Below are 57671 nucleotides of genomic sequence, written 5' to 3'. Positions count from 1 at the left end.
GCTGTTATACGGTGGATTGGGTGGTATAGCTCTGGCACTTCTGGCTGGCGGCGGATACTGGTTGATGCGTAGACGCAGAGCGGCGGTAGAAGCGGAGAATGAACTGATCGACGATGCACCGAAGGTCGAGTTCCCAACCATTGATATCGACAATGTGAACAATGAAAATCAAGTGCGTAAACAACTGGAGCAGCTTGCGAAGAGAAAGCCGGAAGAGTTCGTTAATTTGCTTCGCACTTGGTTAGTAGACGAATAGAGGTGTGCAGCGCTTGGCTAAAATGCAGCAACCGGTTTTGACGGGGCGACAAAAGGCCGCAATTTTATTGATCAGCTTGGGCCCGGAAGTTTCTGCTCAAATTTTCAAGCATCTGCGGGATGAAGAAATTGAACAGCTTACTTTGGAAATAGCCAACGTTCGAAAAGTCGATAATCATGAAAAGGACGCCATCATGGCGGAGTTTCACCAAATTTGCTTGGCGCAGGAGTTCATCTCGCAAGGCGGAATTACCTATGCGAAGGAGATTTTGGAGAAGGCGCTCGGCTCCCAGAAGGCGCTGGATATTATCAACCGACTGACAGCAACGCTGCAGGTAAGGCCTTTCGATTTTGCGCGCAAAGCGGACCCGGCACAAATTTTGAACTTTATCCAGAACGAGAACTCGCAAACGATCGCATTGGTATTATCTTATTTGCAGCCGGAGCAAGCATCAATCATTCTGTCCTCGCTTCCGCAGGATAAACAGGCGGATGTCGCTAAGAGAATCGCGTTAATGGACAGCACTTCACCGGAAGTCATTTCACAGGTAGAGCGAGTGTTGGAGCAAAAACTCTCTGCGACAGTTACTCAAGATTACACGAATGCAGGCGGTATTTCCGCTGTGGTCCAAATTTTGAACGGTGTAGACCGCGGTACGGAGCGCACGATTCTGGATTCATTGGAAATTCAAGATCCGGAGCTCGCCGAAGAAATCAAGAAGCGCATGTTTGTCTTCGAAGATATCGTCAACATCGACAATCGATCCATTCAACGGATTATTCGCGATATCGAGAACGCCGATCTCCAGCTTGCCCTAAAGGTGGCGAGCGAAGAAGTTCGAGAAGCCATCTTCAAAAACATGTCGAAGCGTATGGCCGAAACCTTCCGTGAAGAGATGGAATATATGGGACCTGTACGACTGCGTGATGTGGAAGAAGCTCAAACTCGCATTGTAGCAACGATTCGTCGATTGGAAGAATCAGGTGAAATCATCATCGCACGCGGTGGAGGAGATGATATTATTGTCTAATGTCATCAAGTTTTTCCAGTACGTTGCATTGGAAGATTCCAAGATCGTAGAACCGGCAGCTTCCACTGTTCTTCATCAAGAACAATCGGAGGAAGGAATCGAACAGCAAGAACAGCAGGAAGATTTGACTGAATTGATGCTGATGAAAGAACAGATATTGCAAGATGCACAATCGTTTGCAGAAGAACAAGTGCGTGCTGCTATGGACGAGGCCGCAGCAATTAGACATCAAGCTCAAGTCGAGATTGATCAATGGTGGCAGGAGCGAAGACAGCAGGATGAAGCTCTTATCCAGAAGTCTCAACACAACGGGTTCCAGCAAGGGTATGAAGAAGGCAAGTCCCAAGTGGAGCAGCTCATTCGTGAACAATATGATGGAATGCTGCAGGAAGCTTCACACATATTACAGCAAGCATACGAACTTAAACAGCAAATCATTCACGAGTCGGAGCCGTTCTTGATTGAGCTCAGCTGCTCGATCGCAGAGAAGATCGTTCAGCGCCAGCTTACACTTGAACCTCAATGGATAGTCGAGTTGATCGGTCAAGTGATGTCTCGCAGAAGAGAAACCGGGATTATGACCCTGTGCGTTTCGCCCTCGCAGTTCGCTTATATACAAGACGCACGAGAAGAGCTTTTGTTGCACATTGATTCGCAAGCGGAGCTGCAAATTATCCCGGATGCTTCCGTACAAGACCAAGGATGTGTTGTCCGATCGGCCTTCGGCAGTATCGATGCCAGAATCGACACGCAGTTGAAAGAGATTAAAAGCGCATTGCAGCAGTTAGCTTTACGAAGCGACGAGGGGGCCTAAAGATGCATCAAGCTCCATCCGCTGCTAAGTATTTAGAGCACCTGCGCCAAATGGATCCTATTCGCGTCAATGGCAAGGTGACACAAGTTATCGGTCTGACCGTTGAATCCGAAGGACCGGACGCCAGTATCGGCGATGTATGCTATATATACCCGTTTAAATCGAATCAGCCATTAAAGGCCGAAGTTGTCGGATTTAAAAACAATAAAGTTATTTTAATGCCGCTCGGTGAGCTTCAATCCATTGGCCCGGGCTGCGATGTAGTTGGGACTGGGAAGCCGCTGACCGTACAAGTGGGTCACGAGCTGCTCGGCAAAGTTTTGGACGGGCTCGGTCAGCCGCTGGATGGAACCTTATTACCGTCTCGCATGACTCATTACTCTACCAATAACTTGCCAAGTAATCCATTGAAACGTCCTCGTGTTTTAGAGCCTATCAGTGTAGGCGTCCGTTGTATCGACGGGCTTCTAACCATTGGCAAAGGTCAGCGTGTCGGTATTTTTGCAGGCTCAGGTGTAGGTAAGAGTACCTTGATGGGAATGATTGCCCGTAACACATCAGCTGATGTGAACGTAATTGCGCTGATCGGTGAACGGGGCAGAGAAGTACTCGATTTTATCGAACGCGATTTAGGACCAGAAGGTCTTGCCCGTTCTGTCGTTATTGTCGCTACTTCCGACCAGCCAGCATTAATACGTATCAAAGGTGCTCTTATCGCGACCAGTATAGCTGAGTATTTTAGAGACCGGGGTCTCAATGTCATGATGATGATGGATTCGGTCACCCGGTTTGCCATGGCTCAGCGTGAAGTTGGTTTGGCTGTGGGTGAGCCGCCGGCTACGCGTGGTTACACCCCATCGGTGTTTGCCACCTTGCCTAAGCTGTTGGAACGCTCAGGTACCGGGCCTAAGGGATCGATTACTGCTTTTTATACAGTACTAGTAGATGGAGACGACATGAATGAGCCGATTGCGGACGCGGTTCGAGGAATCTTGGATGGGCATATTGTATTGGATCGAAACATTGCCAACCGCGGCCACTTTCCTGCCATCGACGTCTTATCTAGCGTCAGCCGGGTAATGAAAGAAATCGTCCCAGAACAGCAGCAGAGAGCGGCATCGAATCTGAAACGGTTACTATCTGTTTACAAAGATTCGGAGGATCTTGTCAATATCGGGGCGTACCAGCGCGGCTCCAATCCAGAAATTGATCTTTCTCTCGATTCGATCCAATCGATATGGGATTTCACCAAGCAGGGAGTCAATGAGAAATTGACCTATACGGATGCTCATGAGCGTTTAATACGAGAATTTTATAGGGGATGAGATGGAGCATGAGATTTCGCTATTCCTTCCAAAAGATCGTGGACTTAAAAACGAACGAGAAGACGCAAGCTGAGTGGATGTTATCGCAAGCGATGGTAACGTTGAGAGAAGAAGAGAACCATTTGAACGAGCTGGAGTATGCCAAGATTGAAATGCAGGAGGAACTGCATAAGGCGTCCGGCCAGCGGACAACCGTTTCCAATTTATTGCTGCTGCAGAGCTATGTGGATCACATTGATCAATCCATTCATTCCAAGCAAAAGGATTTGGAGACGGCGAAAGTGGTTGTTCAAGAGAAACAGGATGATTTGACCGAGAAGATGCTGCAGGAAAAAGTATGGACCAAGGCTAAAGAACGGGAATATCGCAAATTTACCTTGCTGATGCTCAAAACAGAGCAAAATCAGCTTGACGAGATGGCGACAAACCGATTTAAAAGACTTTCCTAAACCTATGAACCAAGTCAGAGGAGGTGAGATGAAGCAATGGCAAACGCAGATACGGAGCAAACCCCTTCGTACGGGGCCATGGAGCGTTTTCTGATCTGGTTCCTCATCCCTTTAGTCTTTACCGCAGTACTGCTTGGTGTATTGCTTACCATTTTTGACTACGATGTGATGAATAGCTTGCTGCGAGCCGCGAATAAGGTGCCGATTGTAAAAAGTTTGGTTCCGGCCTCAAAGGTCAAGTCGGCTGATACCGGTACAGACAAACCGAAGACTCAGAATGCGGACGAAAATACAGCCGAGTCTGCGGACAGCAAATTGGCGCAAGTAAATGCTCAGCTGGAACAAAAGGATGCCGAGCTGAAAAAAACGGCGGCAGCACTTCAGCAGCGAGATCAGACGATCAAAGACCTGCAAGTAAAAAACAGCACGCTCGAAGAGAAAATGAAGACCAAAACGCTGACTGATGAGGAATACAGCAATCAAATTCAACAGTTAGCTACGATGTACGCGAAGATGACACCGAGCAAATCTGCCCCGATCATGGAGAATTTGACGACTAGAGAGCTGGTGCTGCTGCTTGGGATGATGAAGACGGACGATCGGGTCAAAATCTTGGAGAAAATGGATCCTAAAAAAGCGGCCGACGCTTCCATTCTATTGAAGGATCAAACCAACGCGAAGGACAGCGAAATCGCAGCGCTTCAAGAACGTCTGAAGCAAACAGCTACACCGGACCCAAAGGCGGCTGACAAGCTAAGTAAGGATGATCTCGGTACCACATTTGCTAACATGACGCCGAAGAGTGCCGCTACTGTGATTTTAGAGCTGCAAAAGACGAATCCCGACAAGGTGATTTCGATTCTTAACTCGATGGATAGCGCGGGTCGATCTAAAGTGCTTTCAGCCATTTCCGATCAATCGAAAGAAACAGCCGCATTGATCTCGGCTCGCCTAGTACAATAACGCTTGAAAGGAGGTGAATAAAGAAAATGGAAATCCAAGCCCAAACACTAATTGCTAGTGTTTCACAAGCAGGCGCAAACGCGAATGCAGGTACGGATGCCAACACGGCTGCAGGGCAAGCTGGTTTTGCTACCGCACTCAATGGGATGATGGCTGGCGGAAATCAAGACGGTGGCAAAGGATCGAATCTTTCTGGGATTGCAGCGTTAGTTCAACTACTGACACCACTTTTAAATGGTGCTCCGGCTACAGATGTGCAAACCATTCAGCTGACCGGCGAACAGATCGATGCCTTGAAACAATTGCTTCAACAGCCGGGAAAATCGGACGCATTGCTAAGCAATCCTGATTTGCAAGCATGGCTTTTGCAGCTTCAAGCTTTACTGAGCACAGCGATTCCAACGCAGCCGCAAGAGCAGAAGAGTGATGCTCAATCCGCATCCAGTACGGATGCAGCAGCTAATGCAGCTAATACGGCACTGAACCCACTGCTGTTTATTCCGATTCAGAGCACGGTGCAAGCTGCGAATTCGTCGGAGCAATCTGATCAGGTAGCGAGCGTCAAGCAACCTTTGATCTCTCAGAATCAAGCCGTTCAGCTGCTCAATCAGCTTAAGGACATGATTCAAAATGGAAGCAAGGACCCTGAGTTGAAGCAAGTCTTAAAGGATCTTCCATCATTGCTGGTCACAGCAGCAGCCCAAGCCGGTGAAGTGCCTAAATCGCTTGCGACTAAGCAGCGTGGTCCACAGTCGGATCTCGTTGTCCAAGTGAAGTCGGATAGCAATGGAGCGGATGCAGGGGATCTGATTCAAGTCGTGCCAACGAAGGTCCAAAAGCTTGAGGTACTGGCAGCCAAAAACATCCATACCAAGTTCAATCTTGAGCAGCAGTTGTCTCAAGATGATGCACCTTTGTTTGAACCGCTAGATCAAGTTGCAGCAACGGATAATGGTGCTCAACCTGTACCGATACAGGATTTTCTGAAGCAGATGAACACCGTACATACCGCTAAAACACCGGTTTTGCAAATGCCTGCAGCAACCTTTTCCGATGACATGGCGCATTTCGTAGTCTCTTCTTTCATGATGGAGTCTTCGATTGAAGGATTTACGGAAGCGAAAATTTCCTTGTATCCGCAGCACTTAGGTCAAGTGGATGTTAAGCTGACCATGCATAACGGACAATTGGTTGCACAGTTTGTAGCCGATAGCGTGGCTGGTAAAGAGATGCTCGAAAGCCAGCTTTCGCAATTAAAAACTACATTACAGAGCCAAGGCATCCAAGTTCAAAAGCTTGAAGTAAGTCAGAGCCAAGGTTTTCAATCCGGCATGTTCCAGGAAGGCCGACAACAGCAACAGCAGTCCCAACAATCGTCCAAGCAGCAAAAATCTGCAAGCGCGAGAATTGAGGCCATGGATGAGATCTCGTTGGATGAGCTTCCTGACAAGCCAGCAGCTAATTCATCTGCCGCTAATGGTTCAATCGATGTAACGGCTTAGAGATTTAAATAACAATCGTTACCGTAGGGGGTGAAAACATGACTGACTCTGCGATCAGTACCAAAAATATTTGGCCTAACTACTCTAGCACCAACACGCAAAGTACAACTTCCAGCAGCAGTAATTTAGGTAAAGATGAATTCTTGAAGATCCTCATTACGCAGCTGAAAAATCAGGATCCGACACAGCCTTTGCAAGACAAAGAATTTATCGCCCAGATGGCGCAGTTCACTTCGGTTGAACAATTGACCAATATGAATACCGAGATGAAGCTGATGCGTCAATCGCTGGGCATTGCTTCTGGCTTGATTGGCAAGAATGTCACTTGGACGGCTGTAGATAGTACCGGGGCAAGTACAGTGAAATCGGGCATTGTCGATTCCATTATTCTCAAAGCAGGCCAGCAATATGTAAAAGTAGGCTCGGAGGACATAGCGCTGGATAGTATCAGTCAAATTTCGAATCCGGAGGCTGCAAAGTGACGGATCGAATTTCAATTGGACAACTTTACCCAACGCCCGTTTCACCAGCTCCAGCACAAGCGAGAAGAGCGGTCACTGAACGAAATTCGGCTGCTGGAACGTTTGATCAAATTCTCAAAAAAGAGACGCTGCGATTTAGTCATCATGCTGAAGAACGATTACGGCAGCGCGGCATAAGCTTTCAGCCGGAACAGCTCGCCAAGATTCAATCGGCCATCGACAAGGCGGCAACGAAAGGCGCCAAAGATTCGCTGATGCTGATCAATGACACCGCATTGATTGTTAATATCAAGAATCGAACGGTGGTTACGGCAATGGATGGTGCCTCGATGAAGGACAATCTGTTCACTCAAATTGATAGTGCCATGATTATTTCTTAATACATAGGCTGGCCCATAACCGGAGGCCTTAAGCTGTGGATCGACTGAAGCAGCTAACATGAACCTTAGGGAGGCATTTCACGCATGTTAAGATCTCTATATTCAGGCGTATCGGGTATGAGAGGATTTCAAACGAAGCTTGACGTGATCGGAAACAACATTGCGAACGTCAACACGGTGGGTTTTAAAGCAGGACGTGTAATGTTCAAAGATATTTTGAGTCAAACCGTATCCGGCGTAACGGCTCCGACGGATGCGGCGGGCGGGGTGAATGCGAAACAGATAGGCTTGGGCGTCTCGGTTGCTGCGGTGGATACCATTCATACACCGGGCAGTGCCATGACAACGAACGTACCAACCGACCTGCGGATCGATGGAGACGGATTCTTCGCTTTATCGCCTACTCCGGATGCTCCGGAAAAACCATACTTAACTCGTGCCGGTAATTTCACGATCGACGCCAATCGTCGATTGGTGAACTCGGATGGAATGTTTGTTCTGGGCACGGGTGGCACAGCCATTACGCTTGATGATACGGTAACGGCTTTCTCCATCTCGCAATCGGGTGAGATCGTAGCTGTTGGTGCGGACGGAACCTCAACCAACACGGGCCAGTTCATCGCTGTCGCCAAAATAACGAATCCTTCCGGTCTTGAGAAAATCGGAGGTAACCTGTATCGGATGACTCCGAACTCCAATGTTGATGCGATCGATCTCGGAGCTTCGTTAGCCAATGATCCAGCCACAGGAACGGGAGCTATCATCTCAGGACAGCTCGAAATGTCGAACGTCGACTTAACGTCCGAGTTTACGGAAATGATCATTGCGCAGCGCGGCTTCCAATCGAACTCCCGTATTATTACGACCTCTGACGAAGTGCTTCAAGAAGTTGTTAACCTGAAACGTTAATAAGCACGACTAGATAGAAACAAGCGAAACGGGGAGGCTCGTTCCTCCCCTCATTTCTTGCAAGTTTGGAGGAATACCGATGGTTCGTCTGACACGGCTTAACGGGAAGGAAATCACGGTGAATGCCCTCTTGATTGAATCCATAGAGGATACACCCGATACGATGATCACGCTAATTACCGGTAAAAAGTTTATGGTGCTCGAAACGGTCCCGGAAGTGGTCGGCAAAGTGCAAAGCTTCTTGCAATCGATCGGTCTCGTGAGCGGAACGATAAAGAGCTTGAATTCGGAGGGGTCGTAGGTGTTTAAGAGTAAAATTTTTATCATGGTGGTAGCCATCCTTATCGCTATTACATTGATCTTAACTGCAGCATTTGTACTATGGAATTACATGGATAAAGCGAATCAATCCCCGCAAGACATGGCGCAAAGCTCTGCGCGTGAGGTGAAGCCCGGTAAGAAATTAACGCCGGACCAAGTGAAAGAAAATACGGCAATTATGAAGGACATTTTGACGAATTTAGCCGGTAACGGGAACAAATTCATTAAAGTGACCCTTGCTTTTGAACTCGAAAATAAGAAGGCTAGAGACGAATTTGACAAGCTGGATGCGAAAATGAAAGCACTGATCGTACAAACACTCGCTGACATGACACCAGATCAAGTGACAGGTAGCAAAGGCTTTGATAATTTGACTTCGGCCCTTATGAATAAAATGAATCCATTGCTTCATGAAGGAAAGCTGAATCAAATCTTAATTACGGATATCGTAATTCAATAGGTTGAGACAGGCACAAGATTGCTTAAAAGGAGGTGACGCTAATGGTTGATGTACTCTCACAGAACGAGATAGACGCGTTGCTGGCGGCGCTGTCCTCGGGCGAGATGGATGCGGAAGAGCTCAAGAAGGAAGAAACGCAGAAAAAGGTGCGGGCCTATGATTTTAAACGGGCCGTTCGTTTTTCCAAGGATCACATTCGAAGCTTAACCCGTATTCATGAAAACTTTGCAAGGTACCTGACAACTTATTTCTCAGCTCAGCTTCGAACGTTTGTGCAGATTAACGTTGTTCAAGTCGAACAGCTGCCATATGACGAATTCATCCGATCCATCCCTAAAATGACGATCCTGAATATATTTGAAGCAGAGCCATTGGAAGGTCGAATGGTACTTGAGGTGCATCCGAACGTAGCATTTGCCATGCTGGATCGATTGCTTGGTGGAGCAGGCACATCTCCAACGAAGATCAATGCCTTGACCGAGATCGAAACGATTGTGATGGAGCGAATTTTCAGCCGCACCTTCGAAAGCTTGCAGGAAGCCTGGAAGACCGTTGTGGATTTATCGCCGCGGCTAGAGGCCCTGGAGACCAATCCGCAATTTATGCAGATCGTATCTCCGAACGAAACCATAGCTCTGATCTCACTTAGCACCAAGATCGGGGACACAACCGGGATGATCAACCTCTGTATACCACATGTGGTCATTGAACCGATCATGCCAAGGCTTTCCGTGCATCATTGGTTTGTTTCCCAGAAGAAAACAAGCGCGCCAGAAGAAATGACGGCCTTACAATCCAGGCTGCATAAAGCCAAACTTCCTATAATCGCCGAGCTTGGATCATCCCAAATCTCCGTTCGTGAATTCTTGAATCTCAATGTCGGAGATGTGGTTACCCTTAACAAATCAGTGGAACAGCCGCTGGATATCCGCATTGGCGAGAAGTTGAAGTTTTACGCCAGTCCGGGGACAACTAGAGGAAAGCTGGCAATACAAATTAGCGAGATCGTCAATGAAGGAGTTGAAGAAAATGACGAATAATAAGGATTATTTGTCACAAGAAGAGATCGATGCCTTGTTGAGGCAGTCTTCCGACAGCAGCTCTTCGAGTTACGGGTTCACTCCTCATGTGGAAGATTACTTATCCTCTCTCGAACAAGATGCGCTGGGTGAAATTGGCAATATTACATTCGGCAGCGCGGCAACGGCTTTGTCGACCCTGTTAGGGAAAAAAGTCGATATTACGACACCGAAAGTATCTGTGATTGCCCGTTCGGAGCTGGTGGAGGAATTTCCTAAGCCGCATGTCGCGGTTCATGTGAATTATGTCGACGGGTTTCATGGCATTAATTTATTGGTCATCAAAACACGGGATGCGCAAGTGATCGCCGACCTGATGATGGGCGGAGATGGGACAGGCCAGGAAACAGAGCTTTCCGAGATCCATGTCAGTGCCGTGCAGGAAGCCATGAACCAGATGATGGGCTCTTCCGCAACGTCGATGTCAACCATTTTTAATCGCTTTGTCAATATCTCTCCTCCAGGAATCGACATATTAAATTTGTCGGAAGGAGAAGGAACTTCGACACTCCCTCCAGAAGAAGTATTTATAAAAATCTCTTTTCGTCTAACAATCGGGGATTTAATCGATTCGACCATCATGCAGCTTTTGCCGGTTAGCTTCGCAAAAGATATGGTATCGATTCTGATGGGAGGAGGAGAGAGTGAAGAGGTAGCTGCAGCATCTCAAACTGCACCGGCTGCTACTTATGCACCGGAGCCTCAGGCACAGGTCAGACCGGCCCAGGATCATCCGATTCAACCGCCGATGCAGCCTGCTCCGCAGCAACCGATGTATCAGCAACCGCCGATGCAACCGGAGTACCAGCAGCCTATGTATCAACAACCGATGTACCAGCAGCCTATGTATCAGCAACCGATGATGTATCCGCCGCACGCGCCATATCCGCCACAACCGGTACAGCCGCAGCAGTATGGGGAGCAAATGGCTAGGAACGTGAATGTGCAGTCCGCGCAATTCACAAACTTCACACCGCCGCAATTGACTCCACCAGAGGATACGAATCTGAATTTGCTGCTTGATATCCCATTGAAGGTTACCGTAGAGCTGGGACGTACACACAAAGTGATTAAAGATATTCTTGAGCTTTCTCAAGGTTCCATCATTGAATTGGATAAGCTGGCCGGTGAACCTGTTGACATTCTTGTTAACAACAAACTAATCGCCAAAGGAGAAGTTGTCGTTATTGACGAAAACTTCGGCGTGAGGGTCACAGATATCGTAAATCAGTGGGACCGAATTCAAAAACTACAATAATGATTAAGCACATTGCTTAGGAGGACTGTATACCCATGGCAAACCGGATTTTAATTGTAGACGATGCAGCTTTTATGAGAATGATGATTCGTGACATCTTGACGAAAAATGGATATGAGGTTTGCGGCGAGGCGAATGACGGCGCGCAAGCGATTGAAAAATTCAAAGAACTGCGTCCTGACCTGATCACCATGGATATTACCATGCCGGAGATGGATGGAATTCAAGCATTGAAAGAAATTAAGAAAATCGATGGGAATGCCAAAGTCATCATGTGTTCCGCGATGGGACAGCAAGCTATGGTTATCGATGCGATTCAAGCGGGTGCAAAAGACTTTATCGTGAAGCCGTTCCAAGCGGATCGTGTAATCGAAGCGATCAAGAAGACATTGGGTTAGTTGGAAGCTTCGCTCCTAAGAGAGACACAGCCTGAAAGGAATGTGAACCTTGAAAAGACTCGCAGCCAAGCTGTCGGCGGCCGTTCTCATCATGTGGATACAAACAGCAGTGTTCGCTGCTGCTGTTTGTTTCGGGGAAACGGGGACGAATACTCCGGGCTCTGGTTTCATGGAATCGCCGGATAAGCTTACGGGGGGCAGCCCTGCAAATACTTTTGTAATGATCGTACAGGTCATCTTTTTTCTCCTTCTTATTATCGGAATATTCTTCGTGATTGTTAAGGTCATTTCGAAAAAAAACGCGTTCTTGACTGGCCGTGCTCTTCGCTCCTTGGGCGGACTGCCACTTGGTCAAAACAAATCGATTCAAGTCGTAGTGATTGGCAAGTCCCTCTACATCGTTGGAGTTGGCGACAACATTCAATTGCTTGAGAAGATCGAGGATGAGTCTGAGGTGGAGACTTTAACGGAAATGATGTCCGCTGGAGCTGCTTTTAATGGTCCGTCGCTCGAGTCGATTGGCGACTGGCTCAAAAAGTTTGGGAAAAAACCTGAGACAGAAGAGGAGATCGAAATGACGGCTTCGTTTCAAGAGGTGTTTCAGAATAAGATGCAGCGGATGAAGGGCCGTCAAGAAGTCATGGAACAGATGTTGAAAGATGATAAAAATCAAGATCGGTTGAATGATAGAACATGAAATTTGGCATCCGAGTACTGCTTGTCCTAACCATCGTCTTTATGTCACAGATGCTTGTCGGTCACGGTGTATATGCGGCTGACCCGATTCCAGGCATCAATATCGATATCGGGAATTCAACGAGTCCGGGCGGTGCTTCTAGCACGGTATCCATCCTATTGCTGATTACCGTGTTAAGTATAGCGCCATCCATTCTAGTGTTGATGACCAGCTTTACCAGAATTGTAATTGTGCTTGGCTTTGTAAGAACCTCCCTTGGTACACAGCAAATGCCGCCCAACCAAGTGTTAATCGGACTCGCTTTGTTTCTGACCTTCTTCATCATGGCACCTACGTTTGGTGACATTAACGAGACGGCATTGCAGCCCTATTTGAAGGGGCAAGTGAGTCAAACTGAAGCATTGGATAAAGCATCGATATCGATGAAAAAATTCATGTTCTCGCATACGCGGCAGAAGGATTTGAAGCTGTTCCTGGACTACTCCAAAGCAGCACCGCCGAGTGGGGTGGAGGACACGCCTTTGACATCTTTAGTGCCGGCATACGCGATCAGCGAGCTGAAAACGGCGTTTCAAATGGGCTTTATCATCTTTATCCCGTTTCTTGTTATTGACATGGTCGTGGCAAGTACGTTGATGGCCATGGGGATGATGATGCTTCCACCGGTAATGATCTCGCTGCCGTTTAAAATTTTATTGTTTATCCTGGTTGACGGATGGTATTTGGTCGTACGGTCGCTCTTGCTTAGCTACAACACTTAGATGGACCGTCAGGAGGAGACATCTTGAGTTCTGAATTTATTATTCGTTTGGCTGGCGAGGCGGTTTATACGACACTGAAGGCAAGCGCGCCGATGATGGTGCTGGCTCTCGTCGTAGGCTTAATCATCAGCATCTTTCAAGCGACTACGCAAATACAGGAGCAAACCCTTGCGTTTGTACCGAAAATTGTGATTGTTATGCTATCCATTCTGGTGTTCGGTCCATGGATCTTAACGACGCTGGTGGATTTCACCTATAATCTGATGAATAACCTGTACAAATACGTGGGATAGGTTGGGAGTAAATGGAGTCGCTACTGCAATATTTTCCTGGCTTCCTGCTTTGTTTTTGTCGAATTGGTTCGTTTTTTATTATCTCCCCGGTATTTTCTGCACAGAATGTGCCGGCTCAGATGAAGATTGGGTTAGCTTTTTTTGTTGCTTTTATCGCCTTTTTTGCAATTGGAACGGCGGCACCGGTAGAAATGGATTCGTTTTATATCTTATCGATTATTCGTGAGATTTTAGTCGGCCTTTGTCTGGGGTTCATCGCCAATTTATTTTTCACAGTGGTTCAAATTGCCGGCGGCTTCATTGATATTCAGATGGGGTTCGGTATTGCGAACGTGATTGACCCGATGACTGGCGCTTCAAGCCCGGTCCTGGGGAATCTGAAATACATTATTGCGATGCTGCTGTTTCTAACCTTTAACGGCCATCACTATTTGCTGGAAGGCATCATGCGAAGCTATGAGTGGATTCCGCTGAACAATGACTTCTTCGTGAAAAATAACAACGGCCAGATCTGGGATTTTATTATCAAAACGTTTTCCAGTGTGTTTTATGTCAGTTTCCAGATGGCGGCGCCGATTGTCGTTGCCTTGTTCTTGACCGATTTAGGGCTCGGTTTGTTGGCAAGGGTTGCACCGCAATTTAACATCTTTGTGATCGGTCTTCCGATCAAAGTGATTCTGGGCTTTGTGCTCTTGCTGCTGTTATTCCCAGGCTATGAGCTGATTTTTAAAGACTTATTTGCTTCCATGATGGATGCGCTTGGAAAGTTTTTCGGATTGTTCAAGGCATAGAACGGAGGAATAGGCTGTGGTGCCTTTTCGCTTAAAATTGGATTTGCAGTTGTTCTCTCAGGAGAAAACGGAATCCGCGACACCGAAGAAAAGGCAAGAAGCCAGAACAAAAGGGCAGGTAGCCAAAAGTATGGAGCTGCCGGCCGCATTCATTTTATTCTTCTCGTTTTTATCGTTTTACATGTTTGGCGGCTTTATGAAGGAAAAGTTGATTTCCTTGTTTAAATCGATCTTGAATGACTTCTTGAACTTGAATATCTCGATTGAAAATGTATCGGTGCTTTTTGAGAAGGTAGCCATTCAAGTCATGCTAATTTTAGGTCCTATCTTCTTGGTTTCGATCGTCATCGCGGTACTGGGGAATTACTTGCAAATCGGATTCTTGTTTACCGGTGATCCATTGATGATGAAATTCAGTAAGATAAACCCGCTGGAAGGCGCGAAAAAGTTATTTTCAGTACGAGCGGCCGTTGATTTTTTGAAATCCATTCTGAAGATGACGGTCATCGGAATTGTGGTTTATATCACCTTATCTGGCGAGAAAGACCATATAATGCAGCTGGCAAGATTGCCGCTGGAGGATGTTATATCGTACGCCGCGTCGGTAACGCTGCAGCTCGGAATCAAGATCGGTGGAATATTGATCGCCATGGCTGTCTTCGATTATTTGTACCAGCGATATGAGCATGAAAAAAGCTTGAAAATGTCCAAGCAAGACATTAAAGATGAGTACAAGAAAACCGAAGGTGATCCTCACATTAAGGGCAAGATCCGTGAGAAGCAGCGTCGGATGGCTCTGCAGCGAATGATGCAGGATGTGCCAAAAGCAGATGTGGTCATAACGAACCCGACGCACTTTGCGGTTGCGATTCAATATGATTCAAGCAAGATGCAGGCGCCTACGGTCATTGCCAAAGGGACGGATTATATCGCGCTGAAAATTCGGCAAGTGGCTCAAGATAACGGAATAATGACGATGGAAAACAAACCGCTGGCCAGAGCGCTGTATGCGCAAGTGGAAATCGGACAGTCGATACCGGCTGATATGTTTCAGGCCGTGGCCGAGGTATTAGCATATGTGTACAAAGTTAAAGGCAAGGCGAATTAACGGACGGAGAGGAGGGCATCAGCAATGAAACCTAGAGATCTTGTCGTGCTGATCGGTGTCATCGGTATCGTGCTTATGATGGTGGTACCGCTGCCGATTTGGTTGCTGGATGTCCTTTTGATTATCAATATATCCATTGCGCTGATGATCATTTTGATTGGCATGAATACGCAGGACGCACTGCAATTTTCGATTTTCCCATCCTTGCTTTTGATTACCACGTTGTTTAGATTAGCACTGAACGTTTCTACAACGAGAAACATTTTGGCAAACGCGGATGCCGGTAATGTGGTCAAAACCTTTGGTTCCTTCGTAGCACAAGGCAACATCGTAGTCGGATTTGTTGTCTTTATTATCTTAGTCTTGGTGCAATTTATCGTAATCACCAAAGGTTCTGAGCGCGTTGCCGAGGTAGCGGCACGGTTTACACTCGACGCAATGCCTGGTAAACAAATGAGTATTGATGCTGACCTGAACGCAGGGCTTATTAACGAGCATCAAGCAAAAGAACGCCGGGAGAAAATTTCGAAAGAAGCCGACTTCTACGGCGCAATGGATGGTGCGAGTAAGTTCGTTAAAGGTGATGCTATCGCCGGGATTATCATGCTTTTGATTAATATTTTGGGCGGCTTAGTCATCGGAATGGCCATGAAGGGCATGTCCATTACCGAAGCAGGTAAGCTGTATTCCATCCTCACGATTGGTGACGGGCTGGTCAGCCAGATCCCTGCGCTTTTGATTTCTACTGCAGCAGGTATCATCGTTACTCGAGCCGCCTCGGATGGCAACTTGGCGTCCGACTTAACGAAGCAAATTTTTTCGTATCCGAAGCTGCTTTATATCGTTGCCGGAACGATAGCGGCACTGGGCATTTTTACACCGATTCATATGATAACAACCTTCCCGATTGCGGGTCTTCTCGTCTTTGCTTCCATTAAGATGCAGCAAAATCTCGCACGTAAGCAGGAGCAGGAAGTACAGCTGGAAGAAGAGCAGCAGATTGAAGAAGTACGCAGTCCGGAAAGTGTTATTAGCTTACTGCAGGTGGACCCGATCGAATTTGAGTTCGGTTACGGCTTAATTCCACTCGCGGATACGCAGCAAGGTGGCGATTTGCTCGACCGAATCATTCTTATTCGTCGCCAGTGTGCTCTGGAGCTTGGAATTGTAGTACCTGTGATCCGTATTCGGGACAATATCCAGCTGCGGCCTAACGAATATGTCATCAAAATTAAAGGAAATACCGTAGCGCGGGGCGATTTGCTGTTGAATCACTATTTGGCTATGAGCCCTGGATTTGATGATGATTCCGTGACCGGGATCGATACGCTGGAACCTGCATTCGGGCTGCCAGCGCTCTGGATTGACGAGGCCACGAAGGAACGGGCAGAATTATCGGGATATACGGTTGTAGATCCGCCATCCGTTGTTGCTACTCATTTAACGGAAGTCATCAAGAAGCATGCTCATGAGCTGCTCGGACGCCAAGAAACTAGAGCGCTCATCGAAAATGTCAAAGAGAGTTATCCTGCCCTGGTGGACGATCTCATTCCGAACACGTTGAATACCGGCGATGTACAGAAGGTGCTGATCAAACTTCTCCGGGAAAAAATATCGGTACGCGATTTGGTTACTATATTAGAGACGTTAGCTGATTATGGCTCTTATACCAAAGACCCGGAAATTTTAACGGAGTATGTGAGGCAAGCACTCTCCAGACAAATTACTCAGCAGTTTACTACGAGCGGAGATACGTTGAAAGTGATCACCGTCGGTCCAATGCTGGAGAAGAAAATTGCCGAGTCGGTTCAGCAATCGGATCAAGGCAGCTATGTTGCGCTTGACCCCACGACTTCACAAGTTATTTTTTCACGGATCGGCGAACAGGTAACGAAGCTCATTCAGTCGGGTCAACAGCCAGTCGTTCTTACATCCCCGACCATCCGTATGTATTTAAGGCAACTGCTGGAACGAACGATGCAAGATATTCCAGTCTTATCTTACAGTGAACTTGAGCCAAGCGTGGAAATCCAAAGCATGGGGGTTGTTAATCTATGAGGGTAAAGCGGTATGTAGTGGATTCGATGCCCGATGCGCTGCAAAAAATTCGTACGGATTTGGGGAAAGACGCTGTCATCCTAAATACAAAAGAAATTCGATCCGGTGGGTTCCTTGGCTTATTTGCAAAGAAAAAAATCGAAGTCATCGCAGCTACGGATTCGTCTTCACCTAGCGGAGGAGTTGGATCAGCTTCGAAGTCCGCAACTGCGGTTGCGACCAAGCCTTCACCGATGATAACCGCTCAGCCTCAAGTAGCTAAGGCGACTGCAGCTGCTGCCTATGGTTCGATTCGTGAGGAAAAGCCAACGCTGGCTTTTCCTGACGTACCTGATGTGCTCCCGCCGAGGCCGATGGCTCCACAGCCAGCTCCAATCACATCAACCCATACCTTTGTGCCGCAGTCACCTAAAGAGAGGCTCGAGCAGACATCATCGCGCAAAGAGAAAGAAGAATTGCTGCTGGATGAAATTAAGCAGATGAAAGAATTGATGCTGATGCTGTCTAAGCAAAGCAATGCTCAAGCGCCTGCTGATCCCGTGATAGTGGACCTGGAACAACGGCTAAGAAATCAAGAGGTGGATGCAGATTTCATCACGGAACTTATGGGCTTAGTTAAAAGTGAAGCCGAGTCCGGAGAGGTTCCGGTAACCCAAGAGCTCGCAGTTGAGATTGTCAAAAAACGGTTGAGCGAACTGCTGCAATCCAATGGCCGAAAACCGATTGATCGCGATACTCGAATTGCTCATTTCGTAGGTCCAACCGGCGTAGGAAAAACAACGACGATAGCAAAGCTCGCCGCCGAGCAAGTGCTTAAGCATCAGCGCAAGGTGGGCTTTATCACTTCCGACACGTATCGGATCGCTGCGGTGGAACAGTTAAAGACTTATGCTACGATTTTAAATGTGCCGCTGGAGGTTGTGTTTTCTCCGCTTGATTTGAATAAGGCGTTCGAGCGATTGAGCGATTGTGACCTAATCTTTATGGATACAGCCGGAAGAAACTTTCGTAACGAGATGTATGTTTCTGAGTTGAATGCCTTGCTTCAATCGAATGGGCATAGTGAAACTTTCTTGGTGCTCAGTTTAACTACGAAATACAAAGATATGAAGGCAATTACGAATAATTTCAGTAAGTTTAAGCTGGACAAAGTACTGTTTACCAAAATGGACGAAACGGATTCGTTTGGCCCAATTGTCAATTTAATACGTGAATTTGGGCTGCAAACCTCCTATGTGGCCAATGGGCAGAACGTCCCTGATGATATTCTCGAGCTCAATGAGAAGCAGATCATCGATTTGATTCTGGAGGATAACCAACATGAGTGATCAAGCACAAGCACTTCGGAATCTGATCAAAAATAAAAGCACCGAACAAACCAGAAACACTCGAATTATTACCGTTACCAGCGGAAAAGGCGGGGTGGGCAAGTCCAACTTTACCTTAAACTTTGCGTTAGCGCTTCAAAAGAAAGGGTTTAAGGTGCTCGTCTTCGATGCTGATATCGGACTTGCGAATATCGATGTCTTGATGGGGATGTCTCCAAAATATAATTTGTACCATCTGCTAAAGAAGGAAAAGACGATCTGGGAAATCATCCAAACCGGCTACAATGATCTTCAATTCATTGCGGGCGGCTCCGGATTTAACGATTTAATTCGCTTGACGGAAGAACAGCTCGATTATTTTGAGAAGCAGATCAGTCAGCTTAACGGTCATGTCGATTTCATTTTGTTTGACACGGGTGCAGGGTTGTCGAAAGAGACGCTCAAATTCATCCTGGCCGCCCAAGAGACCATTGTCGTGACAACGCCAGAGCCTACATCCATAACCGATGCTTACGCCATCATCAAAATGGTCCATTCGATGGATTACCACACACCTTTCCGGCTTGTAGTGAATCGAGTCACTGATTTGCGGGAGGGCCGACAAACGGCGGACAAAATCAGTATGGTTGCGAAGCAGTTTTTACAGCTGGACATTCCGACTATAGGCTATGTGATGGACGATAGCAGCGTCTCTAAAGCCGTGAAGAAACAAGTTCCCTTTACCATAGCGTTCCCATCGAGCGATGCATCGAAGTCGATTGGAGAGCTGGCGGACAACTTTATTGCGAACCAAGTACCGAGTGAAACGCAAGCTGGGGCAGTAAAAGGATTTTTGAACAAGATGTTAAAAATGCTGAAATAGTAGGTAGGGTATTTCCTCTAGCCTGTAAATTGATTATGCTGTCAGTAGGATCCTTCTCAGAATGATGGTCCATTGCTCGCAGCGAAATTAGAGGAGTGATCTGAATGCAGCCAATCGACGTGCTCATTGTAGACGATTCCGTTTTCATGAGACGAATCATATCCGACCTCATATCTGAGGATACCGGCTTTCGTGTAGTCGGTACAGCGAAGAATGGTAGAGAAGCGATAGAAATGGTGAAGCGGCTGAAGCCGCATGTGATGACCTTGGACGTTGAAATGCCGGAAATGAACGGCTTAGAAGCGTTGCGTATTATTATGAAGGAAAATCCGCTACCGGTTATTATGCTGAGCAGCTTGACACAAGAGGGCGCCTCAGAAACGATTAAAGCGTTGGAGCTTGGTGCAGTTGATTTTATCGGAAAGCCTTCCGGATCGATTTCACTAGACTTGCATAAAGTTAAAGAGTCTTTGCTCGAGAAGCTTCACATCGCTGCGGGGACCAATGTGAGTAAATTGCCCAAGCCATTCGTTGCACCGGCAGCACCTTTAAAGAAGGTTCCTGTACCAGCCGTCGTTCCGCCGAAAATGGTTGAGCGATTGCAGGCGGAGTCCAATACGACGTTTGATCATTTGGTTGCGATCGGTACGTCGACAGGGGGGCCAAGAGCACTTCATGAGGTGCTTTCCGGAATTCCGGGCAGCTTCCCTGCTCCGGTCGTTATCGTTCAGCATATGCCTCCGAATTTTACCAAGTCGCTCTCGCAGCGGTTAAATACGATTTCGGGGCTGCATGTAGTGGAAGCGGAAAACGGGATGGTACTCGAAAGTGGGATGGCCTATGTAGCACCTGGCGGCTATCACATGACCATTGCACGTAATGGTACGAGCTCGTATAAAGTGCATTTGTCCCAGGAGGATCCGCGCGCCGGCCATAGGCCTTCCGTCGATGTCATGTTTGAGTCGCTGCTTCCATTAAAAGAATTAAAGCGGCACATCGTGCTAATGACAGGAATGGGCTCGGATGGTGCGAAAGGCATGCTAGCATTGAAACAGGCCGGTGCTTTAACGACCATTGCTGAGTCGGAAGAAACCTGCATTGTCTACGGGATGCCTAGAGCTGCCGTAGAGTTGAAATGTGTTACCCATGTACTACCGCAGCAGGAGATTGCTCGTCAGCTTATTCATTCCGTTAACACCAAGATATAACCCACTCATCAACGGATAACTACTTAATGCATTCACACAGTCGACCATAGTCACAGGCAGTGCCTAATGTGCAATAGGCGACTTTACATAGCAAGTACCAATGTTGGAGGTGTGTTTATGGAAATGAATCAATATCTCTCGATGTTCATAGATGAGTCCAGAGATCACCTGCAGGCGATGAACGAGCATTTGCTCAGCCTTGAAAACAGTCCGGATGATATCAGTATCGTCCAAAACATTTTTCGCTCCGCTCACACGTTAAAAGGGATGTCAGCAACGATGGGATTCGAAGATATCGCATCGCTTACCCATGAGATGGAGAACGTTCTTGATCTAGTTCGCAATCATAAGCTTCAAATGGACTCTTTTATCTTCGATTGTATTTTTAAAAGCTTAGATTCCCTTGAAAGCATGGTGGAAGACATCATTCAAGGGGGGACGGGACAAGCGGATGTGAATCACATCGTAACGGCTTTGAAGTCCATCGTCTCTGGAGACTATTTAAAGGGCGGTACCACAAGCCAATCGACTTCCGCCGCTTTCACGGCTGGTTCGAACGGAGCTGCGGAGCTGGATGAGTTTCAATTTTCCATCCTGCAGCAAACGATTGAGGCTGGAATGACAGCCATCCGGATTGTTGTCAACGTGAAGGAAGATTGCGTGCTAAAAGCAGCCCGCGCGTACATGGTATTCAATGTGCTTGAGCAAAACGGGGAAGTAATCAAATCTTCTCCCGCCGTTGAAGACATCGAGCAAGAAAAGTTCGACCGTTCGTTCACCGTTTACTATGTTTCCCACATTGCTCCGGAATTATTGGAAAAAGAAATTCTCAGCGTGTCCGAGATCGAATCGGTGAAGCTTACGGTACTAGATCAAGAGAAGCTCTCCCAACTAATGAAAGGCGACGCAACTGTGCCGCAAGTTCAGAAGCAAGAGGTAACTGATCAACCAGCAAAGGAAGAGCCTGCAAAAGCTGAAGCGAAAAAGCCTGCTGCTTCCGGTGGCGGAGCACCTGTTGGCGGGCGTACGATTCGTGTAGATATTGAGCGTCTGGATACGCTAATGAATTTGTTCAGCGAGCTCCTCATTGACCGCGTACGATTGGAGCAGCTGGCAAGTGAAATTCGTAAATCCGAGCTTAGTGAAACCGTCGAACATATGGCGAGGGTAAGCAGCGACTTGCAAAACATCGTATTGAAGCTTCGCATGGTTCCGGTCGATACCGTGTTCAACCGATTTCCGCGTATGATTCGGGATGTAGCGAAGACGCTCGACAAAAAAGTGGATTTGATCATCACTGGGGCTGATACGGAGCTCGATCGTACAGTAGTGGACGAGATTGGGGATCCACTGGTGCACTTGCTGCGAAATGCGGTTGACCATGGCGTCGAATCGACAGCGGAGCGAATTAGTATCGGCAAGTCTGAGACCGGCACCATTTACCTGCGTGCTTTCCACAGCGGTAACCATGTGTTCATCGAGATTGAGGAAGATGGCCGTGGGATCAACCGTGAGAAAGTATTGAATAAAGCGTTACAGAATGGTGTTCTTACGAAAGAACAAGCTGCGCGTATTACCGAAGAAGAGATCGACCAATTGATTTTTGCTTCCGGCTTTAGTACAGCTGACAAAATCTCGGATATTTCCGGTCGAGGCGTCGGTCTTGATGTGGTCAAGACGAAGATTGAGAGCCTTGGCGGTCAAGTGCATGTTCATTCCAAATGGGGGAAAGGCTCCAAGTTCTCCGTACAGCTTCCACTTACGCTATCGATCATTTCTGCGATGCTCGTTCGCTTGGGACAAGAGAAATATGCGATTCCACTTTCATCAATTGTTGAGACGATGGCGGTCAAACGAGAGCAGGTTCGCTCTGTCCACGGGAATCGAATGATTGATTACCGGAATAGCGTCATTCCATTAATTCCACTTGGTCAATTGTTTGATGTACCAGGCTGTGGCGAGGAATCTGGTACCGAAACGCAAATTGTTGTGATCCGCAAAGGCGAGAAGCTAGCGGCTATTACTGTTGATGAATTCATTGGACAGCAGGAGATCGTACTGAAATCACTTGGTAAATATTTGACAAACCTGTTCGCCGTATCCGGTGCTACGATTCTTGGTGACGGTCAAGTGGCTTTAATTATCGACACGAATGCTTTGATTAAATAGAGCGCTAAGGAGGCTGGAACAATGGGACAAGAACTGAAGGTAATCGTTTTTGCTCTTGCACACGAAGAATATGGGGTCGAGGTAGATAAAGTAAAAACGATTGAGCGCATGCAGCCGATGACGCGCGTCCCTAAGACGCCAAGCTTTGTCAGAGGGGTTATTAATTTGCGCGGTGTGGTTACACCGGTGATCGATCTGCGTGGACGTTTTGGATTGCCGGAGAGCGACTACACCGAGAATTCACGGATTATTATCGTCGCGATCAACGATATCGAAGTCGGACTCATCGTAGATTCGGCGAATGACGTGATTGATGTCGATTCGGATCATATCGAAGACCCGCCGGAAATTGTTGGCGGTATTAAAGCCAAATACCTGCAAGGTATTGCGAAAGTCGGCGATAGCCGCTTGCTAGTCCTGCTGAACTTGCACGAAGTTTTGAACAAGAGTGAAATCGTCCAACTGGAACAAATCGAGGGATAATCGTGGGAACCTTTAACTCATTCGCCGAGTTTCAAATGGACGTTCTGAAGGAAGTCGGCAATATTGGCGCGGGTCATGCGGCCACAGCGCTATCGAAGCTTTTGGATAAACCGGTCGACATGCTGGTGCCTAATGTGCGAATGGTTCCTTTCGAGGAAATTGCCGACAGTGTCGGCGGACCTGAGCAAGTGGTTATTGCGATTTTTCTTCGAGTAGAGGGAGAAACGCCTGGAAATTTGTTTTTCATCGTGACTCTGGAATCCTCCAAAAAGCTGCTTCGCAATCTGGTTGGAATGGAAGTCGTCACTGATGAGGATTACTCGGAAATGGAAATTTCCGCGCTCAGCGAAATCGGAAACATATTAGCAGGCTCTTATCTGACTTCCTTAGCGGACTTCACGAACCTGAACATGCTGCCGACGGTTCCCTCGCTTGCTATTGATATGGCAGGGGCGATCCTTAGCTATGGACTTCTCCAATTCGGTCAAATGGGAGATCAGGCGCTGCTTATTGATACGAAATTTCTGGATGGGAAAGATGAGGTGGAAGGACACTTTTTTCTCATCCCAGACCCGGAATCCTTCGAAAAAATCTTCGTGGCTTTGGGAGTGCATACTGCATGATCCAAGACAATCTCATCAAAGTGGGGATGGCGGACCTGAATGTGGCACACTTGACCGGGGTGCTGAAAACAACGGGCTTAGGTTCCTGCGTCGGAGTCACGCTGTATGATTCCAAGGTGAAAGTGGCCGGAATGGCACATGTCATGCTGCCCAGCTCCGACATCGCCCGAGAAGGCAAATTAAACATTGCCAAATATGCAGACACCGCGATCCCCGAGATGATTCGAATGATGGAAGCCCTTGGGGCACAGCCCCGGCGCATGGAAGCTAAGCTTGCGGGCGGTTCACAAATGTTCGCCTTCGGCGGACAATCCGATACGATGCGGATCGGTCCACGGAATGTGGATTCGTGCAAAGATCAGCTGAAGCGCTATTCCATCTCCATTGTTGCAGAAGATACAGGTGGAAATTATGGACGAACGATAGAATTTAATTGCGAGACCGGTATTCTACTATTACGCAGCGTACAACACGGAGTGAAGGAATTGTAACCATGATTGGAACTATTCGATGGAATTTGATAGTTGGTGCGTTTGCGTTTCTTCTAACCTTTCTTTTGTCCATTAGTAATAACATTTGGCAGACCACGCTTTTGCGTAGCTTATATAGTTTTATCGCTTTATTTATCCTTGTATTTTTTTGCCGATGGCTGTTGGGTACGTTTGCTGGATTAAATCAGATGCAGGGCTCTTCCATGGATACGGAGGATGAGATTGGAAAAGGAACGGCAGTTGATGCGTCGACACCAGATCAAGACGATGAGTTGCACCAAATGCTGCGAGCATCGCTAGACCCGAATTCATCGCCGCAGCCGTTTGAATTTTCCCCACTGAATCCGCCAAAGCTTTCAACCAAGAAACATTCAGATCCGGAGGAGCTGGCCCAAGCTCTACGCCGCATGTCTGAAGAATAAGGGTGGTGACGACCAGCATGATTGGACAAAAATCTCACTTAGCGAATATCGATGTCTGGAAACAGTGGCGTGAAGACAAGATCCTTACAGCGAAGCAGGCGTTAATCGAGACTTATTTACCGCTAGTAGACTATGTATCTGGCCGTCTATCCATTGGGTTGCCCAAAAATGTGTCTAAAGAAGACCTGGCAAGCTGCGGGATTATGGGTCTCATTGATGCCATCGAAAAATTCGATTACCAGCGCGGATTGCAATTCGAGACGTATGCATCATGGAGAATTCGAGGTGCCATGATCGATGGGCTGCGTCAAGGAGACTGGGTACCGCGATCCGTACGCGAGAAAGCGAAAAAAATCGAAGAGGCTTACCAGAAACTGGAGCAGCAATATCTGCGATCGGTAACGGATGCTGAAATCAGTGAATATCTTCAAGTCAGTGAATCCGAGTTTCACCAGATGGTTCAGGACATTGCCGTGACAACGGTTTGCTCGATTGACGATCCGATTCGGGAAGAAGACTCCGAGACGAGACTCTCCTTATTAATCGATGAGAAAGCGGAAAATCCGGAATCCAAGGTTAATGAGTTTTATTTGAAGGAAACGCTGGCCAAAGCCATTGAACGCTTGACGGAGAAGGAAAGAACCGTGGTTTCGCTCTTCTATTTCGATGAATTGTCATTAAGTGAAATCGCTGAAGTCATGAATTTGTCGCCATCTAGAATATCCCAACTGCATTCCAAAGCCATTCTACGCTTAAGAGGTGCACTTAGCCGTTCCAAGGCACAGTTGATGTACGAGTAAATGTTGAAAGGCGGGGAATTTTGTGAGCGAACTGACGATGCCCATAAGCTATTATTTGGACGTCTCGCTATCAGATGATAAACAAAAGGCATTTCTACAGTTCATGAATTGCGATCATTCGTTCCGTGTAACACGAGAGCAGCTGAACGAGCTTCTAAAATCGTATCATATCGTATTTGGCATCGATGAGGAAAAGCTGGAAGCGATTTGCAGAGATCCGAAGCCTTTTTACAATTCGAAAGCAGTGATTGCAAATGGCCAAGCGCCGCTGGAAGGCAAGGACGGTTATATCAGCCTGCTCTTTGACCTGGATAATAAATCGAAGAAGCCCGTGGAGCTTGATGACGGTTCCGTAGATTTTAAGGAAGTCACATCGATTAATAACGTGCGTAAAGGCCAGCTGATTGCCCAGCGAATCCCTGCTACCTCAGGCATGGATGGACGTGCCGTGACCGGCGAAATCCTGTTTGCCAAAGACGGTAAAGAAGCACGCTTCAAGCTAGGCAAAAACGTCGTGACCGATCCGGAGCAAACCGCGATGTATGCGGCCATTGACGGCATGGTTTCCAAGACGGATCGAGACAAAATCAACGTCTTTCCGATTTTTGAAGTGAACGGGGATGTTGATTATAATATCGGGAATATTGATTTTGTAGGCTCTGTTGTTATTCGCGGCAGTGTCTTAACAGGGTTCAGAGTTAGAGCCTCCGGCGATATTCGCATAACTGGCAGTGTGGATGGAGCTGATTTAGAGGCAGACGGCTCGATCGAAATTAACGCAGGGATCTTAGGGCATAACAAAGGCGTGATTCGGGCCGGTAAACGGGTGAAGAGCTCCTTTATTCAAGACGCCACGGTTGAAGCAGGGGAAGAAGTTATCGTAAGCCAAAGCATCATGCACTCTCACATCCGAGCAGGGAAGCGCGTGGTTTGTAAAGGCACCAAGGGACTTATCGTTGGTGGGATGATCCAAGCTGGCGAGTTAGTTTCTTGCAGAACGATCGGCAACTCCATGTCTACGGTTACAGCGATTGAAGTTGGGGTATTGCCTGAGCTTCGCAATGAGCTGCAGCAGCTCCGAATCCAATTGAAATCGTTGAACGAGAATTTGGATAAGACCGAGAAAGCGCTATCGCTCCTCGATCAGCTTGCCGCTATCGGTCAGCTTAGTCCTGATAAACTATCCATGCGCGTCAAATTAAATCATACCAAGAAGCAATCGATTGAAGATTTGACATCCACTAAAGAGCGAGTACTGGAAATTGAAAAATCGCTCGAGGATTCCGAAAATGCCAAAGTTGAGGCGATTTCGAACGTGTACAGCGGAACGAAGATCGTCATCGGCCGGTACACCAAATTTATTAAGGATACGGCTCCGCGCGTCAAGTTTCAATTGATGGATGGGGACATTACCTTACTTCCGATCGTTTAAAAGGAGCGATAGGAATGAGTTTGAGATCGATCGAACTGCAGTTCGTTCTGCAAAAGAACGATGAGGCCGGAGTCAAGCAGCATCAGATGATGCACAAGCCCGTGGAAGATCAGACGAGTTTATCGGAAGCTGCCGAGAAAAACATCGTGAACGAGCGTCATGTGACCGCTAAGCTGGATGAAATCCATCAGGCATCTGTGAATGATCATGCTCCCAAGAAGCAGCATGGACGTACCGGCAAACGTGGATCTCAGAACCGGCAAGACCAGTCACAGGGGGAAGCGGGTCATAACGATCACCCTTTCAAAGGGCGGAATATCGATTTATCGTTGTAATTAAAGTGTTAACATTTGAGGCAATTTCGTCCCCGGGTATTGGTGGTACTATATCTTGGAGCGAGATTGCCGTCTTGTATAATAAAGCGCAGAATAGGTGAGAGTGTTGGATCAACCATGGATTTACGTCGTGCTGTTCGGGCTGGTTTTAATTGTATATGCCAAGATCATGCCGAAAAGCGGATCAGGCAAAGGCCAGGAATCGAATATGCTGGGCGAAATTGAACAGACGATGGATCATTTTGCAGCAGAATTGGACGAGCAGAACAAAGCGCTGATCCAGATGTTTGGTGAGACGAAAAAAGAATATGAGCTGAACGCCACCAAATTACTTACTCGTATTGAAGGCTTGGAGTCTCAAAATAATCAGCTTCGTCATGAAATGAATCGTCTTGGTGTGGTCCAAGAGCAGTGGCAAACCCGAAGAACGATGGCATCACCACTGTCAATCTCAGGTACGGTAACCGATAGTAGGGAGAATTTAGCTGAAAACGCCAATCAAGCTTCAAGGCTGCAAGAGGAAGCTCAAGCTTCGTCGAGTCCTCAGCCGCCTTCTTTTGCAATGAATATGAGAGAGCGGTATAAAGAGTTGTTTCAGCTGCATGAGCAAGGCAAATCAACGGATCACATAGCCAAGAAACTAGGAATGAACAAAGGTGAGATCAATTTGATTGTACAATTGGCAAGACAGGAGGAACGGGCACATGATGAATAAAAAATCGCTGCTGTATGGGCTTGGCTCCGGCCTGATCATAGGCGCCGTTCTTCTTCAATTGATGAACTCCGTTGTACCTCCCACGGGAAAAGCGGCACCTAAGTCGGCGGTTCCAAGCCCAACGATCGAAGATCTGGACCAGAAGCAGGTCAAGGAGATTGCAGGAAAATACTTTCAAGTGTACGACAAGGCGGATAAAGTATACAGCCAGCAGCAAGTGGACGCTCTGGTTCAGCAAAAGGTAAAGGAAGAGAAAGACAAGAATGCGGCACAAGCCCCTGCACAGGCACCCACGCAGCCTCCTGAGACTTATATTTACGTTTCCAGAGGGTTAACGGCTACGAATGTCGCGGATCTACTAGAGCAGAGCAGTGTTATAACCGATCGCAAAGCGTTTGTGGATGAGATGAACAAGAAGCAGCTGAACGATAAGATCGTTACCGGCGTGCATCATTTTAAAGGCCCGCAAGAGCTGCAGCAGGTTGTCACGAATATTACGACACAATAACCATCAGGTCCATTTCAGCAGGGCCTGATTTTGTTTTTCTTCCTGATTCGACAGGTGTTGCAAAGCGATAGGCAGTTATGGTATAGTAATTGACGGTGTTAAAAACCACACGCAATCAATTCCGGCAACGGTGCTCCTGAAGTCTTAGGACAAGGAGTTTTGTCGTGAAAATGCGATTTGCGGAGGGACACAAAAAACCAAAATTAGAGGAGGTGTGTGAGGATGGCAGTTATCTCCATGAAACAGCTTCTTGAAGCTGGGGTACACTTCGGTCATCAGACTCGTCGTTGGAATCCTAAGATGGATCGATACATCTTCACTGAAAGAAACGGGATTTACATTATTGACCTGCAAAAGACGGTAAAAAAAGTTGAGGAAGCTTACAACTTTGTTAAATCCGTAGCAGAAGAAAACGGAACAATTTTGTTCGTGGGTACTAAGAAGCAAGCTCAAGATTCCGTTAAGGAAGAAGCTGAGCGTTGCGGAATGTACTACATCAACCAACGTTGGTTGGGTGGTACGCTGACGAACTTCCAAACGATTCAAAAGCGTATTAATCGCCTGCACGAACTGGAAAAATGGGAACAGGATGGCACGTTTGAAGTGCTTCCTAAGAAAGAAGTTATCATCCTTCGCAAAGAAAAAGATCGCCTCGAGAAGTTCTTGGGCGGTATCTCCCATATGAAGGGCTTGCCTAGCGCATTGTTCGTAATCGACCCTCGCAAAGAGCGCATTGCAGTAGCAGAAGCTCGCAAGCTGGGTATCCCAATCGTAGGTATCGTTGATACGAACTGCGATCCGGATGAAATCGACTATGTAATCCCAGGTAACGACGATGCAATTCGTGCCGTTAAGCTTTTGACAGCGAAAATTGCGGATGCCGTTATTGAATCGCAACAAGGTGAGCAAACTACAGCCTAAGCTATTGAATACAAAGAAGGGTGGTTTAAAGGTGCAAAAACCTTTCACCGCCCTTTTTTTAGGGTACATACCAAAAATCAAGGAGGCAATATCATGGCAGCGATTAGTGCGGCAGCAGTAAAAGAATTGCGTGAAAAAACCGGAGCAGGTATGCTCGATTGCAAAAAAGCGTTGGAAGAAGCAAACGGCGACTTGACCAAAGCATCTGAGATTTTGCGTGAAAAAGGTCTCGCAGCAGCAGCGAAAAAGGAAGGCCGTATCGCTACCGAAGGTATGATCGAGTCTTACATTCACGCTGGTGGTAAAATCGGCGTTTTGGTTGAAGTAAACAGCGAAACTGACTTCGTTGCTAAGAACGTTCAATTTAAAGAGTTTGTACGTGATGTAGCTCTGCACATCGCAGCTGCGAACCCTAAATTCCTTCGTCGTGATGAAGTACCTCAAGAGGCGCTGGATAAAGAGCGCGAAATCTTGACGAACCAAGCGCTTAACGAAGGCAAGCCTGAGAAAATCGTTGAGAAGATCGTTGAAGGCCGCCTGAGCAAATACTATGAAGAGTATTGCTTGCTGGAGCAGCCATTCGTTAAAGACCCGGACAAAACCGTTGAACAGCTCTTGAAAGAGAAAATCGCTACCATCGGTGAAAACCTCTCGATCCGCCGCTTCGTTCGCTACGAGCTCGGAGAAGGTCTGGAGAAGAAACAAGAAAACTTCGCAGAAGAAGTTATGTCTCAAGTTAAACTGTAATTCCATTTATAGAATCCAACAGTGGGAACACCTTAGTGTTCCTTCTTTTTTAAACACGGAAGGAATTACGGATTAGCGAAACGGAGGTAAACAAGCTTGGATCGTCCGACTTTTAAACGAGTAGTATTGAAATTAAGCGGTGAAGCCTTGGCAGGACAGCAAGGATACGGCATCGACGCAGAAATGATTTCTACTGTCGCCCAGCAGGTTAAAGAGGTAGTAGATTTGCAGGTAGAAGTAGCGATTGTTGTCGGCGGAGGTAACATTTGGCGCGGCATTGCAGGAAGTGCGAAAGGGATCGATCGCGCAACCGCAGACTACATGGGCATGCTGGCTACGGTCATGAACTCGCTGGCCCTTCAAGATGCGCTCGAAACCATCGGTGTACCGACCCGCGTTCAAACTTCGATCAACATGCAGCAGGTAGCAGAACCATACATACGTAGAAGAGCTATTCGCCATTTGGAAAAGGGCAGAGTTGTCATTTTCGCCGCAGGAACGGGGAACCCGTACTTCTCGACCGATACGACAGCAGCACTCCGCGCGGCAGAGATTGAAGCGGAAGTCATTCTGATGGCTAAGAACAAAGTGGATGGCGTCTATACAGCCGATCCATTCAAAGATCCAACTGCACAAAAATTTGAAACTTTGACTTACCTGGAGGTTTTGAACAAAAACCTGGGCGTCATGGATTCTACAGCATCTTCGTTGTGCATGGACAACAATATTCCTTTGATCGTCTTTTCCATTACGGAGAGCGGCAATATTAAGCGCGTCGTCCTTGGGGAGAAGATTGGTACGATTGTAAAAGGGAGCGTGTAAACAATGCCTCAATCGATAAAGAAAAACGCCGAAGATCGGATGGAGAAAGCCATCGGATCCCTGAAGCGGGAGCTCGGCACTCTTCGCGCGGGACGCGCAACACCTGCTCTGCTAGACCGTATTCAAGTTGAGTATTACGGCTCGTTGACGCCGGTCAATCAGCTGGCCAACATTAACACGCCGGATTCCCGTACGCTGATGATTCAGCCTTGGGATAAAAGCTCTGTAGCAGCGATTGAGAAAGCGATTATGAAATCCGATCTAGGGCTTACGCCTTCGAATGACGGAAGCTCGATCCGCATCGTGATCCCGGCATTGACAGAGGAGCGCCGTTCGGAGCTCGTGAAAATGACCCGTAAGTTCGGTGAAGAAGCGAAAGTAGCGATCCGCAACATTCGCCGGGATGCCAACGATGAGGTCAAAAAGCTGGAAAAGACCGGCATCTCTGAAGACGAATCCCGTCGTCATCAAGAAGATATTCAGAAGTTCACTGACAAGCACATTGCTGAAGTGGATAAAGTGTTAGCCGCGAAGGAAAAGGAAATCATGGAAGTGTAATATAGATGAATCCCCCTAATGGATAAGTTGATCTAATGCTTGCATAGTAGATCAACTTATATAGGAGGGGGCTTTTAGTCTTTCCTGATGGGGGATAAGGAATGAAACCTTTCAAGAAATGGTTTGGAAGCAAAACGGAAGGCGCAGAAATCGCCGCACAGCTGTCTTCAGACAACGTTCCGAACCATGTAGCTGTCATTATGGACGGGAATGGCCGTTGGGCACAAAAACGTGGTTTACCGCGGGTGGCTGGACATCATTCCGGCATGAAGAATGTCAAGAAAATTACGATGGCTGCCAATGATATCGGTGTACAAGTATTGACCATGTATGCTTTCTCGACGGAAAACTGGAAGCGTCCAAAGGAAGAAGTCGAGTACTTGATGAAGCTGCCGCTCGAATTTTTTCCCAAGGAAATTGAGGAGCTGATCGCCAACAACGTTCAGATTCGTATGACCGGCTGGAAGGAAAGCTTACCGGACTACACCTTAAAAGCCATTCAGGATGCCATTGATCAGACGAAGCATAACACTGGACTCATACTGAATTTTGCGCTCAATTATGGCAGCCGGAAGGAAATGCTCTCAGGAATTCAGCAATTAGTGAGAGACGCCAAGGATCAGAAGATCAATCCAGAGGATATCGACGATGCGATGTTTTCGAAGTATTTGTTAACCGATCCATTGCCTGATCCAGACCTGCTCATTCGAACCAGTGGCGAGCTGCGGATCAGCAATTTTATGCTTTGGCAGCTGGCGTATTCAGAGCTGTACTTCACCGAGCTGTGCTGGCCCGAATTTACGGAAGCTCACTTTTACGAAGCAGTGAAGGAATATCAGCGGCGCGCAAGAAGATACGGCGGTTTATAGGTTGGAGGAATCAAGTTGAAGCAGCGGATCGTTACAGGGGTCGTAGCCGGCTTAGCGTTTTTTGTCCTGCTATACTTAGGAAGCTATTGGTTTGCAGGGCTTATTTTATTGTTGTCCGTGATCGGCTTCGATGAATTTTTACGGATGAACCACTTGAAGGAAAGCAAAGCCATTCAGGTCATTGGATTTGTAGGCGTAGTCCTACTGACCATACAGTGGAAGGGACTGGCGATCTCACCTGGCTTTCTTGTGTGGGGATTGATGTTTCTATTGATGGCGGTCACGGTCATTTCCAAGAACAAAGTGACGGTCGATCATATTGCCATGGCGTTTTTGGGTATCGTGTATGTGGGCATCGGTTTTCATTATATGCTCGAAACACGTTGGATCGCCGAGAATGGGATTTACTGGACACTGTTGGTCTTTTTCTGCATCTGGGCTACCGATTCGGGGGCATATTTCACAGGTTCCATGATCGGGAAAACGCCGCTCTGGCCTACCATCAGTCCGAAAAAGTCAGTGGAGGGCGCCATTGGCGGCACAGTGCTGTCCATCGTGGTAGCGCTTATTTTTGCTTATGTCAGGCCTGAACTGCTCAGCTACAGCCGGGCCATTTCGATCGGCCTACTGATTGCGGTTGTAGGACAAATGGGAGATTTGATCCAATCCGCATATAAACGCGTGAAGGGAATTAAGGACACAGGCACCTTACTGCCTGGGCATGGCGGTGTGCTTGACCGGACGGACAGCTGGTTGATTGTTTTCCCGTTTTTGCACATGCTGTCACTCCTCCCGCATACCTAAAAAGAGGTGAACGTCTCGTATGAAAAGAATCAGCATCCTGGGCTCCACTGGATCGGTTGGTACACAGACACTAGATGTTATCTCGCATTACCCCGAGCATTATTCCGTAGAAGGGTTGTCCGGGGGGTATAATATTGATTTGCTAACGGAGCAGGTGCTTCGTTTCCGTCCCAAAAAGGTGTCTGTAGCCACGAAAGCGCTGGCAGATCAATTGACGGCTCAAATCCCTTCTGAGATTAAAGTGTTTCATGGCGAAGAAGGACTCCTCGAAATAGCAGCAGGAACAGATGCAGATTACGTTGTCACTGCGCTTGTAGGCAGCCAGGGCCTGAGGCCTACGTTGGCCGCCATTGAAGAGGGGAAGCAAATTGGACTTGCCAACAAAGAAACGTTGGTCAGTGCGGGGCATTTGGTCACGGAGCTGGCGGCTCGCCGCGGTGTAAAACTGCTGCCGATCGATAGCGAACATTCGGCGATTTTTCAATGCTTAAATGGGGAATCGCTTGAAAATATACATACAATTACGTTAACGGCATCCGGTGGTTCTTTTCGCGATCGCACTCGGGAAGAGTTAAAGGATGTTACCGTGGAGGATGCGCTTAAGCACCCAAACTGGTCCATGGGAGCCAAAATCACGATCGATTCCGCCACAATGGTTAACAAAGGGCTTGAAGTCATCGAAGCACATTGGTTGTTTAATCTTTCCTATCATCAAATCGAGGTCCTCATCCATCCGGAGAGCATTATTCATTCGTTTGTGGAATTTGCGGATTACAGCATTATTGCTCAGCTAGGTTTGCCGGACATGCGTGTCCCGATACAATATGCTCTGACATATCCAACTCGAATGAAATCTCCGACACAGCGGTTGAGGCTGTCGGAGATCGGGAAATTGAATTTCCGTGAAATGGATTACGATCGTTTCCCATGCTTGCGTATGGCTTACGAGAGTGGCCGTACCGGAGGCTCCATGCCTACCGTCTTTAATGCGGCGAATGAAGTGGCCGTGGAGCGATTCTTACGCGGAGACATCAAATTCCTCCAGATTGAAGACGTAATCTCGAATGTGCTTGCCAAACACTCAGCTGTCCCATTTCCGGACTTGCAGCAAATACTCGAGATTGATCACTGGGCTAGACAGGCTGCAGTTCACGCATAAAGCATTCGCTTAGTCATCTTTTCGGCAATCGGATAATATGTTCATACCACGGGTCAGCTTGTATTCTCGGCGGAAATAATGTTAATCTTAAGAAAAGCTTTTGCTTCGATAACACTCGCTTATGAGGATACATCCATGCTTTGGGAGCCGCCGTCTCTCACCAGTCTACTGACTATGAACATTTGTGCTTAAGGAGGCCGTAAAGCATTGGCTATGCTGCAGAACGTATTTCAGATCGTACTTTTGTTTTTTGTGCTCGTAACGATTCATGAGTGGGGACATTTTTATTTTGCCAAACGGGCTGGCATTTTGGTCAGGGAATTTGCCATTGGCTTCGGACCAAAGCTGCTGTCTTTCGTGCGCGGCGAAACCCGATACACACTGAGACTTTTGCCGATCGGCGGATTCGTACGCATGGCCGGTGAAGACCCGGAGATCGTGCAAATTAATCCGGGACAGCGTATTGCCGTTACCTTGAACAAGAATGAAGTTACACATATTTATTTGAATGAATTCGACGGCCGCGTCGGTGCCATTGAAGGTGTTGTAGAGCAAATTGACTTGGAACAGGACCTGTTCGTCCGCATGGACGTAGACGGAGTAATCGAGCGTTTTGACGTACACCCTCAAGCGATGATGGTTTCAAAAGAAAAAGAAACTCAGATTGCGCCGCTCGACCGTCAATTTGGGAGTAAAACGATCGGGCAGCGAGCGCTGTCTATTTTCGCCGGGCCGCTGATGAACTTTATTCTGGCATTTGTGCTATTCGTGACGGTTATTTTCGTCGCAGGCGTTCCGGATAAGGTGAAAATCCAAGACACGCTAGCCGGTTCAGCAGCTCAAAAGGCTGGACTGCAGGCCGGGGATATCATTTTAAATGTGGACGGTGAGCAGATTGGCGCTGACCGTGGGAAGCTGACGACGTTAATCAAGCAATCCGTGAATAAGCCTATGATCTGGATTGTGGAACGGAATAAGGAACAGCTTCGCAAGGAAGTAACCCCAATTGAACAAGAAGGAACGATTCGAGTGGGTGTGACGCTAATGGCGCAGACCCGTCAAGCTAGCATTGGCGAAGCATTTACCGGGGGATGGACCAGTCTGACATCCGCGTCAATGCTGATCTTGGATGGCTTCGGCAAGCTCGTCACGATGCAGTTTAAGATGGAGGATTTGGGCGGACCTGTCCGAATCGTGGAATTCACTAGTGAGCAAGCGAGCGCGGGCTGGACGCAGTACATTTCCTGGACCGCCATTATGAGCTTGTATTTGGGCTTATTTAACCTGCTGCCGATTCCAGCTTTGGATGGCAGCCGTCTAGTGTTCTTGCTGCTTGAAGCGCTGCGCGGCAAGCCGATTGATCCGAACCGGGAGAGTATGGTGCATTTCGTCGGTTTTGCGATGCTGATGCTTTTGATGATAGCGGTAACGTATAATGATATTTTAAGATTGATAAAAGGCTGACAACGGACTGTTTTGGGCTTGCTGTAGTCGTTGCAGCGAACGTAACAAGTCGCCGTCTGTAGGGGGATAACCATGTCGAACGAGAAGCAATTTGTTAAAGAAATTACGCCGCAAAGTGAAGATTTTTCCCGTTGGTACATCGATGTCATTAAGAAGGCTGATCTGATGAGCTATTCGCCGGTTCGCGGCTGCATCGTGTTCAAGCCGGACGGGTACGAAATCTGGGAGAACATCCAGCGGGAGCTGGATCAGCGCTTTAAGGATACGGGGCACCGTAACGCCTATTTCCCGCTGTTTATCCCGGAGAGCTTTTTCCAAAAAGAAAAAGAGCACGTCGAAGGCTTCAACCCTGAACTGCCATGGGTAACGGAAGCAGGTGGAGAGAAGCTCGAAGAGCGTCTGGCCATCCGTCCGACATCCGAAACGATGATCGGCCATATGTATTCGGAGTGGATCAACTCTTACCGCGATTTGCCGCTGCTCATCAACCAATGGGCTAACGTGGTACGCTGGGAGAAGCGGACACTGCCATTTTTACGGACGAGTGAGTTTCTTTGGCAGGAAGGTCACACGGCGCATGAGGACGAGGCGGATGCTCGGAAAGAGACGATGCAGATGCTCGAGATTTACCGGGATTTTGCAGAAAATTTCTTAGCGATTCCAGTCATCATGGGGCAAAAAACACCGTCCGAGAAATTTGCTGGCGCCGTGGATACGTTCTCGATTGAAGCGATGATGAAGGATGGCAAGGCTGTACAAGCCGGTACTTCTCACTATCTGGGCACTAACTTCGCTGTTGCGTTCGATATCAAATATTTGGACCGCGAAAATCAGCACCAGTTCTGTCATACTACATCTTGGGGCGTAAGTACTCGTTTGATCGGTGCCTTAATCATGATTCATGGGGATGACCGCGGATTGGCGCTGCCACCGAAGGTAGCTCCTACTCAGGTCGTTATGATTCCAATCGGCCCGCCGAAGACACGGGAGCAGGTTGTGGGTCGAGTGGACGAGCTGTACGCTGAACTGAAAAAAGCAGGTGTTCGAGTCAAGGTGGACGATCGTCCGGATCAAAGCCCTGGCTGGAAATTTAACGAATACGAAATGCGTGGTATCCCGGTAAGGGTTGAATTGGGACCTCGTGATATGGAAAATGGACAGGTAGTTCTCGTATCCCGGATTACCGGTGAGAAGCGCATCGTCCGCCAAGACCAATTTGTAGAAGAAGTGCAAAAACTGTTGACGGAAACGCAGCAGGAAATGTATGATCGAGCAAAGAGGTTCCGTGATGAGTGCATGACGGAAGCGGACACGCTGGACGATATGAAGTCGTTCCTCGAGCAGAAGCGCGGCTTTGCGCTATCGGGCTGGTGTGGCTCCGATGCTTGCGAGGCGCAGGTGAAGAACGAAACGGGCGCAACAAGCCGGAACATTCCGTTTAACACGGACGTGAAGAAATCGAAGTGCCTTGTATGTGGCGATGACGCGAAACATACGGTGCTGTTTGGCAGAGCTTACTAAGTAAGGATAACAAGGGCAAAACGGGAGGCAACATTTTCCTTTTGCCCTTTCGTGTTTGTTGGGACGGGGAATTTGATTGGCAGCGGGGAGGATTCGGATGAGCAATAGCAGTACGGCGCTGAAGCGGGACCGTTTTGAGATGCTGATGCATCAAGCGGGTGTGCCGGGGGATGTGGCGCAGTCTTTTTTCTCGGACGGATATATCGATAAAGTGGAAACAAGCCGTAAGAACAAGGAATGGACGTTTTTTATTGTCAAAAGCCAAATTGTACCTAGTGATATTTACCGTTCGTTTTGCAGAATGATTCGGGACAAGTTCTCCCACATCGCCCTCATTCGATTTGTTCTTCAGTATACACCGGATGTCAATGCAAACGAGGTTGCGCATGAGTACTGGGGCATGTTCCTCGAGTGGGTGCAGCGGGAAGCCGCATCGATCAACGGTTGGATGACCAAAGCGAAGATCGATGTCCAGGGGAACGTGCTGACGCTTCATTTGCTCGACACGATTGGAATGGAGCTGGCGAAGAAGAAAAATATCGGTCAGTGGATCCAAAATTATTTTAAAGATTATTTCGGCGTGGAATACCATGTAAAATATACCGTCGATGCCAAGCGGGATGAAGTGTTTGAGAAGTTTGCCCGCAAGATTGAACAGGAAGAAAAAGAAGTAACAAGCGTCCTTATAACTGCCGTAGAGGCTGAGAATGAAGCGGCTGCGAAGGATGAGGCCGAAGTGAAGCTCATGGTGGGCTATGACATCAAGGAGCCAGCTGTCCCTCTGCAGAACGTTAAGGACGAAGAGAAAAAAATTACCGTTCAAGGTACCGTGTTTGGTTTGGACGTGAAAGAACTGCGGAACGGAAGTACGTTGTTTACGTTTAATATTACCGATTTTTCCGATTCGCTTGCGGTTAAGGCGTTTGCCAAGACAAAAGAAGATGTGAAGATATACAGTTTAATCCAGAATGGTTCATGGCTTAAGCTTCGCGGGAAAGTGGAGTACGATCGCTTTATGCAAATTCCCGAGCTGATAATGATACCATCTGATGTGAATGAAGTGATGGCGCCGCCGGAACGCAAGGATGATGCGGAAGAGAAGCGGGTTGAGTTTCACCTTCATACGACGATGAGTACGATGGACGGCATTACGTCTGTCGATCAATATATTAAGACGGCGGCCAAATGGGGTCATAAAGCCATTGCGATCACGGATCACGGTGGGATACAAAGCTACCCTGAAGCGAATCATGCGGCACACAAACACCATATTAAGGTGCTGTACGGACTGGAAGCGAACATTGTTGACGATTCCGTTAAGGTAGTCATGAATCCTACCGAAATTCCACTGGCTGATAGCGAATATATTATTTTCGATATCGAGACCACGGGTCTTTCCGTAACTAGCAATAAAATCATCGAGATTGCCGGTGTTAAGATGAAAGAAGGTAAGGAGATTGATCGATTTGCCAGCTTCATCAACCCGCATGAGCGAATTCCATATCATATCCAGCAGCTGACCAATATCAATGATGATATGGTGAAGGATGCTCCGGAGCTGGAAGACATTCTGCCCAAATTTATCGAGTTTGTTGGAGACAGCGTGCTTGTGGCGCATAATGCGCGTTTTGATATCGGGTTTATTCAAGCCAATTGCAAGCAGCTCGGGATCCCTGAGGTGACGAACCCAGTGCTCGATACGCTTGAGCTGGCGCGGCTGTTGTTCCCAACGATGAAAAATCACCGATTGAATACCCTGTCTGATAAGTTTAAAGTCAGTCTGGACAACCATCACAGGGCGATTGATGACTCTATTGCATTGGGACATGTGTTGTTTCACCTGCTGAAAGAAGCGGGGGATCGTGGGTATGCGTCGTTGGATCGACTGAACGATCAGGTCGGAAAAAACTTGACTACTCAGCGTCCATTCCACTGCTGTATCTATGCCTTGAACATGACGGGCAAAAAAAATCTGTATACGCTCGTTTCGCTATCCCACACCGAGTACTTCCACCGCGTAGCCTGCATTCCTAAGAGCAAGCTGAAGGAGATGCGCGAGGGCTTGCTTATCGTGTCCGGCTGTGAGAAGGGTGAATTTTACGAAACGGTACTGAACAAATCCGTGGAAGAGGCGGAGGTAGTCGCCGAATTCTATGATGTGCTGGAGATTCAGCCAACCGGCGTCAACATGCATCTGGTGGAGAAAGGGCTCGTCGGCAGCGCCTCGCAGCTGGAGGATACAAACCGGAAGATCATTGAGATCGGCCGGAAGCTCGGCAAGCCGGTCATTGCGACAGGGAATGTGCATTATCTGCATCCACGGGAGAAAATTAACCGTGATATTACGATTCATGGGATTACCGGGTTTAGTCCGCTGAAGGACATCCGGAAGCCGGAAGTTCATTTCCGCACGACCAAGGAGATGCTCGCTGAATTTAAGTATTTAGGTGAGGAGACCGCCTACGAAGTTGTCGTGAAGAATACGTCCGAGCTCGCGGACCGATTCGAAGAGCTGGAGCTGTTTCCTACGAAAGGCGGGCCAACGGATAACGGACTCTTTACGCCGATTATTGAGGGTGCGGACGAAGAAATCCGGTCAACTTGTTACAACACTGCGAAGCAAATTTACGGTGAAGAGCTGCCGGAAGTGATCGTCGCACGGCTGGAAAAAGAGCTGGTGCCGATCATCAAGTACGGGTTCTCGGCCAACTATTTGATTTCGGAGCGGCTGGTTAAAAAATCAAACGCGGACGGCTATCTGGTAGGCTCGCGGGGGTCCGTAGGCTCCTCCGTCGTGGCGACGTTCCTCGGGATTTCCGAGGTTAACCCGCTTCCGCCGCATTATATTTGCAAATCGTGCCAATTCAGCGAGTGGATATTGGATGGATCGATCCCTTCGGGATTCGACTTGCCGGATAAAAACTGTCCGAACTGCGGTGAGAAGCTGAAAGGTGAAGGGCAGGACATTCCGTTTGAAACGTTCCTGGGCTTTAAGGGCGATAAGGTTCCCGATATCGATCTAAACTTTTCCGGGGAATACCAGCCGCATGCACATAACTATACCAAGGTATTGTTCGGTGAAAGGCAAGTATTCCGTGCTGGAACGATTGGTACGGTTGCGGAGAAGACCGCGTTCGGTTTCGTGAAGAAATATGAAGAAGATCAAGGCCAGAAGTGGCGCGGCGCGGAGTTAAGCCGTCTGGCACTTGGCTGCACCGGCGTTAAGAGAAGCACAGGTCAGCATCCCGGAGGGATCGTTGTCGTTCCTAATTACATCGATGTGAATGATATTACACCGGTACAGTTCCCGGCGGATGATACCTCCTCCGAATGGATGACGACGCATTTTGACTATCACGCCTTTGATGCGAACCTGCTCAAGCTCGATATTCTGGGGCACGATGATCCGACCATGATGCGAATGCTGCAAGACTTGACGGGTGTCGATCCTACGAGCATTCCGATGAACGATCCGAAGGTTATGAGCATGTTTAACTCTGTGGAAGCGCTGGGTGTTTTGCCTCAGCAGATCCGTACGCCGGTGGCTACCTATGGTGTGCCGGAGATGGGAACGAAATTCGTCCGTCAGATGCTGGAAGAAGCAAGACCGTCCAGCTTTGCCGACTTGCTGCAAATTTCCGGTCTGTCTCACGGGACAGGCGTATGGCTCGACAACGCGCAGGAGCTGATCAAGAAAGGCATTTGTACGATCAAGACCGTTATCGGCTGCCGCGACGACATCATGTTGTTCCTGATCTATAAAGCTGGTATGGATGCGGCGCTAGCGTTTAAAATTACAGAGAGTGTACGTAAAGGTAAAGGGCTGACGGAAGAGTGGAAGGATGAGATGAAGAAATGCAATGTGCCGCAGTGGTACATTGATTCTTGCGAGAAGATCCAGTACATGTTTCCAAAAGCGCATGCTTCCGCCTACGTCATCTCGGCCGTACGTACGGCATACTTCAAGCTGTATCATCCGATTGCCTACTACGCTACTTACTATTCGGTACGGGCAACGGATTTCGAGCTGGACTTGTTGTGCCAAGGCTATGATGCCATTCTTCGAAGGCTGATTGAGATTGAGGAAAAAGCATTCCAAGCGACGCCGAAAGAGAAGAACATGGTGTCGATTCTCGAAATGGCCCTTGAGATGACAGCTCGCGGATTTTCGTTCAAGAGCATCGATTTGTATAAATCGGATGCCACGAAGTTCCTGATCGAAGGCGACTCGTTGATCCCACCGTTCTCTGCTATGGCCGGTATCGGGGAGAATGCGGCGAAGAACATCGCGGCTTCGAGGGAGGATGGACCTTATCTTTCCATTGAGGACTTCCAAACTCGCAGTAAAGCGTCCAAAACGATCGTCGAGCTGCTTAATGGTATGGGCTGCTTCCGCGGGCTGCCTGAATCGAATCAGCTATCCTTATTCTAATATGGACTAGCGGCTTCGAGCCTTCCAATCCGAATCCATGGCAAGTTGCAACAAATCTGCACTTATGGTATAATCTTCTACGGTAACAGTGTAACAATGTAATAACTCGTGAGCAGAGAGTGGGGAAACCCACTCTTTACATTTTGTATAAGGCTTTTAGCGAGTAAAGCGTCATTGGGGCGAGTTTGCCGCTATGGATGAATAGGAGGAAAGCTGTTTGAGTACACAAATCAAATCCATTGTGGAAGAGCTAGTTCGTCCTTTTTTGGACGAGAACGGATTTGAGCTGGTTGACATTGAGTATGTAAAAGAGGGCGGCAATTGGTTTCTGAGAGTCTACGTCGATAAAGAAGGCGGCATCGATATTGATGACTGCGGTCGAATCAGCGAATATCTGAGCGTGCAGCTCGATGAGAAGGACCCGATTGAGGACGCTTATTTTCTTGAAGTATCCTCGCCAGGGGCTGAACGTCCATTGAAGAAAACGCAGGATTTTTATAAAGCCGTCGGAGAGCATGTGTTCGTTACTACATACGAGCCGATTGACAAGCTCAAAGAGTTTGAAGGCACGCTGGTATCCTATGATGAGCAGACGGTCGTCGTCGAAATCGGCAAGAAGAAATTCACCATTCCTGCGGATAAAGTTGCCAGCGCCAGATTGGCTATCAAGTTTTAGTGAACGCTCGTATTTTATGAGAGGGGGAACTTCATTCAAATGAATATGGATTTTATCGAAGCACTAAATGAAATTGAACGAGACAAAGGCATTGCCAAAGACGTGTTGATCGATGCGATTGAAGCTGCACTCATTTCGGGCTACAAGCGAAACTTCAACACGGCACAAAACGTACGTGTAGACATTAACCGTCACACGGGGCTCATTAAAGTGTATGCCCGCAAAACGGTTGTGGAAGAAGTATTGGATCCGCGGCTCGAGATTACACTTTATGCGGCACGCGAAATCAATCAAAACTATACCCTGAACGACATCGTCGAGATCGAAGTAACGCCGCGCGACTTCGGCCGCATTGCAGCCCAAACGGCTAAACAAGTCGTGACTCAGCGCATTCGTGAAGCCGAGCGTGGACTGATCTACAGCGCCTACGTGGACAAAGAAGAAGATATCGTCAACGGAATTGTTCAGCGCCAAGATCAACGGAACCTGTATATCGATCTGGGCAAAATCGAAGCGGCTATGCCTCTGAGTGAATTGATGCCGACCGACAAGTTTAAGCAGGGCGATCGTGTCAAAGCCTACATTACGAAGGTCGAGAATACGACGAAGGGTCCGCAAATCATTTTGTCGCGTACGCATCCGGGGCTGCTAAAGCGCCTGTTCGAGCTCGAAGTGCCGGAGATTTTCCAAGGCGTTGTAGAAATTCGTTCCGTTGCGAGAGAAGCGGGCTTCCGTTCAAAAATTGCGGTGCATTCCCGTAATGCAGAAGTGGATCCGGTCGGCTCCTGTGTAGGACCGAAGGGCCTGCGCGTGCAAACGATCGTTAACGAGCTGAAGGGTGAAAAAATTGACATCGTGCGCTGGATGGACAGCGTGGAAGAGTATGTAGCCAATGCGCTGAGCCCGTCCAAGGTGCTGGAGGTTCAAGTGTTCGAAGCGGAGAAGATGGCTCGGGTCATCGTTCCGGATTATCAGTTGTCGCTAGCGATCGGGATCAAGGGTCAGAATGCAAGGCTTGCAGCGAAGCTGACAGGCTGGAAGATCGATATTAAGAGCGAGACTCAGGCGGAGCAAGAATACGGCCGTCCGAAGACCTATACGGAAGAGATGCACCAGGATTCGGTCAGCATCGACTAACCGCTTTGACATTAGTGAGTTTGCATACAAGCTTTCATACAGCCACACGGGAGGTGGGATCCAATGAAGCAAAGAAAAATACCTCTTCGTAAATGTGTTGCCTGTCAGCAAATGATGTCCAAGAAAGAACTGATCCGTGTGGTGAAAACGCCCGCCGATGAGCTTCTTATCGATTTAACGGGCAAAAAGGCCGGACGCGGCGCCTACTTGTGCGGAAAGCTCTCCTGCTTCAAACTGGCAAAAAAATCGCGTGCGCTTGATCGAGCGTTAAAGTCGCCAGTCAGTCCGGACATTTACGATGCCCTTGAGCAGGATTTTATTAAAGTGGAAGACGAGTTTATAGCCGGAAAAGATGCGGTGGATGATGATGAGCATGACGAACAATAAATTTTTCTCGAATTTGGGGTTGGCCCAACGGGCTGGGAAGATCGTCTCCGGTGAGGAGATGGTCATCGAAGCCGTTCGCCAGGGTGAAGCGAAACTGGTTATTGTAGCGGAAGACGCTTCGGACAACACCTATAAGAAATTGAACGACAAATGCAGCTATTATCAGGTTCCTATACATCGGTTCGGCCTTCGCGACCAGCTCGGGGCAAGTATCGGAAAAGAAACGCGAGTCGTTGTCGCTGTCACGGATGCCGGCTTTGCGCGTATGTTGTTGAAGCAGTAAGAGAATGCACGGAGGTGGACGGTATTGACAAAACAAGATAATAATAAAGATAAACTCAGAGTATACGAGTACGCAAAATCGCTGAACATGAGCAGCAAAGAAATTATAACGATTTTGAAACGACTTAATATTCCAGTTAATAATCATATGAGCGTAATGGAGAACGATGCGGTGGACAGTGTAGAGAAATTTTTCAAAGACGTAAAAGCAAACGCAGCAGCCAAAAGAGACGGTGGAGCAAGCTCCAACGCAAACACGAAACCGGCCGATAAGCCGGCTCCAAGACCGGAGTCGAGGCAGCAGACGGTAGCAGTACAACCAAAGCCGGAGCAAAGACCCCAATCGGCACAAGTGCAATCGGTCGCTTCCGCACCATCCGGTGGAGAAGCGCAAGAAGATCGCAGACCGCAAGGCCAAGGTCAAGATGGAGAACGTCATAGTCATGGACAAGGACAGCATCGTCAAGGCGGCAACCCGAACTATCGCGGTGGTCAAGGTCAAGGTCAAGGTCAAGGTCAAGGTCAAGGCGGCGGATATCGCGGTGGGCAAGGTCAAGGTCAAGGCGGAGATCGCAGACCACAAGGTTCCGGTCAAGGTGGCTATCAAGGCAGCAGACCGCAAGGTTCCGGTCAAGGCTATCAAGGCGGAGATCGTAGACCGCAAGGTTCCGGTCAAGGTGGCTATCAAGGCAGTAGACCGCAAGGTTCCGGTCAAGGCGGCTATCAAGGCAGCAGACCGCAAGGTTCGGGTCAAGGCGGTTATCAAGGCAGCAGACCGCAAGGCTCGGGTCAAGGTGGTCAAGGTCAAGGCGGTGGCTATCGCGGCGGCCAAGGTCAAGGCGGCGGTCAGGGCCAAGGCGGAGGTCAAGGAAACCGGGGAGGCTTCAGCAGCAACAGCGGCAGCCGTCCACAAGGCGGTCAAGGCGGTGGCCAAGGATTTTCGGCCGGTGGCCAAGGCCAACGTACGGAACAGCGCCGCGCCGGAGGTAACTTTGAGCAGCGCAGTAATAATGACCGGAATCGTAATGACGGTCGCTTCAATGCAACTGCGAACGCTAGAACTGCAGCACCACCAGTGATCGATATTGATGGTGACGATAGCAACAAAGGTCCAAGAAAAGCGAAACCGGCCACTAAGCGGTTTGAAGATGGTAAGCCAGGCGGCAAAGGACCTCAAGGACGCGGTAATCAACGTTATAACGGACGTGGCGGAAGAAATCAAGAGCCACCGAAGCCAAAGATTGATAATACACCGAAGAAAATTATTGTTCGAGGAACGATGACAGTAGGTGAGATGGCAAAAGCGCTGCACAAGGATGCATCGGAAGTCATCAAGAAGCTTCTGTTCCTTGGTGTGATGGCGACCATCAACCAAGAGCTGGATCTCGACGCGATTCAACTGCTCGCTTCCGATTATGGTGTGGAAGTGGAATTGAAAATTCCGGTAGAGGAAGATAAGTTCGAGCAGTTCGAAGAGAAGGACGAAGAGGAAGATCTGATGGAGCGTCCACCGGTCGTCACGATTATGGGTCACGTTGACCATGGTAAAACGACATTGCTGGATGCGATCCGTAAAACGAACGTAACCGAAGGCGAAGCAGGTGGGATCACACAGCATATCGGTGCTTATCAAGTCGAAACGCATGGCAAAAAAATCACGTTCCTGGATACCCCAGGTCACGAGGCGTTTACTTCCATGCGTGCCCGCGGCGCGCAAGTGACAGACATCACGATCATCGTGGTTGCAGCGGATGACGGTGTAATGCCGCAAACGATTGAAGCCATTGCGCATGCAAAAGCTGCTAAGGTGCCGATTATCGTGGCCGTCAATAAAATTGACAAGCCGGATTCTAACCCGGACCGCATTAAACAAGAATTGACCGAGTACGAGCTCGTACCGGAAGAGTGGGGCGGAGATACGATTTTCTGCAACATTTCGGCGAAGCAGCGCATCGGTCTTGAGAATTTGCTCGATATGATTTTGCTCGTGGCGGAAGTGCAAGAGTATAAAGCGAACCCTAACAAACGCGCTAGAGGTACTGTGATTGAGGCGGAGCTGGATAAAGGTAAAGGACCGGTTGCACGCGTGTTGATTCAGCACGGTACACTGAAAGTGGGAGACAGCTTTGTAGCTGGCGTATGCTTCGGACGTGTCCGTGCTATGGTCAACGACAAAGGCAAGAAGCTGAAAGAAGCAGGTCCATCCACTCCAGTTGAGATTACCGGTTTGACAGAGGTTCCTCAGGCGGGAGATCCGTTCCTTGCCTTTGAAGATGAGCGTAAGGCAAGAGCCATCGCAGAGAAGCGTGCTATTACTTTGCGTCAATCCGAGATGGGTGCCAATTCACGTGTTACACTGGATGATTTGTACAAACAAATCAAAGAAGGCGACATCAAGGATCTCAACGTTATTATCAAAGCAGACGTGCAAGGCTCTGCAGAAGCACTCAAGGGATCCCTCGAGAAGATTGATGTGGAAGGCGCACGGGTTAAAATTTTGCATAGCGGTGTAGGCGCGATTACGGAGTCTGACGTTATTCTGGCTTCGGCATCGAATGCCATCGTTATCGGCTTTAACGTTCGTCCTGAACCACAAGCGAAAAACACAGCGGATCAAGAAAAAGTAGATATCCGCATGCACAGCATCATCTATAAGGTGATGGAAGAAATTGAGTCGGCTATGAAAGGCTTGCTTGACCCAACCTACAAGGAAGTCGTCATCGGACACGCAGAAGTGCGTAACGTGTTCAAGGTTTCCAAGGTGGGCGTCATCGCAGGTTGCATGATTACATCCGGTAAAATCGCTCGTAACGCTGAAGCACGCTTGATCCGCGCTGGTATCGTGGTCTACACCGGCAAGATCGATTCGCTCAAGCGTTTCAAGGACGATGCGAAAGAAGTCGCTCAAGGATACGAATGCGGTATATCTCTCGATAAATATAATGATATTAAAGAAGGCGACATCATTGAAGCCTTCGTTATGGAAACTGTTGAGAGGTGATAAGGCATGGCGAAAATTCGTGTCGGAAGAGTTGGAGAGCAAATTAAGAAAGAACTGAGCCAGATTATCCAGTCGGAGCTCAAGGATCCCCGCATTGGATTTATCACAGTGACGGGCGTCGAGGTAACGAACGATTTTTCACATGCGAAAGTGTTCTTGAGCGTTTTGGGCAGTGATGAGCAACGGGACGAAACACTAAAGGCACTGGCTCGCAGCAGCGGATTTCTACGTTCGGAGCTTGGCAAACGGATCCAGATGCGCAAAATCCCAACTTTGATCTTTAAGTTCGATGCTTCTATTGATTACGGCAGTAAGATTGAATCGCTGCTTCATAAAATCAATGAGGAGAACCCGAGCGTATGATGGGAGATGCCTACGCCTTACAGCTGCAGGCCGCGGCCGATTTCATTCGAGAGCACGACGATTTTTTGGTCGTCTCTCATATGCAGCCGGATGGGGATGCCGCAGGCTCGACGTTCGCCGTTGCCTTTATGCTGCAATCGCTAGGCAAACGGTACACGCTTATGAATGAAGGGCCGATGCCGGAGAAGTTTATGTACATGGCCGGCCCGAATACCATAATCAACCACGAGATGAACCCGCCTGAACGCAAGTTTGGGAGGGTTATCTCAGTGGATTGTGCAGATTATGCACGGATCGGCAACGTGAACGAATGCTTCGAGGATGAAGTGCTGATCCTGAATATTGACCATCATGCAACGAATGATCTGTTTGGACACGCGAATCTGGTTCGCTCGGATGCGGCAGCAACCGTCGAGGTGCTGTACGACTTATCCGTCGAGCTCGGGATTTCGTTTACCCCGGAACTCAATATTTGCATTTATTCCGGCTTACTAACCGATACGGGCGGGTTCCGGTATTCCAATACGTCCCCCAAAGTGCTTCAGATCGCAGCAGATATGCTAACCCGCGGAGTGCGTGGGTACGAGCTGGCCGAGAGGCTGTTGGAGAAAATGACTTATGGCCAAGTTTCCTTATTGAAAAAAGGATTGAATACGCTCTCCTTCGCCTATAACAAGCGGGTGGCGTGGCTTTCGGTCACTATCAATGATCTAGCGGATACGGACGCTTCTAGCGAAGACATGGACGGGCTGGTCAATTATGCGCGCAATGTGGAAGGCGTGGAAGTCGGTATACTTTTTAAAGAAAAGCAGTCGGGTGTTATCAAGGTTAGTCTTCGTTCTGGAGGACAGGCGGACGTGGCAGCCATAGCCAAACGCTTCGGCGGCGGTGGTCACATCAAAGCAGCAGGCTGCACGGTTCATGGCTCCATGGAAGAAGCTATCACTCGCGTAGTAGAGGAAGTAGGTTTGGCGCTATCATGAGTTTGGAAGGCATTTTACCGATATGGAAGCCGAAAGGATTCACTTCGCATGATGTAGTGGCCAAGGTGCGCCGCATTTTAAAAATCAAACGAATCGGTCATACCGGTACGCTTGATCCGGCGGTGACCGGTGTGCTGCCGCTATGCATTGGCCGGGCTACTAGGCTGGTCGAGTACATTCAAGATTTGCCAAAAGAATATGAAGCGCGCCTGCGTCTTGGCATGGCTACGGATACGGAGGATTTGAGCGGCGAAATCGTGGAGCAGGCTCCTCATGTTCGGGATCGGCTAACTCCGGAGCAAGTCGTGGAAGTGATCGGACGTTTCCAAGGTGAAATTGAGCAGGTACCGCCGATGTATTCCGCGGTTAAGGTGGATGGCAAACGGCTTTACGAATTAGCCCGTCAAGGAGTAGAGGTCGAGCGTAAATCGCGGGTCGTTACCATTCATGGCATTCAGGTATTGGATACCGATTGGTCCGGTGATTTCCCGGAGGTGCGGTTTCGCGTTCTTTGCTCAAAGGGAACGTACATACGTACGCTGTGTGTTGATATCGGCCGAGCACTCGGTGTTCCTGCGGTAATGGCGGAATTGGTCCGCACTTCCACGGGAGCTATTGGACCCGAGAGCTGCCTGACGCTGGAACAGGTAGAGGAGCTGCAGCGCAGCGGTGAGCTGCAATCGAAGCTGCTCACGATGGAGCAGGCGCTTGCTCATATGCCTACCCTTAGGCTGAATGCAACTCAGACTCAGAAAGCACTATTGGGTCAGAAAGTTCGAATGTCCCTTAGTGACCAAGACGCTTCTGTTTATGCTTGTCTTTCGGAAGAGCAACTGCTGATTGGGATTTTCGAATGGAATCCGGAGCTACAGCTGCTCACTCCAGTGAAAGTTTTCTCATAAAATGTAAGATCTGCATACCCCGCCTGAAAGAATGAAGGTGACAAGCGACGATGCAAACTGTACATCTGCAGTTTCCGCTGCAGAACCATGAAGTGATCGCTCCGGGACAAATTGTTGCGATCGGGGAATTCGACGGCGCACACCTAGGGCACCAAGAAGTCATCAAGCGAGCGGTGCAGCGCAGTTCGGAGCTGCGACTGCCGTCCGCGATCATGACCTTTCACCCACATCCCAGACAGGTGCTGGGACTGGACAAGTATGCACAGGTTCTCACGCCGCTGGCAGCCAAGCAAGAAATGCTGGAACGGCTCGGAGTCGATACAATGTATATTGTAAACTTCAACGAATCGTTTATGCGGGTGACACCGGAGCAATTTGTAGAACAAATGTTAATTCCATTACAAGTCAACACCGTGTTCGTCGGTTTCGATTTCAAGTTCGGTCATAAGGGAGCTGGAACACCGGATACGCTGTGCGAGCTTGCGAAAGGCCGTTTTGTAGTAGAGATTGTTCGGCCCTTTCATCTGAATAGCCACAAGGTCAGCAGCACGCTGATTCGTGAGCGATTGCAGAGCGGTGACGTGGCCGGTGCCGAAGCGCTGCTAGGGCGCCCCTATAGTATCCGCGGAAGTGTTGTGCACGGTGAGGCCCGCGGCCGGACGATTGGATTTCCGACAGCCAACATTGGAGTGGCGGAGCCGTTTGTCATCCCGGCCAATGGCGTATATGCTGTGGAGGCAACCGTTCGAGGCCAAAAGTACGACGGGGTGATGAACATTGGTTTGAAGCCTACCTTTGGCACGGATCTTCTTCAACCGACGTTGGAGGCGCATTTGTTCGATTTTTCCGAAACGATCTATGGGGAGCCGATTGAGGTGGCTTTGCTAGCTTACATTCGTCCAGAACGGAAGTTCGCATCCATTCAAGAGCTCATCGCGCAAATCAGCAAAGACGCCGATCAGGCCAAGTCGGTGCTAGCCGAAAGAAAAACGATGCAAAGCTCGTAATACTATTTTACTTTTATAGATGGATTGTGTTATACTATGAAACGTTGTCGATTCGCTGCATTGCGCGATAGACAGAAGTGCCTTGGCATGGAGAAGCGACACTCCAACGTTCTCTGGGCCACAGGTGTTCAACAAACTAATAATCCACGGAGGTGAATCAGCATGGCATTGACACAAGAGCGCAAACAGGAACTGATCCAAACACACAAGACTCACGAGAACGACACAGGATCCCCTGAAGTTCAAATCGCGATTCTTACCGAAAACATCGTAAACTTGACCAGCCATCTGAAGACGCACAAGAAAGATCACCATTCTCGTCGCGGTCTGCTCAAAATGGTCGGCCAACGCCGTAAACTGCTTACGTACTTGAAAAACAAGGACGTTAAACGTTACAGCGCCCTGATCGAAAAACTCGGTCTTCGCCGTTAATTTTACTCCAGCTGGTATATCGGGCATGCTCGGTGCCAGCTGTCAGTCAGCTTAACAACAAAAAGCAACCACGTTTGTCCAACGTGTGCGTCCGGCTTTAATCGTTTGGATGCACGGGCAGCGGGGTTGTTTTTTTTGGGCTAAAGAAGGAAATACTAGCCAATATGCAGAATGGTTAGGGGAATGAAGTACATAAGAAGTAGTGGAAGTGTTATTTAACGAGGAGGTTGAATATGGAGAAAAAGGTGCAAATGGAACTAGGCGGACGTCCGCTCATTCTTGAAACCGGCCGATTGGCCAAGCAAGCCAATGCTGCAGTTGTAGCTCGCTACGGCGAAACAGTTGTGCTATGTACGGTGACGGCTTCGTCCGAGCCTAAAGATTTGGATTTTTTCCCGCTGACCGTGAACTATGAGGAGCGGTTGTATTCGGTAGGTAAAATCCCGGGCGGCTTCATTAAACGCGAAGGACGTCCAAGCGAGAAAGCGATTTTGGCTGGCCGGTTGACGGACCGCCCGATTCGTCCATTGTTCCCGGAAGGCTTCCGGAATGATGTACAAATCGTAGCTATGGTCATGAGCGTAGATCAGGATTGCGCTCCAGAGATCGCAGCGATGATCGGGACATCCGCGGCGCTTAGCATCTCTGACGTACCGTTTAACGGTCCAGTGGGCGGCGTCATCGTCGGAAGGATTGACGGTCAATTTGTCATCAATCCAACGCTGGAGCAAGCGGAGAAGAGCGATATTCATCTGGTCGTAGCCGGTACGAAGGATGCCATTATGATGGTTGAAGCAGGCGCGGATGAAGTGCCGGAAGAGGTCATGCTGGAAGCCATCATGTTCGGTCATGATGAAATTCGCAAGATCGTAGCGATTCAAGAGCAATTCGTGAAGGATGCCGGCAAGCCGAAAATGGAAGTGAAGCTGCACAGCGTGGACAGCGAAGTAAATCAAGCGGTTCGTGAATTCGCACAAGCACGTCTCGTGGAAGCGATCAAAATTCCAGAGAAGCACGCCCGTCAAGATGCGATCGATGCGGTGAATGACGAAGCAGTTGCGCATTTTTCCGAGGTATATGCAGAAACGCCGGACAAGCTTGGCGATGTGAAAGAAACGCTCTATGATATCGTAAAAGAAGAAGTTCGCCGCTTGATCACTCATGACAAGGTCCGTCCGGATGGACGCGCATTGGAGGAGATTCGCCCGATTGAGTGCGATATTAACCTGCTTCCGCGCACCCACGGTTCCGGATTGTTCACACGCGGACAAACGCAAGCGCTTAGCGTATGTACATTAGGAGCCCTCGGCGATGTGCAAATTCTCGACGGGATCGACTTGGAAGAAACCAAGCGCTTCATGCATCATTACAACTTCCCGCCGTTCAGCGTCGGAGAAGCCAGACCGCTTCGTCCGCCAGGCAGACGCGAAATCGGTCACGGTGCCCTTGGGGAGCGCGCATTGCTAGCCGTCATCCCGTCGGAAACCGAGTTCCCGTACACCATTCGACTCGTATCCGAGGTGCTGGAATCGAACGGTTCGACCTCCCAAGCTAGTATTTGTGCAAGTACACTGGCGATGATGGATGCAGGCGTACCGATCAAAGCTCCAGTGGCAGGGATTGCGATGGGTCTGATCAAAGACGGAGAACATTTCTCGATCTTATCGGACATCCAAGGGATGGAAGACCATCTCGGCGATATGGACTTTAAAGTAGCTGGTACCGCCAAAGGGGTAACCGCGCTGCAAATGGACATCAAAATTGATGGTATCGACCGCGCGATTTTGACGGAGTCTTTGGCTCAAGCGAAGAGCGGACGGATGCACATTCTGGGCAAAATGCTCGATCGCATCGCACAGCCTAAAACCGAGCTTTCGCAATACGCGCCAAAAATTGTTACCATGCAAATTAACCCGGACAAAATCCGTGATGTGATCGGAGCAGGCGGGAAAATCATCAACAAAATCATCGAAGAGACCGGCGTGAAAATCGATATCGAGCAGGATGGCCGCGTATTTATTGCATCGTCCAATGCAGAGATGAACGAGAAGGCGCGCCAAATCATCGAAGGGATTGTTCGCGAAGTTATCGTAGGCGAGATTTATCTGGGAACGGTAAAGCGGATCGAGAAATTCGGATGCTTTACGGAAATTTTGCCGGGTAAAGAAGGTCTGGTGCACATTTCTCAGCTGTCAACCGAACGGGTTGCCAAAGTGGAGGATGTCGTTAAGATCGGGGACAAGATTACGGTGAAAGTCACGGAAATCGATGCCCAAGGTCGCGTGAACCTGTCGCGCAAAGCCGTTTTGACAGCGGAAGCCGCCCCAACGGAAGCCAAAATATAGCCAATACGAAGAAAGAGTCAGAGTCGTCTGTCTCTTTTTTGTTTTGTCTGCATATAGGTTCGTGTTCTATTCTTGTCCGACTCCGCATAGATTGGGACAAACAAGGAATCGACGGGAGTAGAGACATGAAACGATACCAATTGCTGTTCGCGTCTCTTTGCTTTGGCGGCATGCTGATCGGACTTCAAAAGTCATCTGCGGTAGACCGGTTTGTAGAGTATGCGAAATTGCATTCCGGCGAGATGGCAGTGACAGGCTACGGACTTTCCGAGATGCCGCCGGCCAATCACGTGTGGAACAACCGGGAGGAACGGAAGGCTCAAGCGCGGGATCAAATTTTAGCGGAAGCAGCCAAGCGGCGCATTCCTCCAGTCAATGCTACGGTGGACCGGGTTTGGAAGGCGATTCCGGGCTATAACGGACTGGAGGTCGACGTGGAAAAGACGATGCAACTCAATGAGCAGCAGTCGTTTCCGAACCCGCCGAAGCTGGTTTTTCGGGAGGTACCGCCGGAAGTGAGCCTGGAGCAGCTTGGAGCTCAGCCAATTTATAAGGGAAATCCGAGTAAACGAATGGTCGGGCTGATGATTAATGTGGCTTGGGGCAACGAATATTTAGCTCCGATGCTGGAAACGCTCCGCAAGGAAAATGTGCATGCAACGTTTTTTTTCGATGGAAGCTGGCTTAAGAAAAATATTCCTACGGCTCGTAAAATTATCGAAGCAGGTCATGAAGCGGGCAACCACGCCTATACGCATAAGGATATGAGCAAGCTTGGCCGCGAGCAGGCGACATCGGAGATATCTAGAACGGAAGCGCTGTTGAAAAATGAGCTGGGCCTTCAAAACAAACTGTTTGCGCCGCCATCCGGAGATTTCAATCAATCCACGGTCGAAATTGCGCATGATATGAAGCTGAAGACCATATTATGGACCATTGATACCGTCGATTGGATGAAGCCAAGTCCTGAAACGATCGTCCGCAAAATCTCCACACGCGTGGAGCCGGGGTCGCTTATCTTGATGCACCCGACGGACTCGAGCAATCGTGCGCTGCAGCAAATGATTCGTGAAATCAAGAACAAAGGGCTTGCTTTGGGCACCGTGAGCGAGGTTATTTCGCCTTCCCGGATCCCCGAGGTTGAGTCCACTCTTCAATAATGTTAATATCTAGTTATTATTTGGTACATCAAGGAGGCTCATTGCTTGGAAAAATATACGCTCAAGAGCGGACTTCGAGTCGTGGTGGAGAAGATTCCAACTTGCCGTTCGGTTGCCTTCGGCATTTGGGTGAAAACCGGATCTCGCTACGAGGATTTACAAAATAACGGGATTTCGCATTTTATCGAGCATATGCTCTTTAAAGGCACAGACAAATATTCCGCGAAAGAGATTGCCGAAATCTTCGATGGGATTGGCGGGAATGTGAATGCGTTCACATCGAAAGAGTACACTTGCTATTATTGCAAGGTGCTCGATGAGCATCTGCCGCTTGCTGTTGAAGTGCTCTCGGACATGTTTTTCCGTTCTGTACTTGATCCGGCCGAGCTGGAAAAAGAGAAGAATGTCATCTACGAGGAAATTTCCATGTATGAAGATACACCGGATGACATGGTGCATGATTTAATCGCCAAAGCAGCTTTCGGAGAGCATCCACTGGGAATGACAATTATCGGTACCCAAGCCAATTTGTCGGCTATGACCTCCGAGACCCTCAAACAATATATGAACAGCCATTATACCGTAGCCAATACGGTCGTCAGTATCGCAGGCAATGTGAACGATGATGTGGTCGAGTTGATCGAAAAGCATTTCGGAGCCTTCACCAATACGGGCTCTGAGCTTGCTAGTTCGATGCTGGGCTTTCAAAGCGAGCAAAAGTATTATCAGAAGAAAACGGAGCAAAACCATATCTGCTTGTCGCTTCCGGGGCTTTCCGCCAAGGATGATCGGCTGTATGCCATGGTGCTGTTAAACAATGCGCTGGGCGGAGGCATGAGCTCCAGACTGTTCCAGGAAATCCGTGAAAAGCGCGGTCTAGCCTACTCCGTGTACTCTTACCATACTTCCTACCAGGATGGCGGATTGTTCACGGTGTACACCGGCACCGCACCGAAGCAGACGGATGAAGTGCTGAAGGTGACCATGGAGATGCTCGCTGAAATTAAGGATAAAGGCCTCACAGATAGTGAGCTTCGCAAAGGGAAAGAGCAAATGAAGGGCAGCTTGATCCTAAGCCTTGAGAGCACCAGCAGCCGCATGAACCGATTGGGTAAAAACGAGCTGATGCTGGGCCGACATTATAGCATGGACGAGATTATTGAGAAGGTCGAAGCGGTTGAAATGGATCATATCCGTGATCTGACCGCAGAGATGCTGTCGCACTCGTTTGCGCTTGCGATGGTTGGCGCTTCTGACGCCCCGATTGCCGGGTTCAGGAGGGATCAGCTTGTCTAGCTTGTTTCAAGTACAAATCAAGCGGCTGCCGGGTAACGAGGACGTTCCTCTTCCGCAAAAAATGTCTGAGCTCGCCAGCGGCTTCGATCTCTACGCAGCGGTGGTGGAGCCCGTTACCTTACAGCCAGGGGAGCGCTCGCTCATCCCTGCAGGCTTTGCCTTAGCTATGCCGGGAGAGCTGGAGGCTCAGATCCGACCTCGCAGCGGGCTGGCGTTCAAGCACGGCATCACAACCTTGAACACCCCTGGAACGATCGATGCGGATTATCGCGGCGAGGTCAAGGTACTGCTCATTAATCATGGCCGCGAGCCATTCACCATTCAACGTAATGAGCGGATTGCTCAGATGGTGTTCCAGCTGGTGCCGCGCATTGAGCTTCTGGAAGTAAGCGAGCTCGATGATACCGAGCGGGGAGCCGGCGGCTTCGGACATACCGGAACAAAATAGGATTTGGCTAAATAAAAAGCATCGCTTCACCGGGCTATGGCCCGGATGAGCGGTGCTTTTTTGTTTGTTTGCGGCATGGAACCCATCCTTGGGCTGACGCATAGTATGAGTTAGCGAAAGAGACTTAAGGTCGCGGCCCTCATGCGGTTTCACTCATGGATGGCTGCCGACTAGAAAGAGAGGTGAGAATGCATGCTGACCGGGATTCAAGTAGCCCTGATCGGCGGCGATGCACGCCAGTTAGAGGTGATTTTGAGATGCACGGAGCTTGATGCTTCGGTCCTGATGATCGGCTTCGATAATCTTCAAAATCAGTTCAGCGGAATCACCAAGGCAGATCTGACTCCGGAAGCACTTGAGGGAATGGACGCCGTCATTTTGCCTGCCGTGGGTACAGATGATCATGGAAATGTAGAGAGTCTTTTTTCATCGCAGGAGCTGAAGCTTCTCGATGAACATATAGCAGCGCTGCCGAAGCATGCCAAGGTATTCACCGGCATGGCGAAGCCCTACTTACGAAATCTGTGCGCGCAGCACAGCATTGCGCTTGTTGAATTGTTCGATCGGGATGACGTCGCCATCTATAACTCGATTCCTACTGCGGAAGGCGCTATCATGATGGCCATCCAGAACACGGACATAACGATCCATGGATCGGTGTCTATGGTGCTGGGCTTTGGGCGGACGGGAGTGACGCTCGCTCGCACGCTGCAAGGCATGGGAGCCAAAGTCAAAGTAGGCGTCAACAAGCCGGAATACTTCGCACGCGCCACGGAGATGGGAATGAACCCTTTTTATACGAAGGAATTGATGGCTAACGTAGCACAGGCTGATTTGCTGTTTAATACCATTCCGTCTATGATTGTCACCGCACAAGTCATCGCCAATCTTCCACATCGCGCGCTAATTATCGACCTCGCCTCGAAACCTGGAGGAACGGATTTCCGTTTCGCTGAAAAACGAGGGGTGAAGGCGCTGCTCGCGCCAGGCCTTCCTGGAATCGTCGCACCGAAAACAGCCGGCAGAATCATTGCCGACACGCTGATCCGTATCATCATGGAGGATGCAGAGAAGAGGAGGAAAGTGGAATGAATTGGAATAATATTACGGTCGGATTTGCACTTACCGGATCGCATTGCACATTTGAAGAGGTGATGCCGCAAATTCAGCGGTTCGTCGATGCTGGAGCCAAGGTGGTACCGATCGCTTCGTACACTCTGATGACTACAGATACCCGATTTGGGA

At 48.6% G+C, this 57671-nt stretch carries 60 protein-coding genes (2 of these 60 running past the window's edge); all 60 read left to right on the top strand.

The features are described 5' to 3' along the window. Positions 1-256 carry the final stretch of a flagellar basal-body MS-ring/collar protein FliF gene (gene fliF, locus FPZ49_RS07930; protein WP_144845290.1) on the top strand. 1340 nt of this gene lie to the left of the window's left edge, so the window shows 256 of its 1596 coding nt (coding positions 1341-1596); the start codon falls outside the window, past its left edge; it ends in the stop codon at positions 254-256. Between the two features lie 22 nt (positions 257-278). After that, the gene (fliG, locus tag FPZ49_RS07925) at positions 279-1286 is read left to right on the top strand and encodes a flagellar motor switch protein FliG (RefSeq protein ID WP_144845340.1); all 1008 of its coding nucleotides are present in this window, start codon (positions 279-281) and stop codon (positions 1284-1286) included. Next, positions 1279-2100, top strand: a complete 822-nt coding sequence (locus FPZ49_RS07920; protein ID WP_144845288.1) for a FliH/SctL family protein — start codon at positions 1279-1281, stop codon at positions 2098-2100. The genes fliG and FPZ49_RS07920 overlap by 8 nt, the downstream gene beginning before the upstream one ends. 2 nt (positions 2101-2102) lie before the next feature. Continuing rightward, on the top strand, positions 2103-3425 hold the full coding sequence (gene fliI / locus FPZ49_RS07915) for a flagellar protein export ATPase FliI (RefSeq protein WP_144845286.1): 1323 nt from the start codon (positions 2103-2105) through the stop codon (positions 3423-3425). 8 nt (positions 3426-3433) lie between these two features. Continuing rightward, positions 3434-3874: a flagellar export protein FliJ gene (fliJ, locus tag FPZ49_RS07910; RefSeq protein ID WP_144845284.1), complete on the top strand. Its 441-nt coding sequence runs from the start codon at positions 3434-3436 to the stop codon at positions 3872-3874. A gap of 36 nt (positions 3875-3910) precedes the next feature. Continuing rightward, the gene (locus FPZ49_RS07905) at positions 3911-4837 is read left to right on the top strand and encodes a MotE family protein (protein WP_144845282.1); all 927 of its coding nucleotides are present in this window, start codon (positions 3911-3913) and stop codon (positions 4835-4837) included. Positions 4838-4863: 26 nt separating this feature from the next. Continuing rightward, on the top strand, positions 4864-6339 hold the full coding sequence (locus FPZ49_RS07900; RefSeq protein WP_144845280.1) for a flagellar hook-length control protein FliK: 1476 nt from the start codon (positions 4864-4866) through the stop codon (positions 6337-6339). Between the two features lie 38 nt (positions 6340-6377). Further along, on the top strand, positions 6378-6821 hold the full coding sequence (gene flgD / locus FPZ49_RS07895) for a flagellar hook assembly protein FlgD (RefSeq protein WP_144845278.1): 444 nt from the start codon (positions 6378-6380) through the stop codon (positions 6819-6821). Continuing rightward, the gene (locus FPZ49_RS07890) at positions 6818-7201 is read left to right on the top strand and encodes a TIGR02530 family flagellar biosynthesis protein (protein ID WP_144845276.1); all 384 of its coding nucleotides are present in this window, start codon (positions 6818-6820) and stop codon (positions 7199-7201) included. Before flgD ends, FPZ49_RS07890 begins: the two co-directional genes overlap by 4 nt. Positions 7202-7285: 84 nt before the next feature. Beyond that, entirely contained in the window at positions 7286-8110 is an 825-nt protein-coding gene (gene flgG / locus FPZ49_RS07885; RefSeq protein ID WP_144845274.1) for a flagellar basal body rod protein FlgG, read from the top strand. Between the two features lie 79 nt (positions 8111-8189). Then, complete coding sequence (locus tag FPZ49_RS07880; protein WP_144845272.1) at positions 8190-8411, top strand: flagellar FlbD family protein; 222 nt, start codon at positions 8190-8192, stop codon at positions 8409-8411. Continuing rightward, positions 8412-8891, top strand: coding sequence for a flagellar basal body-associated FliL family protein (locus FPZ49_RS07875; RefSeq protein WP_144845270.1), 480 nt, complete (start codon positions 8412-8414; stop codon positions 8889-8891). It begins immediately after the preceding gene. Positions 8892-8932: 41 nt separating this feature from the next. Then, the gene (gene fliM / locus FPZ49_RS07870; protein ID WP_144845268.1) at positions 8933-9931 is read left to right on the top strand and encodes a flagellar motor switch protein FliM; all 999 of its coding nucleotides are present in this window, start codon (positions 8933-8935) and stop codon (positions 9929-9931) included. After that, positions 9921-11228 carry a flagellar motor switch phosphatase FliY gene (gene fliY / locus FPZ49_RS07865; RefSeq protein ID WP_144845266.1) on the top strand — a complete coding sequence of 436 codons (1308 nt, stop codon included), beginning with the start codon at positions 9921-9923 and terminating at the stop codon, positions 11226-11228. Before fliM ends, fliY begins: the two co-directional genes overlap by 11 nt. Before the next feature lie 35 nt (positions 11229-11263). Beyond that, positions 11264-11626: a response regulator gene (locus tag FPZ49_RS07860; RefSeq protein ID WP_144845264.1), complete on the top strand. Its 363-nt coding sequence runs from the start codon at positions 11264-11266 to the stop codon at positions 11624-11626. A gap of 49 nt (positions 11627-11675) precedes the next feature. Continuing rightward, a complete protein-coding gene (locus tag FPZ49_RS07855; protein ID WP_261381310.1) occupies positions 11676-12323 on the top strand; it encodes a flagellar biosynthetic protein FliO in 648 nt (215 codons plus the stop codon). Between the two features lie 41 nt (positions 12324-12364). Next, positions 12365-13084, top strand: coding sequence for a flagellar type III secretion system pore protein FliP (gene fliP / locus FPZ49_RS07850; protein WP_144845336.1), 720 nt, complete (start codon positions 12365-12367; stop codon positions 13082-13084). Positions 13085-13107: 23 nt separating this feature from the next. Further along, complete coding sequence (gene fliQ, locus FPZ49_RS07845; RefSeq protein WP_144845262.1) at positions 13108-13377, top strand: flagellar biosynthesis protein FliQ; 270 nt, start codon at positions 13108-13110, stop codon at positions 13375-13377. A gap of 11 nt (positions 13378-13388) precedes the next feature. Next, positions 13389-14168, top strand: coding sequence for a flagellar biosynthetic protein FliR (gene fliR, locus FPZ49_RS07840; protein WP_144845260.1), 780 nt, complete (start codon positions 13389-13391; stop codon positions 14166-14168). Positions 14169-14184: 16 nt separating this feature from the next. Next, complete coding sequence (gene flhB, locus FPZ49_RS07835; protein ID WP_144845258.1) at positions 14185-15276, top strand: flagellar biosynthesis protein FlhB; 1092 nt, start codon at positions 14185-14187, stop codon at positions 15274-15276. 24 nt (positions 15277-15300) lie between these two features. After that, positions 15301-17334, top strand: a complete 2034-nt coding sequence (gene flhA, locus FPZ49_RS07830) for a flagellar biosynthesis protein FlhA (RefSeq protein WP_144845256.1) — start codon at positions 15301-15303, stop codon at positions 17332-17334. Next, positions 17331-18662, top strand: coding sequence for a flagellar biosynthesis protein FlhF (gene flhF, locus FPZ49_RS07825; protein WP_144845254.1), 1332 nt, complete (start codon positions 17331-17333; stop codon positions 18660-18662). The genes flhA and flhF overlap by 4 nt, the downstream gene beginning before the upstream one ends. After that, positions 18655-19524 (top strand): MinD/ParA family protein, encoded by an 870-nt coding sequence (locus FPZ49_RS07820; protein WP_144845252.1) that lies wholly within the window; start codon positions 18655-18657, stop codon positions 19522-19524. Before flhF ends, FPZ49_RS07820 begins: the two co-directional genes overlap by 8 nt. Before the next feature lie 104 nt (positions 19525-19628). Next, positions 19629-20732 carry a protein-glutamate methylesterase/protein-glutamine glutaminase gene (locus FPZ49_RS07815; protein ID WP_144845250.1) on the top strand — a complete coding sequence of 368 codons (1104 nt, stop codon included), beginning with the start codon at positions 19629-19631 and terminating at the stop codon, positions 20730-20732. 117 nt (positions 20733-20849) lie between these two features. After that, positions 20850-22901 carry a chemotaxis protein CheA gene (locus FPZ49_RS07810; RefSeq protein ID WP_144845247.1) on the top strand — a complete coding sequence of 684 codons (2052 nt, stop codon included), beginning with the start codon at positions 20850-20852 and terminating at the stop codon, positions 22899-22901. A gap of 21 nt (positions 22902-22922) precedes the next feature. Next, positions 22923-23384, top strand: a complete 462-nt coding sequence (locus tag FPZ49_RS07805) for a chemotaxis protein CheW (RefSeq protein ID WP_144845245.1) — start codon at positions 22923-22925, stop codon at positions 23382-23384. 35 nt (positions 23385-23419) lie between these two features. Then, positions 23420-24007, top strand: a complete 588-nt coding sequence (locus FPZ49_RS07800; protein ID WP_144845334.1) for a chemotaxis protein CheC — start codon at positions 23420-23422, stop codon at positions 24005-24007. Beyond that, positions 24004-24498, top strand: coding sequence for a chemotaxis protein CheD (locus FPZ49_RS07795; protein WP_144845243.1), 495 nt, complete (start codon positions 24004-24006; stop codon positions 24496-24498). Before FPZ49_RS07800 ends, FPZ49_RS07795 begins: the two co-directional genes overlap by 4 nt. 2 nt (positions 24499-24500) lie before the next feature. Continuing rightward, positions 24501-24920: a hypothetical protein gene (locus tag FPZ49_RS07790; RefSeq protein ID WP_144845241.1), complete on the top strand. Its 420-nt coding sequence runs from the start codon at positions 24501-24503 to the stop codon at positions 24918-24920. Positions 24921-24937: 17 nt separating this feature from the next. After that, positions 24938-25720, top strand: coding sequence for a FliA/WhiG family RNA polymerase sigma factor (locus FPZ49_RS07785; RefSeq protein WP_144845239.1), 783 nt, complete (start codon positions 24938-24940; stop codon positions 25718-25720). A 22-nt stretch (positions 25721-25742) separates the two neighbouring features. Beyond that, on the top strand, positions 25743-27152 hold the full coding sequence (locus FPZ49_RS07780; protein WP_144845237.1) for a DUF342 domain-containing protein: 1410 nt from the start codon (positions 25743-25745) through the stop codon (positions 27150-27152). Between the two features lie 14 nt (positions 27153-27166). Further along, on the top strand, positions 27167-27487 hold the full coding sequence (locus tag FPZ49_RS07775; RefSeq protein WP_144845235.1) for a hypothetical protein: 321 nt from the start codon (positions 27167-27169) through the stop codon (positions 27485-27487). A 130-nt stretch (positions 27488-27617) separates the two neighbouring features. Then, positions 27618-28202 carry a DUF6115 domain-containing protein gene (locus tag FPZ49_RS07770; RefSeq protein ID WP_261381309.1) on the top strand — a complete coding sequence of 195 codons (585 nt, stop codon included), beginning with the start codon at positions 27618-27620 and terminating at the stop codon, positions 28200-28202. Continuing rightward, positions 28192-28710 (top strand): hypothetical protein, encoded by a 519-nt coding sequence (locus FPZ49_RS07765; protein ID WP_144845233.1) that lies wholly within the window; start codon positions 28192-28194, stop codon positions 28708-28710. Before FPZ49_RS07770 ends, FPZ49_RS07765 begins: the two co-directional genes overlap by 11 nt. A gap of 222 nt (positions 28711-28932) precedes the next feature. After that, positions 28933-29631: a 30S ribosomal protein S2 gene (gene rpsB, locus FPZ49_RS07760; RefSeq protein ID WP_144845231.1), complete on the top strand. Its 699-nt coding sequence runs from the start codon at positions 28933-28935 to the stop codon at positions 29629-29631. A gap of 93 nt (positions 29632-29724) precedes the next feature. Beyond that, positions 29725-30378 (top strand): translation elongation factor Ts, encoded by a 654-nt coding sequence (tsf, locus tag FPZ49_RS07755; RefSeq protein ID WP_144845229.1) that lies wholly within the window; start codon positions 29725-29727, stop codon positions 30376-30378. A gap of 96 nt (positions 30379-30474) precedes the next feature. Then, positions 30475-31200: a UMP kinase gene (pyrH, locus tag FPZ49_RS07750; RefSeq protein WP_144845227.1), complete on the top strand. Its 726-nt coding sequence runs from the start codon at positions 30475-30477 to the stop codon at positions 31198-31200. Between the two features lie 3 nt (positions 31201-31203). Then, entirely contained in the window at positions 31204-31758 is a 555-nt protein-coding gene (gene frr / locus FPZ49_RS07745) for a ribosome recycling factor (RefSeq protein WP_144845225.1), read from the top strand. Between the two features lie 101 nt (positions 31759-31859). After that, positions 31860-32627 carry an isoprenyl transferase gene (locus FPZ49_RS07740; protein WP_144845222.1) on the top strand — a complete coding sequence of 256 codons (768 nt, stop codon included), beginning with the start codon at positions 31860-31862 and terminating at the stop codon, positions 32625-32627. Between the two features lie 15 nt (positions 32628-32642). Next, the gene (locus tag FPZ49_RS07735; protein ID WP_144845220.1) at positions 32643-33431 is read left to right on the top strand and encodes a phosphatidate cytidylyltransferase; all 789 of its coding nucleotides are present in this window, start codon (positions 32643-32645) and stop codon (positions 33429-33431) included. Between the two features lie 19 nt (positions 33432-33450). Next, positions 33451-34590 (top strand): 1-deoxy-D-xylulose-5-phosphate reductoisomerase, encoded by a 1140-nt coding sequence (locus tag FPZ49_RS07730; RefSeq protein ID WP_144845218.1) that lies wholly within the window; start codon positions 33451-33453, stop codon positions 34588-34590. A 207-nt stretch (positions 34591-34797) separates the two neighbouring features. Continuing rightward, complete coding sequence (rseP, locus tag FPZ49_RS07725) at positions 34798-36054, top strand: RIP metalloprotease RseP (protein WP_144845216.1); 1257 nt, start codon at positions 34798-34800, stop codon at positions 36052-36054. 72 nt (positions 36055-36126) lie between these two features. Continuing rightward, positions 36127-37575 carry a proline--tRNA ligase gene (proS, locus tag FPZ49_RS07720; protein ID WP_144845214.1) on the top strand — a complete coding sequence of 483 codons (1449 nt, stop codon included), beginning with the start codon at positions 36127-36129 and terminating at the stop codon, positions 37573-37575. Between the two features lie 97 nt (positions 37576-37672). Then, positions 37673-42007 carry a PolC-type DNA polymerase III gene (locus FPZ49_RS07715; protein WP_144845212.1) on the top strand — a complete coding sequence of 1445 codons (4335 nt, stop codon included), beginning with the start codon at positions 37673-37675 and terminating at the stop codon, positions 42005-42007. Positions 42008-42224: 217 nt separating this feature from the next. Further along, positions 42225-42683: a ribosome maturation factor RimP gene (gene rimP, locus FPZ49_RS07710; protein ID WP_144845210.1), complete on the top strand. Its 459-nt coding sequence runs from the start codon at positions 42225-42227 to the stop codon at positions 42681-42683. A 39-nt stretch (positions 42684-42722) separates the two neighbouring features. Then, the gene (gene nusA, locus FPZ49_RS07705) at positions 42723-43820 is read left to right on the top strand and encodes a transcription termination factor NusA (protein ID WP_144845208.1); all 1098 of its coding nucleotides are present in this window, start codon (positions 42723-42725) and stop codon (positions 43818-43820) included. A 63-nt stretch (positions 43821-43883) separates the two neighbouring features. Continuing rightward, positions 43884-44207 (top strand): RNase P modulator RnpM, encoded by a 324-nt coding sequence (rnpM, locus tag FPZ49_RS07700; RefSeq protein ID WP_144845206.1) that lies wholly within the window; start codon positions 43884-43886, stop codon positions 44205-44207. Next, on the top strand, positions 44194-44490 hold the full coding sequence (locus FPZ49_RS07695) for a YlxQ family RNA-binding protein (protein ID WP_144845204.1): 297 nt from the start codon (positions 44194-44196) through the stop codon (positions 44488-44490). The genes rnpM and FPZ49_RS07695 overlap by 14 nt, the downstream gene beginning before the upstream one ends. A 24-nt stretch (positions 44491-44514) precedes the next feature. Then, complete coding sequence (gene infB / locus FPZ49_RS07690; protein WP_144845202.1) at positions 44515-47490, top strand: translation initiation factor IF-2; 2976 nt, start codon at positions 44515-44517, stop codon at positions 47488-47490. Between the two features lie 6 nt (positions 47491-47496). Then, a complete protein-coding gene (gene rbfA / locus FPZ49_RS07685) occupies positions 47497-47853 on the top strand; it encodes a 30S ribosome-binding factor RbfA (protein WP_144845200.1) in 357 nt (118 codons plus the stop codon). Then, a complete protein-coding gene (locus FPZ49_RS07680; protein ID WP_144845198.1) occupies positions 47850-48836 on the top strand; it encodes a DHH family phosphoesterase in 987 nt (328 codons plus the stop codon). Before rbfA ends, FPZ49_RS07680 begins: the two co-directional genes overlap by 4 nt. Further along, positions 48833-49738, top strand: a complete 906-nt coding sequence (gene truB / locus FPZ49_RS07675; RefSeq protein WP_144845196.1) for a tRNA pseudouridine(55) synthase TruB — start codon at positions 48833-48835, stop codon at positions 49736-49738. The genes FPZ49_RS07680 and truB overlap by 4 nt, the downstream gene beginning before the upstream one ends. Positions 49739-49788: 50 nt before the next feature. Next, entirely contained in the window at positions 49789-50745 is a 957-nt protein-coding gene (locus FPZ49_RS07670; protein ID WP_144845194.1) for a bifunctional riboflavin kinase/FAD synthetase, read from the top strand. A gap of 162 nt (positions 50746-50907) precedes the next feature. Then, entirely contained in the window at positions 50908-51177 is a 270-nt protein-coding gene (rpsO, locus tag FPZ49_RS07665; RefSeq protein WP_054795795.1) for a 30S ribosomal protein S15, read from the top strand. A gap of 233 nt (positions 51178-51410) precedes the next feature. Then, a complete protein-coding gene (gene pnp, locus FPZ49_RS07660; RefSeq protein WP_144845192.1) occupies positions 51411-53522 on the top strand; it encodes a polyribonucleotide nucleotidyltransferase in 2112 nt (703 codons plus the stop codon). Between the two features lie 125 nt (positions 53523-53647). After that, positions 53648-54682: a polysaccharide deacetylase family protein gene (locus FPZ49_RS07655; RefSeq protein ID WP_144845190.1), complete on the top strand. Its 1035-nt coding sequence runs from the start codon at positions 53648-53650 to the stop codon at positions 54680-54682. 45 nt (positions 54683-54727) lie between these two features. Further along, a complete protein-coding gene (locus FPZ49_RS07650; protein WP_144845188.1) occupies positions 54728-55978 on the top strand; it encodes a M16 family metallopeptidase in 1251 nt (416 codons plus the stop codon). A gap of 1 nt (position 55979) precedes the next feature. Further along, positions 55980-56426 carry a dUTP diphosphatase gene (gene dut, locus FPZ49_RS07645; RefSeq protein WP_144845330.1) on the top strand — a complete coding sequence of 149 codons (447 nt, stop codon included), beginning with the start codon at positions 55980-55982 and terminating at the stop codon, positions 56424-56426. Between the two features lie 192 nt (positions 56427-56618). Beyond that, the gene (gene dpsA, locus FPZ49_RS07640) at positions 56619-57518 is read left to right on the top strand and encodes a dipicolinate synthase subunit DpsA (protein WP_144845186.1); all 900 of its coding nucleotides are present in this window, start codon (positions 56619-56621) and stop codon (positions 57516-57518) included. Beyond that, on the top strand, positions 57515-57671 hold the start of the coding sequence (locus tag FPZ49_RS07635) for a dipicolinate synthase subunit B (RefSeq protein ID WP_144845184.1). The gene runs 437 nt beyond the window's last position; the window shows 157 of its 594 coding nt (coding positions 1-157); the start codon lies at positions 57515-57517; its stop codon lies off the right edge, out of view. Before dpsA ends, FPZ49_RS07635 begins: the two co-directional genes overlap by 4 nt.

It is taken from the genome of Paenibacillus cremeus (assembly GCF_007786445.1).
In the GTDB taxonomy this organism is placed as follows: Bacteria; Bacillota; Bacilli; order Paenibacillales; family NBRC-103111; genus Paenibacillus_G; species Paenibacillus_G cremeus.
Note: the sequence above shows the minus strand (reverse complement) of the source record. Positions and strands in the feature narration are given on the sequence as shown.

Excerpts from the sequence above, each read along its gene's own strand:
- fliG (WP_144845340.1), top strand. The coding sequence starts at position 279 with ATGCAGCAACCGGTTTTGACGGGGCGACAAAAGGCCGCAATTTTATTG.
- fliI (WP_144845286.1), top strand. The coding sequence starts at position 2,103 with ATGCATCAAGCTCCATCCGCTGCTAAGTATTTAGAGCACCTGCGCCAA.
- fliJ (WP_144845284.1), top strand. The coding sequence starts at position 3,434 with ATGAGATTTCGCTATTCCTTCCAAAAGATCGTGGACTTAAAAACGAAC.
- FPZ49_RS07905 (WP_144845282.1), top strand. The coding sequence starts at position 3,911 with ATGGCAAACGCAGATACGGAGCAAACCCCTTCGTACGGGGCCATGGAG.
- FPZ49_RS07900 (WP_144845280.1), top strand. The coding sequence starts at position 4,864 with ATGGAAATCCAAGCCCAAACACTAATTGCTAGTGTTTCACAAGCAGGC.
- flgD (WP_144845278.1), top strand. The coding sequence starts at position 6,378 with ATGACTGACTCTGCGATCAGTACCAAAAATATTTGGCCTAACTACTCT.
- flgG (WP_144845274.1), top strand. The coding sequence starts at position 7,286 with ATGTTAAGATCTCTATATTCAGGCGTATCGGGTATGAGAGGATTTCAA.
- FPZ49_RS07880 (WP_144845272.1), top strand. The coding sequence starts at position 8,190 with ATGGTTCGTCTGACACGGCTTAACGGGAAGGAAATCACGGTGAATGCC.
- fliM (WP_144845268.1), top strand. The coding sequence starts at position 8,933 with ATGGTTGATGTACTCTCACAGAACGAGATAGACGCGTTGCTGGCGGCG.
- fliY (WP_144845266.1), top strand. The coding sequence starts at position 9,921 with ATGACGAATAATAAGGATTATTTGTCACAAGAAGAGATCGATGCCTTG.
- FPZ49_RS07860 (WP_144845264.1), top strand. The coding sequence starts at position 11,264 with ATGGCAAACCGGATTTTAATTGTAGACGATGCAGCTTTTATGAGAATG.
- fliP (WP_144845336.1), top strand. The coding sequence starts at position 12,365 with ATGTCACAGATGCTTGTCGGTCACGGTGTATATGCGGCTGACCCGATT.
- fliR (WP_144845260.1), top strand. The coding sequence starts at position 13,389 with ATGGAGTCGCTACTGCAATATTTTCCTGGCTTCCTGCTTTGTTTTTGT.
- flhA (WP_144845256.1), top strand. The coding sequence starts at position 15,301 with ATGAAACCTAGAGATCTTGTCGTGCTGATCGGTGTCATCGGTATCGTG.
- flhF (WP_144845254.1), top strand. The coding sequence starts at position 17,331 with ATGAGGGTAAAGCGGTATGTAGTGGATTCGATGCCCGATGCGCTGCAA.
- FPZ49_RS07820 (WP_144845252.1), top strand. The coding sequence starts at position 18,655 with ATGAGTGATCAAGCACAAGCACTTCGGAATCTGATCAAAAATAAAAGC.
- FPZ49_RS07815 (WP_144845250.1), top strand. The coding sequence starts at position 19,629 with ATGCAGCCAATCGACGTGCTCATTGTAGACGATTCCGTTTTCATGAGA.
- FPZ49_RS07810 (WP_144845247.1), top strand. The coding sequence starts at position 20,850 with ATGGAAATGAATCAATATCTCTCGATGTTCATAGATGAGTCCAGAGAT.
- FPZ49_RS07805 (WP_144845245.1), top strand. The coding sequence starts at position 22,923 with ATGGGACAAGAACTGAAGGTAATCGTTTTTGCTCTTGCACACGAAGAA.
- FPZ49_RS07800 (WP_144845334.1), top strand. The coding sequence starts at position 23,420 with ATGGACGTTCTGAAGGAAGTCGGCAATATTGGCGCGGGTCATGCGGCC.
- FPZ49_RS07795 (WP_144845243.1), top strand. The coding sequence starts at position 24,004 with ATGATCCAAGACAATCTCATCAAAGTGGGGATGGCGGACCTGAATGTG.
- FPZ49_RS07790 (WP_144845241.1), top strand. The coding sequence starts at position 24,501 with ATGATTGGAACTATTCGATGGAATTTGATAGTTGGTGCGTTTGCGTTT.
- FPZ49_RS07785 (WP_144845239.1), top strand. The coding sequence starts at position 24,938 with ATGATTGGACAAAAATCTCACTTAGCGAATATCGATGTCTGGAAACAG.
- FPZ49_RS07775 (WP_144845235.1), top strand. The coding sequence starts at position 27,167 with ATGAGTTTGAGATCGATCGAACTGCAGTTCGTTCTGCAAAAGAACGAT.
- FPZ49_RS07765 (WP_144845233.1), top strand. The coding sequence starts at position 28,192 with ATGATGAATAAAAAATCGCTGCTGTATGGGCTTGGCTCCGGCCTGATC.
- rpsB (WP_144845231.1), top strand. The coding sequence starts at position 28,933 with ATGGCAGTTATCTCCATGAAACAGCTTCTTGAAGCTGGGGTACACTTC.
- tsf (WP_144845229.1), top strand. The coding sequence starts at position 29,725 with ATGGCAGCGATTAGTGCGGCAGCAGTAAAAGAATTGCGTGAAAAAACC.
- frr (WP_144845225.1), top strand. The coding sequence starts at position 31,204 with ATGCCTCAATCGATAAAGAAAAACGCCGAAGATCGGATGGAGAAAGCC.
- FPZ49_RS07740 (WP_144845222.1), top strand. The coding sequence starts at position 31,860 with ATGAAACCTTTCAAGAAATGGTTTGGAAGCAAAACGGAAGGCGCAGAA.
- FPZ49_RS07730 (WP_144845218.1), top strand. The coding sequence starts at position 33,451 with ATGAAAAGAATCAGCATCCTGGGCTCCACTGGATCGGTTGGTACACAG.
- proS (WP_144845214.1), top strand. The coding sequence starts at position 36,127 with ATGTCGAACGAGAAGCAATTTGTTAAAGAAATTACGCCGCAAAGTGAA.
- FPZ49_RS07715 (WP_144845212.1), top strand. The coding sequence starts at position 37,673 with ATGAGCAATAGCAGTACGGCGCTGAAGCGGGACCGTTTTGAGATGCTG.
- nusA (WP_144845208.1), top strand. The coding sequence starts at position 42,723 with ATGAATATGGATTTTATCGAAGCACTAAATGAAATTGAACGAGACAAA.
- rnpM (WP_144845206.1), top strand. The coding sequence starts at position 43,884 with ATGAAGCAAAGAAAAATACCTCTTCGTAAATGTGTTGCCTGTCAGCAA.
- FPZ49_RS07695 (WP_144845204.1), top strand. The coding sequence starts at position 44,194 with ATGACGAACAATAAATTTTTCTCGAATTTGGGGTTGGCCCAACGGGCT.
- rbfA (WP_144845200.1), top strand. The coding sequence starts at position 47,497 with ATGGCGAAAATTCGTGTCGGAAGAGTTGGAGAGCAAATTAAGAAAGAA.
- FPZ49_RS07680 (WP_144845198.1), top strand. The coding sequence starts at position 47,850 with ATGATGGGAGATGCCTACGCCTTACAGCTGCAGGCCGCGGCCGATTTC.
- truB (WP_144845196.1), top strand. The coding sequence starts at position 48,833 with ATGAGTTTGGAAGGCATTTTACCGATATGGAAGCCGAAAGGATTCACT.
- FPZ49_RS07670 (WP_144845194.1), top strand. The coding sequence starts at position 49,789 with ATGCAAACTGTACATCTGCAGTTTCCGCTGCAGAACCATGAAGTGATC.
- rpsO (WP_054795795.1), top strand. The coding sequence starts at position 50,908 with ATGGCATTGACACAAGAGCGCAAACAGGAACTGATCCAAACACACAAG.
- pnp (WP_144845192.1), top strand. The coding sequence starts at position 51,411 with ATGGAGAAAAAGGTGCAAATGGAACTAGGCGGACGTCCGCTCATTCTT.
- FPZ49_RS07655 (WP_144845190.1), top strand. The coding sequence starts at position 53,648 with ATGAAACGATACCAATTGCTGTTCGCGTCTCTTTGCTTTGGCGGCATG.
- dpsA (WP_144845186.1), top strand. The coding sequence starts at position 56,619 with ATGCTGACCGGGATTCAAGTAGCCCTGATCGGCGGCGATGCACGCCAG.